This is a genomic window from Paenibacillus sp. strain BS8-2, assembly GCF_054483835.1.
Genome location: NZ_CM137010.1, coordinates 2,120,001 through 2,177,671, shown reverse-complemented (window position 1 = coordinate 2,177,671; position 57,671 = coordinate 2,120,001). Strand labels below are relative to the sequence as shown.

Annotated in this window: 52 protein-coding genes, 7 tRNA genes, 1 rRNA gene and 1 other RNA gene (1 of these 61 only partly in view); 6 read left to right on the top strand and 55 right to left on the bottom strand. The window is 49.7% G+C overall.

Annotation, left to right across the window (positions count from 1 at the left end; all coding sequences use genetic code 11):
- Positions 1-578: 578 nt before the first annotated feature.
- From ACX1C1_RS09580 to ACX1C1_RS09530, 11 genes are all read right to left on the bottom strand, one after another.
- Positions 579-824 carry a hypothetical protein gene (locus ACX1C1_RS09580; RefSeq protein WP_458956853.1) on the bottom strand — a complete coding sequence of 82 codons (246 nt, stop codon included), beginning with the start codon at positions 822-824 and terminating at the stop codon, positions 579-581.
- Complete coding sequence (locus tag ACX1C1_RS09575) at positions 793-1,380, bottom strand: transposase (protein WP_458956852.1); 588 nt, start codon at positions 1,378-1,380, stop codon at positions 793-795. The genes ACX1C1_RS09580 and ACX1C1_RS09575 overlap by 32 nt, the downstream gene beginning before the upstream one ends.
- A 170-nt stretch (positions 1,381-1,550) precedes the next feature.
- Positions 1,551-1,916, bottom strand: a transfer-messenger RNA (tmRNA) gene (gene ssrA / locus ACX1C1_RS09570).
- A 316-nt stretch (positions 1,917-2,232) separates the two neighbouring features.
- Complete coding sequence (smpB, locus tag ACX1C1_RS09565; RefSeq protein ID WP_458956851.1) at positions 2,233-2,715, bottom strand: SsrA-binding protein SmpB; 483 nt, start codon at positions 2,713-2,715, stop codon at positions 2,233-2,235.
- Between the two features lie 190 nt (positions 2,716-2,905).
- Complete coding sequence (locus ACX1C1_RS09560; RefSeq protein ID WP_068678946.1) at positions 2,906-3,106, bottom strand: cold-shock protein; 201 nt, start codon at positions 3,104-3,106, stop codon at positions 2,906-2,908.
- Positions 3,107-3,428: 322 nt separating this feature from the next.
- Positions 3,429-6,644, bottom strand: a complete 3,216-nt coding sequence (gene rnr, locus ACX1C1_RS09555) for a ribonuclease R (RefSeq protein WP_458957644.1) — start codon at positions 6,642-6,644, stop codon at positions 3,429-3,431.
- A 155-nt stretch (positions 6,645-6,799) separates the two neighbouring features.
- On the bottom strand, positions 6,800-8,293 hold the full coding sequence (locus ACX1C1_RS09550) for a nicotinate phosphoribosyltransferase (RefSeq protein WP_458956850.1): 1,494 nt from the start codon (positions 8,291-8,293) through the stop codon (positions 6,800-6,802).
- Positions 8,290-9,114 carry a ribose-phosphate pyrophosphokinase gene (locus tag ACX1C1_RS09545; protein WP_458956849.1) on the bottom strand — a complete coding sequence of 275 codons (825 nt, stop codon included), beginning with the start codon at positions 9,112-9,114 and terminating at the stop codon, positions 8,290-8,292. Before ACX1C1_RS09545 ends, ACX1C1_RS09550 begins: the two co-directional genes overlap by 4 nt.
- Before the next feature lie 338 nt (positions 9,115-9,452).
- Positions 9,453-9,689, bottom strand: coding sequence for a preprotein translocase subunit SecG (gene secG, locus ACX1C1_RS09540; protein ID WP_458956848.1), 237 nt, complete (start codon positions 9,687-9,689; stop codon positions 9,453-9,455).
- A gap of 85 nt (positions 9,690-9,774) precedes the next feature.
- Positions 9,775-9,924 carry a hypothetical protein gene (locus ACX1C1_RS09535; RefSeq protein WP_458956847.1) on the bottom strand — a complete coding sequence of 50 codons (150 nt, stop codon included), beginning with the start codon at positions 9,922-9,924 and terminating at the stop codon, positions 9,775-9,777.
- A 13-nt stretch (positions 9,925-9,937) separates the two neighbouring features.
- Positions 9,938-11,146: a YhgE/Pip domain-containing protein gene (locus tag ACX1C1_RS09530; RefSeq protein WP_458956846.1), complete on the bottom strand. Its 1,209-nt coding sequence runs from the start codon at positions 11,144-11,146 to the stop codon at positions 9,938-9,940.
- Between the two features lie 155 nt (positions 11,147-11,301).
- On the opposite strand from ACX1C1_RS09530, the gene ACX1C1_RS09525 reads away from it, so the two are divergent.
- Together ACX1C1_RS09525 and ACX1C1_RS09520 are read left to right on the top strand one after the other, a co-directional pair.
- Positions 11,302-11,934, top strand: a complete 633-nt coding sequence (locus tag ACX1C1_RS09525) for a TetR/AcrR family transcriptional regulator (RefSeq protein WP_458956845.1) — start codon at positions 11,302-11,304, stop codon at positions 11,932-11,934.
- A gap of 76 nt (positions 11,935-12,010) precedes the next feature.
- Entirely contained in the window at positions 12,011-12,322 is a 312-nt protein-coding gene (locus ACX1C1_RS09520; protein ID WP_458956844.1) for a YbjQ family protein, read from the top strand.
- A gap of 170 nt (positions 12,323-12,492) precedes the next feature.
- On the opposite strand, the gene eno is transcribed toward ACX1C1_RS09520, so the two are convergent.
- The 6 genes from eno to ACX1C1_RS09490 all read right to left on the bottom strand — a co-directional run bounded on the left by eno (position 12,493) and on the right by ACX1C1_RS09490 (position 19,613).
- Positions 12,493-13,785, bottom strand: coding sequence for a phosphopyruvate hydratase (eno, locus tag ACX1C1_RS09515; protein ID WP_458956843.1), 1,293 nt, complete (start codon positions 13,783-13,785; stop codon positions 12,493-12,495).
- A 58-nt stretch (positions 13,786-13,843) separates the two neighbouring features.
- On the bottom strand, positions 13,844-15,382 hold the full coding sequence (gene gpmI, locus ACX1C1_RS09510) for a 2,3-bisphosphoglycerate-independent phosphoglycerate mutase (RefSeq protein WP_458956842.1): 1,539 nt from the start codon (positions 15,380-15,382) through the stop codon (positions 13,844-13,846).
- Between the two features lies 1 nt (position 15,383).
- Positions 15,384-16,139, bottom strand: coding sequence for a triose-phosphate isomerase (gene tpiA / locus ACX1C1_RS09505; protein ID WP_458956841.1), 756 nt, complete (start codon positions 16,137-16,139; stop codon positions 15,384-15,386).
- Between the two features lie 12 nt (positions 16,140-16,151).
- Positions 16,152-17,336: a phosphoglycerate kinase gene (locus tag ACX1C1_RS09500; RefSeq protein WP_458956840.1), complete on the bottom strand. Its 1,185-nt coding sequence runs from the start codon at positions 17,334-17,336 to the stop codon at positions 16,152-16,154.
- A 131-nt stretch (positions 17,337-17,467) separates the two neighbouring features.
- On the bottom strand, positions 17,468-18,478 hold the full coding sequence (gap, locus tag ACX1C1_RS09495) for a type I glyceraldehyde-3-phosphate dehydrogenase (RefSeq protein ID WP_458956839.1): 1,011 nt from the start codon (positions 18,476-18,478) through the stop codon (positions 17,468-17,470).
- A gap of 100 nt (positions 18,479-18,578) precedes the next feature.
- Entirely contained in the window at positions 18,579-19,613 is a 1,035-nt protein-coding gene (locus ACX1C1_RS09490) for a sugar-binding transcriptional regulator (RefSeq protein WP_458956838.1), read from the bottom strand.
- Between the two features lie 243 nt (positions 19,614-19,856).
- On the opposite strand from ACX1C1_RS09490, the gene ACX1C1_RS09485 reads away from it, so the two are divergent.
- Both ACX1C1_RS09485 and clpP read left to right on the top strand, forming a co-directional pair.
- Positions 19,857-19,931 (top strand) — tRNA-Arg (locus tag ACX1C1_RS09485).
- Between the two features lie 378 nt (positions 19,932-20,309).
- Positions 20,310-20,891, top strand: a complete 582-nt coding sequence (gene clpP / locus ACX1C1_RS09480; RefSeq protein WP_458956837.1) for an ATP-dependent Clp endopeptidase proteolytic subunit ClpP — start codon at positions 20,310-20,312, stop codon at positions 20,889-20,891.
- A gap of 607 nt (positions 20,892-21,498) precedes the next feature.
- Here clpP and ACX1C1_RS09475 read toward each other — a convergent pair.
- From ACX1C1_RS09475 to ACX1C1_RS09375, 21 genes are all read right to left on the bottom strand, one after another.
- A complete protein-coding gene (locus ACX1C1_RS09475) occupies positions 21,499-21,768 on the bottom strand; it encodes an HPr family phosphocarrier protein (protein WP_068678916.1) in 270 nt (89 codons plus the stop codon).
- A 192-nt stretch (positions 21,769-21,960) separates the two neighbouring features.
- Complete coding sequence (gene whiA, locus ACX1C1_RS09470; RefSeq protein ID WP_458956836.1) at positions 21,961-22,902, bottom strand: DNA-binding protein WhiA; 942 nt, start codon at positions 22,900-22,902, stop codon at positions 21,961-21,963.
- Between the two features lie 6 nt (positions 22,903-22,908).
- Positions 22,909-23,895 (bottom strand): gluconeogenesis factor YvcK family protein, encoded by a 987-nt coding sequence (locus tag ACX1C1_RS09465; protein WP_458956835.1) that lies wholly within the window; start codon positions 23,893-23,895, stop codon positions 22,909-22,911.
- Between the two features lie 14 nt (positions 23,896-23,909).
- A complete protein-coding gene (rapZ, locus tag ACX1C1_RS09460) occupies positions 23,910-24,797 on the bottom strand; it encodes an RNase adapter RapZ (protein ID WP_458956834.1) in 888 nt (295 codons plus the stop codon).
- An 11-nt stretch (positions 24,798-24,808) separates the two neighbouring features.
- Positions 24,809-25,759: an ROK family glucokinase gene (locus tag ACX1C1_RS09455; protein ID WP_458956833.1), complete on the bottom strand. Its 951-nt coding sequence runs from the start codon at positions 25,757-25,759 to the stop codon at positions 24,809-24,811.
- 232 nt (positions 25,760-25,991) lie between these two features.
- A complete protein-coding gene (gene trxB / locus ACX1C1_RS09450) occupies positions 25,992-26,939 on the bottom strand; it encodes a thioredoxin-disulfide reductase (RefSeq protein ID WP_458956832.1) in 948 nt (315 codons plus the stop codon).
- Positions 26,940-26,960: 21 nt separating this feature from the next.
- A complete protein-coding gene (locus ACX1C1_RS09445) occupies positions 26,961-28,718 on the bottom strand; it encodes a tetratricopeptide repeat protein (RefSeq protein WP_458956831.1) in 1,758 nt (585 codons plus the stop codon).
- Between the two features lie 147 nt (positions 28,719-28,865).
- Complete coding sequence (locus ACX1C1_RS09440; protein ID WP_458956830.1) at positions 28,866-29,816, bottom strand: ribose-phosphate diphosphokinase; 951 nt, start codon at positions 29,814-29,816, stop codon at positions 28,866-28,868.
- 201 nt (positions 29,817-30,017) lie between these two features.
- Positions 30,018-30,704 (bottom strand): bifunctional phosphoribosyl-AMP cyclohydrolase/phosphoribosyl-ATP diphosphatase HisIE, encoded by a 687-nt coding sequence (gene hisIE, locus ACX1C1_RS09435; protein ID WP_458957643.1) that lies wholly within the window; start codon positions 30,702-30,704, stop codon positions 30,018-30,020.
- Between the two features lie 11 nt (positions 30,705-30,715).
- Entirely contained in the window at positions 30,716-31,474 is a 759-nt protein-coding gene (gene hisF, locus ACX1C1_RS09430; RefSeq protein ID WP_458956829.1) for an imidazole glycerol phosphate synthase subunit HisF, read from the bottom strand.
- Positions 31,475-31,544: 70 nt separating this feature from the next.
- Entirely contained in the window at positions 31,545-32,162 is a 618-nt protein-coding gene (hisH, locus tag ACX1C1_RS09425) for an imidazole glycerol phosphate synthase subunit HisH (RefSeq protein WP_458956828.1), read from the bottom strand.
- Position 32,163: 1 nt separating this feature from the next.
- Positions 32,164-32,763 carry an imidazoleglycerol-phosphate dehydratase HisB gene (gene hisB, locus ACX1C1_RS09420; protein WP_458956827.1) on the bottom strand — a complete coding sequence of 200 codons (600 nt, stop codon included), beginning with the start codon at positions 32,761-32,763 and terminating at the stop codon, positions 32,164-32,166.
- 90 nt (positions 32,764-32,853) lie between these two features.
- A complete protein-coding gene (gene hisD / locus ACX1C1_RS09415; RefSeq protein ID WP_458956826.1) occupies positions 32,854-34,140 on the bottom strand; it encodes a histidinol dehydrogenase in 1,287 nt (428 codons plus the stop codon).
- 86 nt (positions 34,141-34,226) lie between these two features.
- Entirely contained in the window at positions 34,227-34,871 is a 645-nt protein-coding gene (hisG, locus tag ACX1C1_RS09410) for an ATP phosphoribosyltransferase (protein WP_458956825.1), read from the bottom strand.
- Positions 34,871-36,082 (bottom strand): ATP phosphoribosyltransferase regulatory subunit, encoded by a 1,212-nt coding sequence (locus ACX1C1_RS09405; protein ID WP_458956824.1) that lies wholly within the window; start codon positions 36,080-36,082, stop codon positions 34,871-34,873. Before ACX1C1_RS09405 ends, hisG begins: the two co-directional genes overlap by 1 nt.
- Before the next feature lie 208 nt (positions 36,083-36,290).
- A complete protein-coding gene (locus ACX1C1_RS09400) occupies positions 36,291-36,812 on the bottom strand; it encodes an acyltransferase (RefSeq protein WP_458956823.1) in 522 nt (173 codons plus the stop codon).
- A complete protein-coding gene (gene ppaX / locus ACX1C1_RS09395; RefSeq protein ID WP_458956822.1) occupies positions 36,805-37,476 on the bottom strand; it encodes a pyrophosphatase PpaX in 672 nt (223 codons plus the stop codon). Before ppaX ends, ACX1C1_RS09400 begins: the two co-directional genes overlap by 8 nt.
- A 45-nt stretch (positions 37,477-37,521) precedes the next feature.
- Positions 37,522-38,577: a prolipoprotein diacylglyceryl transferase gene (lgt, locus tag ACX1C1_RS09390; protein WP_458956821.1), complete on the bottom strand. Its 1,056-nt coding sequence runs from the start codon at positions 38,575-38,577 to the stop codon at positions 37,522-37,524.
- A gap of 64 nt (positions 38,578-38,641) precedes the next feature.
- The gene (hprK, locus tag ACX1C1_RS09385) at positions 38,642-39,580 is read right to left on the bottom strand and encodes an HPr(Ser) kinase/phosphatase (protein ID WP_458956820.1); all 939 of its coding nucleotides are present in this window, start codon (positions 39,578-39,580) and stop codon (positions 38,642-38,644) included.
- A gap of 130 nt (positions 39,581-39,710) precedes the next feature.
- A complete protein-coding gene (locus ACX1C1_RS09380) occupies positions 39,711-41,147 on the bottom strand; it encodes a DUF4179 domain-containing protein (protein ID WP_458956819.1) in 1,437 nt (478 codons plus the stop codon).
- A complete protein-coding gene (locus tag ACX1C1_RS09375) occupies positions 41,116-41,679 on the bottom strand; it encodes a sigma-70 family RNA polymerase sigma factor (protein ID WP_458956818.1) in 564 nt (187 codons plus the stop codon). Before ACX1C1_RS09375 ends, ACX1C1_RS09380 begins: the two co-directional genes overlap by 32 nt.
- Before the next feature lie 263 nt (positions 41,680-41,942).
- On the opposite strand from ACX1C1_RS09375, the gene ACX1C1_RS09370 reads away from it, so the two are divergent.
- A complete protein-coding gene (locus ACX1C1_RS09370; protein WP_458956817.1) occupies positions 41,943-42,578 on the top strand; it encodes a hypothetical protein in 636 nt (211 codons plus the stop codon).
- Positions 42,579-42,833: 255 nt separating this feature from the next.
- On the opposite strand, the gene ACX1C1_RS09365 is transcribed toward ACX1C1_RS09370, so the two are convergent.
- Positions 42,834-43,955: an ABC transporter ATP-binding protein gene (locus ACX1C1_RS09365; RefSeq protein ID WP_458956816.1), complete on the bottom strand. Its 1,122-nt coding sequence runs from the start codon at positions 43,953-43,955 to the stop codon at positions 42,834-42,836.
- Between the two features lie 89 nt (positions 43,956-44,044).
- Positions 44,045-45,184 (bottom strand): PucR family transcriptional regulator, encoded by a 1,140-nt coding sequence (locus tag ACX1C1_RS09360; RefSeq protein ID WP_458956815.1) that lies wholly within the window; start codon positions 45,182-45,184, stop codon positions 44,045-44,047.
- A gap of 210 nt (positions 45,185-45,394) precedes the next feature.
- Here ACX1C1_RS09360 and ssuE point away from each other — a divergent pair, with 210 nt between their 5' ends.
- Complete coding sequence (gene ssuE / locus ACX1C1_RS09355; RefSeq protein ID WP_458956814.1) at positions 45,395-45,955, top strand: NADPH-dependent FMN reductase; 561 nt, start codon at positions 45,395-45,397, stop codon at positions 45,953-45,955.
- Between the two features lie 56 nt (positions 45,956-46,011).
- On the opposite strand, the gene ACX1C1_RS09350 is transcribed toward ssuE, so the two are convergent.
- The 15 genes from ACX1C1_RS09350 to ACX1C1_RS09280 form a co-directional block, all read right to left on the bottom strand.
- Positions 46,012-48,237, bottom strand: a complete 2,226-nt coding sequence (locus ACX1C1_RS09350) for a DUF4434 domain-containing protein (protein ID WP_458956813.1) — start codon at positions 48,235-48,237, stop codon at positions 46,012-46,014.
- Between the two features lie 112 nt (positions 48,238-48,349).
- Positions 48,350-49,297, bottom strand: coding sequence for an ROK family protein (locus ACX1C1_RS09345; protein ID WP_458956812.1), 948 nt, complete (start codon positions 49,295-49,297; stop codon positions 48,350-48,352).
- A 5-nt stretch (positions 49,298-49,302) separates the two neighbouring features.
- Complete coding sequence (locus ACX1C1_RS09340; protein WP_458956811.1) at positions 49,303-50,013, bottom strand: N-acetylmannosamine-6-phosphate 2-epimerase; 711 nt, start codon at positions 50,011-50,013, stop codon at positions 49,303-49,305.
- A gap of 28 nt (positions 50,014-50,041) precedes the next feature.
- Complete coding sequence (locus ACX1C1_RS09335) at positions 50,042-50,872, bottom strand: carbohydrate ABC transporter permease (RefSeq protein WP_458956810.1); 831 nt, start codon at positions 50,870-50,872, stop codon at positions 50,042-50,044.
- 1 nt (position 50,873) lies between these two features.
- Positions 50,874-51,770, bottom strand: a complete 897-nt coding sequence (locus tag ACX1C1_RS09330) for a carbohydrate ABC transporter permease (protein WP_458956809.1) — start codon at positions 51,768-51,770, stop codon at positions 50,874-50,876.
- A gap of 99 nt (positions 51,771-51,869) precedes the next feature.
- On the bottom strand, positions 51,870-53,189 hold the full coding sequence (locus ACX1C1_RS09325; protein WP_458956808.1) for an ABC transporter substrate-binding protein: 1,320 nt from the start codon (positions 53,187-53,189) through the stop codon (positions 51,870-51,872).
- 145 nt (positions 53,190-53,334) lie between these two features.
- Positions 53,335-54,900 carry a DUF4127 family protein gene (locus tag ACX1C1_RS09320; RefSeq protein ID WP_458956807.1) on the bottom strand — a complete coding sequence of 522 codons (1,566 nt, stop codon included), beginning with the start codon at positions 54,898-54,900 and terminating at the stop codon, positions 53,335-53,337.
- A 112-nt stretch (positions 54,901-55,012) separates the two neighbouring features.
- Complete coding sequence (locus tag ACX1C1_RS09315) at positions 55,013-55,882, bottom strand: MurR/RpiR family transcriptional regulator (protein WP_458956806.1); 870 nt, start codon at positions 55,880-55,882, stop codon at positions 55,013-55,015.
- Between the two features lie 180 nt (positions 55,883-56,062).
- Positions 56,063-56,138: transfer RNA gene (locus tag ACX1C1_RS09310), tRNA-Lys, on the bottom strand.
- Between the two features lie 12 nt (positions 56,139-56,150).
- A tRNA-Tyr gene (locus ACX1C1_RS09305) sits at positions 56,151-56,234 on the bottom strand.
- A 35-nt stretch (positions 56,235-56,269) separates the two neighbouring features.
- A tRNA-Phe gene (locus tag ACX1C1_RS09300) sits at positions 56,270-56,345 on the bottom strand.
- A 15-nt stretch (positions 56,346-56,360) separates the two neighbouring features.
- Positions 56,361-56,437: transfer RNA gene (locus ACX1C1_RS09295), tRNA-Asp, on the bottom strand.
- Positions 56,438-56,447: 10 nt separating this feature from the next.
- Positions 56,448-56,523: transfer RNA gene (locus ACX1C1_RS09290), tRNA-Val, on the bottom strand.
- A 3-nt stretch (positions 56,524-56,526) separates the two neighbouring features.
- Positions 56,527-56,603: transfer RNA gene (locus ACX1C1_RS09285), tRNA-Met, on the bottom strand.
- A gap of 206 nt (positions 56,604-56,809) precedes the next feature.
- Positions 56,810-57,671: ribosomal RNA gene (locus ACX1C1_RS09280) — 23S ribosomal RNA — on the bottom strand; it runs 2,069 nt beyond the window's last position.

The window sequence follows — 57,671 nt, the reverse complement described above, 5'->3', positions numbered from 1 at the left end:
TTGTCCTGAAGTTCCGAAAGCTCTTCCAGACTGTAAGGTCCGCTCCAATAAATGTGAATGTGCTTCATAATCAGCTCACTCCCTGTCAGTGAGATATAAGAATGTATCACTTCCAATTCTTCCGCTTTCGAACAAAATTTTCATTCGATACACTTCGACGATATGCGACTATTTCCCTGCTTTTAGGCAGAAGAAAAGCGCCTCATCGGGCGCCTCTCTCTTATTGCTAGGACTCAGGTTGGAATTCCAATGGACGCATCGAGTTCCAGCGATCACTGTATCGATCCCCTAATGATCTGACCTCCATACTCTTCACGACGGTCGTGTCATACAGATCACTGCTATCGTATCGTATGCCAGCTTTTTCTCAATCTTATCGTACGAATCGCCCAGTTTGACTCCTTGAATGCTGAATCCATCTGATTTCGATGTAGATAAACCCCATGATAATGATGATAACCACTAAAACGGCAACCACAACAATTTACGAGTAAATCAAGCATTTGGAACTACCGTGTACCGTGTATTCAGAACAAAGAACAAAATCACCTACGGTGACTTAGCGTGCTAGCCGACGGTTATTCTTCCGCCGGCTTTTTCTTTCTTACCAAGTCTCCATTACATTCTGGACAAAAAAACACCGGGCTCTCTCCTGGTTCCAATCCATATGAGCATTCTCCTACAATGAAGTCAGGGACTGGATCTATACACCCACAATCTACGCAAACATAATCAATGAAGACCTCATCATCATCATCAAAGGAAAATAATTCAACCGATTCTACCTTTTCGCTATCCTGTTCCTTGCCTTTCCTTTCGTTCATTGGCCCGCACACCCCATTTCTTTTTATATGCTCGTTCACTTTCCTCATCGTAATAATGAATTCGTCCATAATCTGCATGCCAAATAACCACAAGCAACATCGTTTTTTTGCAACAGGGACAGGCAATCGGATCCCGTTCATAAGTCTCCAGCATCCGCTCCCGGTACGTCTTTCTTCTCTGTTCCTTTGGCGGGAACGTCATTTCAATTTGTTTATGAACCATGTACCGCCATAAGTTAATGATCTTTTGCGACGCTTTATTCTTGCTTCTGCTGTATAGGCCATACCGACCCACCATTCGGAAATGCTTGGGTGGGATGTGTTGAACCAGATCATAGATAAATTTCATGACAGGGGCTACCACATCCACTCTTTTCCCTGTCTGGTGGTCCTCATACCAGTCGTGCACCTTGTTATAGTCGTACTTGATGATCCGATATTCTGCAATCGCCGGCCGGGCCAAATAACGTCCAATATACTTGGCCGCTCCGCGAGCATCCTTCATTCGTTGTTCTGCGTTGACATAGAATCCATGCTTGAAGCTCCCAAAAGCCATGGAAGTGATCCTTTAGAATCCGCTTAACAATCCCTCGTTTCTTCCATGTCTCTCGCTTCTCCATGTTCATCCCCCCAATTATTTCGACATACTTATCCACAATTTTAACTGATGCATAATTTCCTAAACAACAAAAAAGACACCTGACACGGTGTCTCCTCTGATAGGTTTGGTGGAGGCGAGGGGATTTGAACCCCTGTCCGAAGATCACGCCACACGGCTTTCTACGGGTGTAGCTGCAGTTTTGATGTCACCTACGAAGACCCCCTGCAACACGGTTCCTCATAGGTCAGCCTGATTGTCTTCTTCAGCACACCCCAGGCGGAGATGTGACAGCGTATCCCACTAAAGTTGGGCCCTCATCCCGGTACATGGGCGATACAGAGCGAGAGCACGAGAGCAGGTTATTAAGCTGCTACAGCGTAGTTTGTTTGTTGTTTGCCATTTAATTGGCTTTAGCGTTGATGAAGCAGACGACTCCCTGCTACCCGCTGGCACGCGCTCGTCCAATCCCCGTCGAATCCATAAACGCCCCCGAATTTGGCATAACCGTCACCATGTCAATCGCTTGCATCAATAACAAGCCATCTTGACATCCAACGACTAGCGCATCCTCAGGAACTCCAGGATTAACGATGAGATGACTACGCAAGTCAATTCATCTGATGTTGCAATCTTGCTAAGTGTTGCTCGTTGCTGCGAAGTATTGCTCGTTGCTACAAACTTAGTATACCACGCGTCCAAACAAAAAGCTCAGGATTGTTACTGGCAAGGTTGGACGAAGCAACCATGGCAACTCATCCAATGTTTGAACAAGTGTGTCGATATCGCAATAACTTAACTTAACTTAACTTAACGTGCCACCTTCTGCTTCTCGCGAAGCGCACGCTGTATGTCACGTTGTGCGTCTCGTTTGGCTGCGGTGTCGCGTTTGTCGAATTGCTTCTTACCTTTGCCGAGTCCAATTAGCAGCTTAGCGTAGCCATTGCGTACGTAAATCTTAAGCGGCACGATGGCGTATCCGTCGCGTTTGACCAGACCGAGCAGCTTGTGAATCTGCTCCTTGTGCAGCAGCAGCTTTCTGGCTCTTGTGGGATCGCTTGGATTGTGCATATTGCCTTGCTCGAACGGACTGATATGCATGTTGTGGATGAACATCTCTCCATCGCGGATCGTGGCGAAAGCGTCACCGATATTCGCTCTGCCATTACGAAGCGATTTGATTTCTGTTCCCATCAGCACCATGCCCGCTTCGAACGTTTCCTCGATGAAGTAGTCATGGGATGCTTTCTTGTTCTGGGCAAGCACCTTGCCGTCACTCTTCTTAGTGCCCATGCCATTCACCTCGTCTTCCGTCAGCGTATCCCGGCCATTGGCTTGCCGGTGTTTCTCATTGTAACAACTTTATATAGGGAAATCAAGGATATGCGGCTGTAGCGTTTGGCTTAAACGATTCTCTACCCATTCGAACAAGAAAGACCGCCCCTAACCAATGGTTAAGGACGGTCTATTCGGAATTAAGCTATTACAGCTTAACTACGTTCTCAGCTTGAGGACCGCGGTTGCCTTCAACTACGTTGAATTCTACGCGTTGGCCTTCTTCAAGAGTTTTGAAGCCTTCGCCTACGATTGCGGAGAAGTGTACGAATACATCGTTGCCGCCTTCAACTTCGATGAAGCCGAAACCTTTCTCAGCGTTGAACCATTTAACTGTACCTTGTTGCATGTGGAATTACCTCCAAAAAGTGTATTAATATGCGCCTGTTTCGTTATTAAACAAAAAATTCACACATTGGAAAGGGTTTCATGACTCTAATGACACCCTTTTCAATATGTGAATTCAGGTTCATATCATCGATTCGATTGCCTTTAGTTTATAATACCCGCCGCCAAAAAGCAAGCGACAAGCCTAAATATATTTTCCCAAATCGTCCAGTTGACGGTACGCTTCGGTCATACCAGCTTTCCGCCCTTCAGTGAGGGCACCAAGTCTTTCCCGAAGCGTTACCGTTTAAGTATTGCCAGATTGGGGACAATTTATATCCTAATTATTTACGATTTTTGCGTACAAATGCGGCTGTAGCGTTGCCGCCGCTTTTCCGCTTCCGCTTTTTCTTAGGTTCTCCGCCTTCCACAGAGGCTGCTGTAGTTGAGGATTCCGCAGCAGATTTCGTTGCCTCTGCGTTGCTGCTTCCATTGAAAACGCCGCTCGTCGTTGCGTTTTTCCTGCGTCCGCCGCCACCGCCGCCACCGCCGCCGTTACCTCCGCCTCCTGGGCCTGGTCCTCTGCCGCCATTGCCTCGACCTTTGCCGCCGCCGGGCTTGCCACGACCGCCACCGCCGCCGCGACGACGGCTGTTGCTGTAGAAGAAGCCGTCATCGTCGCTGCCGTGACCGCCATCTCCTCCATCATCACGCCCGCTGCGTCGTTCTGGCAATGCCTCCGATGCAGGCAGCGGAAGCCCCCACATGTCTGTACGCTTCTTTCCTCTTGCATGATCGCTTGCTCCAGACTGTCCTCGTTCCAGGCTTGGCTGAGCACCATTATGCTCGCGAGTGCCTCTGTCCGAACTGCTTGCTTCAAGGGCAGCTTCTCTGCTCGCACCGTCGCCGCCAACGCTCGATTCGCCTTCGCGATACTCAACCCATCGGTTATCCGCATCAAACGTTCCTCCACCGATAACCCACGGATTACCGCCTTGAGCCTGACCATGACCCCGGCCTTTTCCGCCTTGTGAGCCCCTGTTTCCTGCTCCGCCGCGACCACCTTGCCCTCTCCGGTCTCTGCCAGCTGGGGCTGATGATCTACCTCCAGCATTACCACTGGACGCTGAATCGCGACCTCGGCCTCCACCTTGACCTCCACGGCCCGCCTGACCTCTTCCGCCTTTGCCCGCATCGCCGCTACGTCCGCCGTTGCCGCCTGCCGCACCGCGGCCGCCCTGGCCTCCCCGCGCATCGCCGCTTCGGCTGCCCTGACCGCCTCCGCGTCCATCCGCGCTTCTGCCGCCGCGACCATCATCGGCACGCTTGCCATAGCCGCCGCGTTTGCCGCGTCCGCCGTTGCCGGCTCCAAAGCCGGCGTCCGCTACACCTTTGTACTGGCTACGCGGCTTCATATCGACCATCTCGAAGTCGATATTAAACTCCTCCATGTCGACACGCGATACGCGGATCTTCACTTCGTCGCCAATCCGGTATACCTTGGAGGTACGTTCGCCAATGAGCACCATATGAAGCTCGTGGAAGTGGTAATAGTCGTCATGCATATCGCTCAATCGGATTAACCCTTCAACCGTGTTCTCTAGCTCGATGAACATGCCAAAGCTTGTTACGCTGCTGATGATGCCGTCGAATTCTTCACCGACTTTATCCAGCATAAACTCACATTTCTTCAGCTTATCCGTGTCTCGTTCCGCGTCTACCGCTACCCGCTCCCGTTCAGACGAATGCTGAGCAATATCCGGCATACGCGCCGTCAAGGCTTCGTGACGAGCTTCCGTGAGTGCTCCGCCACCATCAAGCACTTCGCGAATGATCCGGTGAATCACGAGGTCAGGATATCGACGAATCGGTGATGTGAAGTGGGAGTAGAACTCGGCAGCTAGGCCGAAGTGTCCCAGGCTCTGCGAATCGTATTTGGCCTGCTTCATGGAGCGAAGCATCATTGTTGAGATGACGGTCGCTTCCTTTGTGCCCTGAATCTCCGCAAGCAGAGACTGCAACGCTCGCGGATGCACGGAATTGCCTTTGCCCTTCACCACATAACCGAAGTTTGCCGCGAACTGCATAAACGTCAACAGTTTTTCTTGATCGGGATCCTCATGAATCCGGTACAGGAACGGCACGCGCAGCCAGTGGAAGTGCTCCGACACCGTCTCGTTTGCCATGAGCATAAACTCCTCGATGATCTGCTCTGCAACGGAGCGTTCGCGCTTGACGATATCGACCGCTTTGCCGCTTTCGTCGACGATTACCTTAGACTCGACGAAATCGAAGTCGATCGCTCCCCGCTTCATCCGTTTGGAGCGCAGACCCATCGCCAGCTTCTCCATTAATTCGAACATACCGAGCAGTCCTTCATATCGTTCCTTGAGCTCAGTCTCAGGCTCCTCCGGTGTCGCCTGCAGAATACGCCGTACGTTCGTATAGGTCATCCGCTCCGTCGTGCGGATCACGCTTGTGAACACCTCATGACCCACGCGCTTAAGCGTCTTCGAGTCAAATTCCATTTGGCAAGTCAACGTCAGACGATCCACTTGAGGGTTGAGCGAGCATATCCCGTTAGACAGTCTGTGCGGCAGCATCGGAATAACACGATCCACAAGATAGACGCTTGTGCCCCGGCGATAGGCCTCCTGATCCAGCTCAGACTTCTCGCGCACGTAATAGCCGACATCGGCTATATGCACGCCAAGCAAATAGTTGCCGTTCTCCAATACCTTTACATGCACAGCATCATCGAGATCCTTGGCATCTTCGCCGTCAATCGTTACGATAACCTCTTCACGCAAATCTCTGCGCCCTTGCTCACGGATTTCATCCTCCGTGATCGTCTCCGGAGCTGCTTCGGCTTCAGCCATAACATCGTCCGGAAATCCTTCCGGCAGCTGATGTTTGCGGATGACCGACAGAATGTCGACGCCCGGATCGTTTTTGTGACCCAGGATCTCCACGATCTCACCTTCGGCTGCCGATCTTCCTTCGGGATACGAGACGATACGCACGACAACCTTCTGCCCAGTGACCGCCCCCTTGAATTCGCCCTTGGCGATAAAGATATCCCGATTAATCCGTTTGTCGTCCGGAATGACGAACCCGTACATCTCGTGGTTCTCGAACGTACCCACGACCTGTGTGATGGCGCGCTGCACGATCCGTGCAACCTCACCTTCCATTCTTCCGCCGCCCTCGCTCTTCGCCGTAATGCGAACAAGCACGATATCGCCGTTCATGGCGCTCTTCAGGTCATTGGCGTGAATGTATACATCCGGATGATCCTTCTCATCCGGGATCAAGAAGGCAAAGCCCTTGGCATGTGCCTGCAGCTTGCCGCGAAGCAGATTCATCCGCTCCGGCACCCCGTACCGCTCGTTGCGCGTACGGAGCACTTTGCCCTCTTCCTCCAGCTTATTAAGAAGCTTCAGGAATTCCTTGAATTCCGCCGCTCCAACGATACCGAAGTGTGCCTCCAGCTCCTGGTACGTCATCGGCTTATAAGCCGTCTCTCTCATAAAATCAAGCAGTTCCTGCTCGCGCTCCACCATGGATGGTCCTTCTCCTCATGAACCGCCGCACCTCGCCGGACTAGCATTGGGCTATCCGCTTCTACGGCCGGTTGATAGAAAATCATATACCAAGTAGTATACACGAAATAGGAGGCTCGCATCCTTCTGCTCAGAATATTTTGCCAGTACGCCTATTGAAGTCGGTCAAGCAATCTGCCCCGGATCTCGCCTAACGTATGCTCCCGCACGAGTTTGCCGTCCACGAATACGTCCTCCAGCAGATCCTCTTGCTCGAACGTCTCGTATTGCACGCGGCTTAAGTTATCCACATAGGTTATGACGCCATCGTTCTCCACAACGCGCACAAGCCCCGTTTGCGACTTCTTCATTTTGTTGCTGTCTGTTTTGGGATCTTTAAAAATAAGCCTTTCCTCCCCATTCACCACCGTAAATGTCGATTTTAATGCGAACCCGAATGTGTCGCGTGTATTGTATTGGTAAGTGAACGAGCCAATGCCGTATACCATATTGGTCGATGCGAACCCTTTGTCCGCCAGCTTCTCGCAAATTTCTCTGCAGCGGTCGATCGTGATGGCATCTCCGTAGATCGCACCGATGTGGCTGTCCAACTGCTTGAAGCCCTTCTCCGTCACGGTACCGCCAAAGATCTCCCACAGCAGTTCAATGACTCCTTTGCGTTCGAACACATCCTCCGCATCCGGATCGCCGCATAAAATAAGCACGGGATCCCCGCTGTCCGGTCGAATGACCACTTTGCCGTCACGGCTCATAATATCCTCTTTCAGTCCGCGTATTACCACATCAATAACGCTCCAAAGATCCCAAGTATCCGATACGATCGATACGAAGCCCTCCGGATATACCTCCTTGATCAGGTAACGGTACGAAGCCATCTCATCGCGGCCATGAGCGCACATGACGCTATGCTCCGTCGCCGGAATCGAGGTGCCGACCAGCTCGTTCTCCATATTTGCGCCGTAGTGGTTCTCCAGGTACAGAATTGCAGGAATGGTGTCTGTGCCTGTGAACGATAAGAGATGACCTGCGCCGCTGCTCATCGCGGCTTCCAGCGATCCCATCCCGCGCATCGAGAAGTCATGGCCCTGGAACGGTACAAACGACGTATCCCCGTTCGTGCGACGAGCATATTCCTCTAGAATTTGACGGTACTCGAAAGCAAGCGTCGCACTGTTGGCCGGCAGCCACAGCTGGCACGACATTAGCGTCTCCAAATAATTGGTCAACCAGAAGAACGCAGGATTCGTATTTTCGATCGTCAGCATAGGCACTTTGATTGGCACGAGTGTGCCTTCCTTCACAGCTTTGACACGAATCGGCAAGTAACCAAGCTCATGCAGCTCACTGATATGTTCCGCATCCGGCTCCGCAACCCCAAGAGCATAATGGATAACCCGCTTATACTCCTCCACCACCTCCGCCTTTGGCCTACTGAAGAAATGCTTGTCGAAATAGGTCATCAGATACTCCTTCACAAACGACTGGAAGCCGAACGCAATGACATGCTCCACATCCTTGACGCGGCTTGTTCTTGCCGTCCATGTCGAGTAGACAATCTCCGTTCCTTTAGGATACTGATTCTTGTGGCTCACCTTGTAGAAATCGCATAGCAGCGTTGCCGGGTATATAAATGGATTCGTTGTCATTTGTCGTTCCCTCCGATTGGGGTAATGTGAAGCTGTTCCGTTGCTTGTTGCGTATCCAATATCGTATCCGTCGTAAATACTTGATCAACCAGTCCGCTGCTTAACAGCTCCCCCTTAAAGATCGCGTTCTCGCAATGTCCCACCACCAGATACACCTCGGTCGCTCCTGCTGCTCTTAGACGCTCCGCGCTGCGAAGGAATGTGCCTCCATACGAGCAGAGATCGTCGACGATTATCGCCTTGAAGCCCTTCGTGCCCGCATCAATCGATCCAACAATCTCCAAGCTCCGAATCTCTCCTGTAGCGAAATCTCTTGATTTGAAGCCGACTAGCTGCTTATATCCGTTGACCTTGCTGTAACGCTTCTGAGCGCCTGCATCGGGGAAAAACAGATAGTCTCGACTGGCGTCGAACTTTGTTTCCTCTAGTACTTTCGCAAGCAAGCCCATTGTCGGGTACTCCGCCCTGCTTCGATCCACTAAGGCCGGCGTCACGTCGGAGTGCGGCTCGATAATCGTTACTTCTTCGAAGCCGAGACCATTCAAGAAGGCCGCCGTATGCTTAAGCGTGAAGACGGAATCACCTTCCACCCTGTCCATCCGGCTATACGGCATGTAACGAACGATAAGCGAAGCTGTGTGGCGAAGCTCATCCAGGTGACGTTTGACAAACATCAGCTTGATCAGGTCTCCGTCATTCTCGTATTTGAAGTCGAGTCGGTTGCTTACCGCCGCTAACCGCTTGATCGCCTCGCCATCTACCAGCGTCTCCCCGTTCGGGAATGTCTTGAACGTTAGCGCCACACCGTTTAACGCGATCATTCCATTCACATCCTTCATAACTTCTATTTGATATAATCATAATGACTTTATCAATTTTTGTCAATCGTCGCCTGCAAAAATAGGCCCAATGCCCCATCGATAGCTGTTCGTCGCACGAGGAGGCACAGCTAAGTCGTCCACTGTCGGCGGGGCGCATTTCATGCCAAGATCAAAAAAAAGCAGCCCCTTATGAATGGAGCCACTTCATCGATGCTACCGTTTAACCTTCGTCCCGTACATGCGCTGCGAACGCATTGATCACCCTCATCATAACCGGACCCCGTTGTCGCAGCAATGCAAAAAAAGACGAGCGATCGCCCGTCTTCATCTTACATATGTTATTGATTAACGAAATAAGAAACGATCAGCGCCAAAATGAAAAAGCCAGCAGCAAACGCAATAGTGAGACGTTGCAGGAACAAGTCCAGGCCGCGTGCCTTCTGCTTGCCGAACAAGTGCTCAGCACCACCTGTAATCGCTCCGGACAACCCGGCGCTCTTACCCTTCTGCAGCAATACGACAGCAATCAAGCCGATCGAGAATATAACGAGCAGGATCTTCAATGCGATATCCATTCCATCCACCTCCAACGTACCTCTCCGTAAAAACACATAAACCGATTGTACCATAGCTGTACACGATTTACAATAGGACAAGCCATCAGAACTTCAACTTGGCGCGCAAACGCCTGACTGCGTCGGGGTCAACGCCATTTCTATAGCTGCCTTGCATACGTACACCTGAGCCCACATGCACCTCAGAAATTCCGGTCTGTTCGATAAAGGTACGAATATGGGCTGGATCCTTCATAATCTCCTCCAGCTTATTGCACGGATGACGTCTTGTACGAATCATGTGAGGTTTGAGGCTGTCGGATTGCAGAGAGCAGCAACACGACTAGACTACCCAACCCAATCCACACGAGTGCAGCCACCGAACCCGTCCATTGCAAACCGTTACCATAGAAGAAGAGCTCTCGCAAACCTTCGACCAGGAACCTCATTGGCAGCCATACATGCACCCAGTCCCGATAGAAACCGTTCATAAATTCGGGGGGCATAGATAATAATGGCGCGCCAAAGAACAATAGAAGCACAAACATAACAATTCCCTTGATCCCCGTCCAAGACAGTACCGCAGAAATCATTAAATAGAAAACAAAGATCGCGATCGCCATAAACAGCCCCATCTCGCCGATGTTCGGAACATCGAGATCCAGGAAGCCGTCCGCCAGCCAAGCAGCAAGATATCCCGCAAGCAGCGCCAGCACAAGACCAATGCCCGTTTGAAGCAAACGTCCAACCACTCTGCCAGACACCGATCTGATCGTCGATCCCGATTGGGCAAATGCAATAGCTCCAATTGCAGCCCCCGCGATGCTGGCCATCCATATCGGCTGGAACAAGGAGATCGGCGCGTTAGCTCTCGCAGCGCTTGCTCCCGTCTCGTTCACGTTCGTCATTTGTGCTTTGATCGGCATAGCGATCAATGCCGCTTGCGAAGGCTTAAGCATAGTTCCGCTGGCCTCGAGTCCTTGCAATAGCTCCGTGCTAATCGTGCCGTTCATGGTTGCCACCATACCATTGACCATTTGGGTGATCATATTGGCAGCCGTGGCATTTTTGCCCTGGTTAATCAGCACCTTAAGCTCGGGCTGGATCGGCTCAGCCGAACGCAACGATAGCTGCTTCGCGGAGAAATCCGCTGGAATGATCATCGCAGCATAATAATCACTGTTATCCAGCCCCTCCATCGCTAGCTCTTCGGAAGATAACGCCACCCACTTTACAGGCGACGCTTCAGCCCCTGCAGAGCCGCCCGAAGCTCCTTTCATTTGCTCGACCATCGTCTCACCAAGCTTCATCTCCGTTCCATCTGGCAGCTTGGCGCCTTCATCCAGGTTAACAATAGCGACCGGCATCTCGACCGGTTTCATCGTGGCCGACGGATATAACGTAAGCATAAAAATCGATAATACCAACATCGCAATCAGCGGCGAAGCCACCAATAATTTATTGCTGAGTACTTTCATACGAATACACTCCCTTTATCTATCATTACTAAACACTGTGTTGAATAATGCTCATCATGTAGAGTATAATATTTTTAACACAGACACAATAAGCAACATTCCCTTATCTGTCGCAAACTAAACAGATTGCCCCTATCTGTTGAGGAGGTCCACCCATGACACAAGATTCAGGTTCGCCGGACAGGCGTGTGCTCCGAACGAAGCGAGCGATTCGGGATGCATTGACAGCGCTTATGGAGGAGAAAGGCTTCGACGGTATCACGGTCAAAGATTTAACGGAACGGGCAGATATTAACCGCGGTACCTTCTATATTCATTACAAGGACAAATATGATCTGCTGGAGCAAAGCGAAGCTGAAATTATCGGGGCCATCGAATTCATGGCTGCAGAAGGATTTCAGAACATCCTGCATGATAAATTATCCAGCAGGGACAGCGGCATTGTCGTCCCGCCTCCTTTCGTGCAGAAGCTCTTCGTCTACTTGCAAGAGAATGCAACCTTCATGCGTGTCGTGCTTGGGCCCAAAGGAGACCCCTCCTTTCAGAATCGACTGCGGGAAGTGATACGCGCTCGCTCCATTCCTATTCTCAGTAGCAGCGGCAGAGAACTATTGGTCCCCATCGATTATTTGACCGCATACGTAAGCTCTGCCCATCTCGGCGTCATCCAGGACTGGCTCGACAACGGTATGGATCAACCGCCTGAGCGGATGGCCGAGATTCTTTCCAAGCTTACATTCCTTGGACCAGGGAAGGTTGCAGGCATTACGCGTCAAAAGGAAACGTAGTTTAATCAGCGCCGTACTATCAGTAAGCATTATCACCATCAACAAGCAATATCCCATTCCAAAGGAGGCACTACCTATGATTATGACAACGACTTCCAACGTCGAAGGGTACCCGGTCAAACAATATTTAGGAATCGTAACAGGCGAGGTCATCATGGGAGCCAATGTTCTGCGCGACTTCATGGCTTCCATTACCGACATCGTCGGCGGACGTTCCGGCGTATACGAGACGAAGCTCCAAGAAGCGCGCGATGCGGCGTTTGCAGAGATGACGCAGAAGGCCCATCGCCTCGGTGCTACCGCCATCATTGGCTGCGACATCGACTATGAAGTAATCCGCGACGGTATGCTCATGGTTGCAGTTAGCGGTACAGCCGTTTTGGTATAAGTTCCCGCCATCAAGCTTGGTAGCCTCGCTATTTAAACCACAACAAACCACAACAATTAAAACGCCCGCCGACCTCCTCTTATGAGGAAGCCGACGGGCGTTGTTGTGTGTGCCTGCCTATAAGCAAGCCTTTATTCATAAGGACAATGCGGCGCTTGGCCGCATACGTCTTATTTGAAGTTTTTCAGGTTGTAGAAGGCTGCTTTGCCGCCGTATAGAGCTGTGGAGCCCAGTTGGTCTTCGATACGAAGCAATTGGTTGTACTTCGCTACGCGGTCTGTACGGGAAGGAGCGCCTGTTTTGATTTGGCCAGCGTTAGTTGCAACCGCGATGTCAGCAATTGTGCTGTCTTCGCTTTCGCCCGAACGGTGGGAGATAACCGCTGTGTAACCAGCGCGTTTCGCCATTTCGATCGCATCGAACGTTTCAGTCAGCGTACCGATTTGGTTCACTTTAACCAAGATGGAGTTGCCCACGCCTTGCTCGATACCGGAGGACAGACGCTCTGTGTTCGTTACGAACAAGTCGTCGCCAACGAGCTGCACTTTGTTGCCAAGCTTCTCAGTAAGAAGCTTCCAACCTTCCCAGTCGTCTTCGGAGCAGCCGTCTTCGATCGAAACGATCGGATATTTCTCCACCCACGAAGCAAGCAGGTCAACAAACTCAGCAGGTGTGAAGGATTTGCCTTCGCCAGCAAGCACGTATTTGCCGTCCTTGAAGAACTCAGTGGAAGCCACGTCCATACCCAGGAATACGTCCACGCCAGGCTTGTAGCCAGCGCGCTCGATTGCGGAGATGATTGTTGTGATAGCTTCTTCGTTGGAACCAAGGTTCGGTGCGAAGCCGCCTTCGTCGCCAACAGCTGTGTTCAGACCTTTGTCATGCAATACAGCTTTAAGGTTGTGGAAGATTTCTGCGCCGATGCGAAGAGCTTCTTTGAAGTCAGATGCGCCAACTGGCAGAACCATGAACTCTTGAACATCGATATTGTTGTCAGCATGCTCGCCGCCATTGATGATGTTCATCATTGGAACCGGCAGCGTCTTAGCGTTGAATCCGCCAAGGTATGTGTAGAGAGGAACGTCAAGCGCGTCAGCAGCTGCGCGAGCTACTGCCATGGATACAGCCAGGATCGCGTTTGCGCCAAGCTTCGCTTTGTTAGGCGTTCCGTCCAGTTGGATCATTTTGCGGTCGATTGCTACTTGATCAAGCGCGTCCAGACCGATAATTTCTGGTGCGATAATTGTGTTTACGTTATCAACGGCTTTCGTAACACCTTTGCCGAGGTAACGGGATTTGTCGCCATCACGAAGCTCAACAGCTTCATAAGCGCCTGTGGATGCGCCGGATGGCACGATTGCGCGTCCTTTGCCGCCGGATTCAAGGGCAACTTCAACTTCTACTGTTGGATTCCCGCGGGAGTCCAGCACTTCGCGTGCGTATACATCAACGATAATAGACATAGTAGATACACTCCTTTTCGATTTTACATCATGATTTGCACATTTCTTTATTTTACTATTACTTGCTTATCAAAGTCGAGCCAGTCATTTCATTCGGACGAGCAAGTCCGAGCAGATCGAGCACTGTAGGAGCAATATCCGCTAGAATGCCACCCTCGCGCAAGGTTGCGCCAGCACGCGTTACGATCAGCGGAACCGGATTCGTCGTATGCGCAGTATGCGGACGGCCATTCTCGTCGAACACCATATCCGCGTTGCCGTGGTCCGCTGTGATGATACAGACGCCGCCTTTGGCAAGTACGGCCTCTACTACTTGACCAAGGCACTCATCCGTTGCTTCAACAGCTTTGATCGTCGGCTCCAGCATGCCGGAGTGGCCGACCATATCAGGGTTGGCGAAGTTCAAGATGATGGCGTCGTGTTTACCTGCTTCGATCTCGCTAACCGTTGAAGCCGCCAGTTCGTAAGCGCTCATCTCCGGCTGCAGGTCATACGTCGCCACCTTCGGCGAATTGATCAGCACGCGAGTTTCGCCTGGCAGTTCCTTGTCGCGGCCGCCGCTGAAGAAGAACGTCACATGCGGATATTTTTCCGTCTCAGCCGTACGCAGCTGCGTCTTGCCATTCTGCGCAAGCACCTCGCCCAATGTGTTGTCCAAGTTCTTAGGCGAATAAGCGACATAGCCGCCAACCGTTTCGCTAAAGAGCGTCAGACAAACGAAGTGCAAGCCTACAGGATGATTAGCGCCACGGTCAAAGCCGCGGAAGTCCTCGTTCGTGAAGACCTGCGACAACTGAATGGCACGGTCCGGACGGAAGTTGAAGAACACGACGGAATCCTCGGATTCCACAAGCCCTACCGGTTTGCCGTCTGCACCAGTAATGACCGTTGGCATAACGAATTCGTCATACACGGATTTCTCATACGATTCAACAACCGCTTTGAGCGGATCAATGTATTGCGGACCTTCACCATACACCATAGCGCGGTAGGATTTCTCCGTGCGCTCCCAGCGTTTGTCGCGATCCATCGCATAATAACGACCTTGAACCGTCGCGATGCGGCCTACGCCGATCTCGTCGATCTTGGCAACCAATTGCTCCACATAACCTTTGGCGCTGTCCGGCGATACGTCGCGGCCGTCCAGGAAAGCATGGATGTAAACATCCTCCAGCTCTTCCTTCTTAGCGAGCTCAAGCAAAGCGAACAGATGCGCGATATGGCTATGCACGCCGCCATCAGACAACAAGCCATACAAGTGAAGCTTCTTGCCGCGGGACTTAGCATGTCTAATCGCGCCAAGCAATGTCTCGTTATCGTAGAACTCGCCATCGCGGATCGACTTGCTAATACGAGTCAGATCCTGATACACGATACGACCGGCGCCGATGTTCAGATGACCCACTTCGGAGTTGCCCATCTGACCTTCTGGCAAACCTACCGCCTCACCGGAAGCCGTAAGCGTCGTGTGCGGATATTGAGACCAATAACGGTCGTAATTCGGTTTGTTCGCTTGCGCAACCGCGTTGCCCGTCACATCGTCGCGAAGACCGAATCCGTCCAAAATAATAAGAGCAACCGGAGTACGGGAAGCCATCTTACTTGGCCCCCTCGATCAGCGCGATGTAGGAAGCTGGCTCAAGGCTCGCTCCGCCTACCAGTGCGCCGTCGATATCCGTTTGACCGAGGTATTCTGCAACATTGTTCGGTTTCACGCTGCCGCCGTATTGGATACGTACTTTAGCTGCAACCGTCTCGTCGTACAGACCCGCGATCACGCTGCGGATGTAGCCGATCACGTCTTGTGCATCTTCAGAAGTCGAGGACTTGCCTGTGCCGATCGCCCAGATTGGCTCGTAAGCGACAACAACTTCAGCTGCTTGCTCAGCGGACAGACCTTGGAAGGCTCCTTCCGTCTGCACTTTGCATACTTCTTTTGTAGCGCCGGATTCACGCTCTTCGAGCTTCTCGCCTACGCATACGATTGGAGTCAAACCATGTTTAAACGCCGCAACCGTTTTTTTGTTGACAATTTCGTCCGATTCGCCAAAGTAAGCGCGACGCTCGGAGTGTCCGATGATGACATATTTTACGCCGAGGTCCTTCAGCATAAGTCCGCTGATCTCGCCCGTGAATGCGCCATTGTCTTCGAAATGCATGTTTTGCGCGCCGATCGAGATGCTTGTGCCTTTCGCTGCTTCCACAAGTGCCGGGAGCGCTGTGAATGGAGCGCAGATAACGCTCTCTACGCCAGCCACTTCCGCTTTTCCTTTTACTTCAGCAAAAAAAGTTGTTGCTTCGGAAACCGTTTTGAACATTTTCCAGTTGCCTGCAATAATTGGTGTTCTGCTCATCGCATGTACCCCCTATTTGTCGTTAAGTGCCACTACGCCTGGAAGAACCTTGCCTTCCATGAATTCCAGGGAAGCGCCGCCGCCCGTGGAGATGAAGTCCATTTGCTCTGCCAAGCCGAATTTCTCGGCTGCCGCAGCGGAGTCGCCGCCGCCGATTACCGTATAAGCGGAAGTCTCAGCCGTTGCTTGCGCTACCGCGCGCGTACCATGGGAGAATGGTTCGATTTCGAATACGCCCATCGGTCCGTTCCATACAACCAGCTTGGATTCTTTGATCACGTTAGCATACAGCTCACGCGTTTTCGGTCCGATGTCGATGCCTTCCCACTCTGCAGGGATGCCGTCTACGTCCACGATTTGTGTGTTCGCATTGGCGCTAAAGTCGTCTGTTACAACGATATCAACAGGGATGTAGAAGTTTTTGCCCAGCTTCTTCGCTTTCTCGATGAATTCGAGAGCCAGATCCAGCTTGCTGTTGTCCACGAGGGACTTGCCGATCTCATGACCTTGCGCTTTGAAGAATGTGTAGGACAAGCCGCCGCCGATGATGATGTTATCAGCGATTTCGAGCATTTTGTCGATAACCGCGATTTTGTCCTTTACTTTGGAGCCGCCTACGATTGCCGTGAATGGACGCTCAGGGTTGTTAAGCGCTTTGCCCAGCACTTCAAGCTCGCGCTCCATCAGCAGGCCGGATACAGCCGGCAGAATGTGTGCGATACCTTCTGTGGATGCGTGTGCGCGGTGTGCAGCGCCGAACGCGTCGTTCACGAACAGGTCTGCCAGCTTAGCGAACGATGCAGCCAGTTCTGGATCATTACTTTCTTCGCCAGGGTAGAAACGAACGTTCTCAAGCAACAGCACATCGCCATTGTTAAGAGCGGCTACTTGCGCTTCAACCGCTTCGCCGATCGCTTCGTCAGCCTTCACAACCGGTTTGCCGAGCAGCTCAGAGAGACGCGCTGCGGATGCCGTGTGGCGAAGCTCTTCAACGACTTGTCCGTTAGGGCGGCCAAGGTGGCTTGCAAGAACTACTTTCGCGCCTTTTTCGATCAGGAAGTTAATAGTAGGCAGTGTCTCGCGAATACGTTTGTCGTCCGTGATCTTGCCATCTTCGAGCGGCACGTTGAAGTCCACGCGCACAAATACTCGTTTACCTGCTAGTTCTGCTACGTCGCGAATGCTTTTTTTGTTCATAGTATGTTCCTCCACGCCTTCGATTTTGTTGAAATGTAAGAAAACAAATCTTGTGATAGAAGATAGAATGGCATACTCATAGATAAAGAGCGGAAACAAGTTCCCGCTCTATTTACGTTGTTAAGGCGATATTATTGGGACAATTTTGCGAAGTGCTCAAGCGTACGAATCAATTGAGCTGTGTAGGACATTTCGTTGTCGTACCAAGCTACCGTCTTAACAAGCTGTTGGTCGCCAACTGTCAGAACTTTAGTTTGCGTTGCATCGAACAGGGAGCCGTAAGTAATGCCGATAACGTCGGAAGAAACGATTTCGTCTTCTGTGTAACCAAATGTTTGTGGGTCAGAAGCTTCTTTCATCGCCGCGTTTACTTGCTCAGCCGTTACTTTCTCGTTAAGAACAACAACAAGCTCAGTCAGGGAACCAGTTGGTGTAGGTACGCGTTGTGCTGCGCCGTCAAGCTTGCCTTGCAGCTCAGGAATAACCAGGCCGATTGCTTTCGCAGCGCCAGTTGTGTTAGGGATGATGTTTTCTGCCGCAGCGCGAGCACGACGGAAGTCGCCTTTTGGATGCGGAGCGTCAAGCGTGTTTTGGTCGCCTGTGTAAGCGTGGATCGTCGTCATAAGACCTTGAACGATGCCGAATTTGTCTTGCAATGTTTTGGCCATTGGAGCCAGGCAGTTCGTTGTGCAAGAAGCGCCGGAAATTACTGTTTCGGAACCGTCAAGGATATCGTGGTTCACGTTGTATACGATTGTTTTCATCTCGCCTGTAGCAGGAGCGGAGATTACTACGCGTTTAGCGCCGCCTTTAAGGTGCTTCTCGGCAGCTTCCTTCGTTGTGAAGAAGCCTGTGCACTCAAGAACGATGTCTACGCCCAGCTCGCCCCAAGGAAGCTCTTCAGGGTTGCGGTTCGCGATAACTTTAACTTCTTTGCCGTTTACTTTGAAGAAGCCGTCATGCACTTCAACTTCGCCGTCGAAGCGACCTTGCGTTGTGTCATATTTCAAAAGGTGTGCAAGCATTTTTGCGTCCGTCAAGTCGTTGATTGCAACAACTTCGATACCTTCCACGTTCTGAATACGGCGGAAAGCCAAACGTCCAATACGTCCAAATCCGTTAATACCAACTTTAACTGTCATGAGTATTAGCCTCCTAAGCATTTTAAATGCAAAATATATTTCAAGACGTTCCGCGTCGATCATTGCCGCCGCTTCGCGTCATGATGCCCTTCTATGTCGCCTATGCTTCTTGCGCGATCAAGTCCGCAATCTCCAGCGCCGCCGCTTCGTCCGTCACGAGCACATCATTGTGTCCGAACCGCATGACCGCCGCAATCGCTTCGCCCTTGTTCTTGCCGCCCGCTACAGCTATAACAACTTCAGTCTTCACAATATCGTCGAGACGTAACCCGATTGTCTGCATTTTGTGTACAACGGCCCCGCTCCGGTCAAAATAAAACCCGAACGCTTCCGCCAGCGCGCCTTCCGCAGCAATCTCGTCGACCATCGTCTGCTCAAGCTTCCTTCGCCTCGCCATCACCATCGCATCGCCAATGCCGTGCACGACGATTCTCGCGCTCCGGATCACTTCGACAATCTCCTGGATATTAGGCTCCTGCATTAATGAAGCGAAAGCTTCTTCGCCTAGATGATCCGGCACGTGCAGCAGTCGATACTGACCACCTGTCCGCTTGGCCATCGTGGAAGCAATTGTGTTGGCCTGATAGTCATGACTCTCGCCAAGCCCGCCCCTTGCCGGAACGAATCTAACCGACTTCAGCGCCGTAGAGGTCGTAAGCTGATTCGCTACCTGCGCAATCGTTGTGCCGCCTGTGATGGCAACTACGTCCGCCGGCTTCAGCGCTTCGCGAAGCACCTGCCCCGCCGCCTTGCCCAGTTCCCGCTTCGCCTGCACCGAGTTCTCCGAATCACCTGGCACTACAACAACCTGCGATAATCCGAAGTGGACTTTAATCCTCTCCTCGAGCTCAGACAATCCGAACAATGAGCTGTACATCGGCTCCAGCCGCTCTAACAACCTTCGGCCTTCGTCGCTGATCGACATACCGGCTGTCTGGATCTCCAGCAAGCCTTGCTCCTTGAGAAAGTCCGTCTCCGCTCTCAGTACCCGCTCCGTCATCGACAGCTCGCCAGCAAGCGTCCGCCTGCCAATCGTGCCTGCTATCATGACTCGGCTCAGGATCAGATATCTGGTCCTCATCGCTTCTAGAAGTTCCGGTACAAGCTGCTGCTGCAGTTCAATGAGCTGACGCATCCTTAACCTTCACTCCATCTTTGTTCTCATAAAGGATGGAACATATGCCATTGGACTCATTTCGTCCCACATGTTCATTTTTAGTCCCACCTCTATTTTAACTAATCTACATCTCCTCCGCAAGTCTGAAAAAACATTTGAAAGCGGTTTATGTCACAAATTACACAAATTTAATTTGTCAGCGACTCTTGCTTTCGATACGCCGATATCATATAATCATTTTTGCTACTGTTTTTTGCATACGCGCCCGTGGTCCAATGGATATGACGTAGGCCTCCGGAGCCTGAGATCTAGGTTCGATTCCTAGCGGGCGCGCCATAATAACAACAAACAAGCTGTCCAGCCATTGCTGAACAGCTTTTTTTTCTGTTTCAGGACATTTAAAGTGGATCCGCATAGATAGACTGACTTAAGTCAGCCAACCTCGGGATTAAGACAGATTCTATTGCATCAAATCGCCGTGTCGTTCATCGAAATATAATGGTCAAGAAATACTTTGACCATCTTTGACTTTTTCGTTTGAATCCGCTATGATAGGGATACACTTTTATACAGTGTCCCATTACATAGCCATTTATTTTACGCTTGTATGGATGAAGCTTGTGATTTGCGACAAAGCGTTTGCTTTGCAAACACTACAGTTCGTGCTTTCTAAGATGCGTAAGCTACGCAAAGGCCTAAGGAGGATGGTTAAGAATGAATTTTGTGCCTATGGTAATTGAGCAAAGCAACAGAGGGGAACGCTCGTACGACATCTACTCCCGCCTGCTGAAGGACCGCATTATCTTCCTTGGCTCCGGCGTGAACGACGTAGTCGCCAACTCCATCATCGCGCAAATGCTATTCCTTGCTGCTGAAGATCCGGAGAAGGACATTTCCCTTTACATTAACAGCCCTGGCGGATCCATCACATCCGGCATGGCCATCTACGATACGATGCAGTACATCAAGCCGGACGTCTCCACGATCTGCGTGGGCATGGCCGCTTCCATGGGCGCCTTCCTGCTGACCGCAGGTGCGAAGGGCAAACGTTACGCGCTGCCTAACAGCGAAGTTATGATTCACCAGCCGCTTGGCGGAGCCGAAGGTCAGGCCAGCGACATCGAGATTCGTGCTCGCCGCATCCTCAAGATGCGTGACAAGCTCAATCAGATTCTAGCTGATCGTTCCGGTCAGCCGCTGAGCCGCATCGAACAGGATACCGACCGTGACTACTTCATGAGCGCTGCCGAAGCACAAACCTACGGACTCGTTGATAAGGTCATCGAAAGAGTGTAAATACTCGCAAGACAACAAAAAGGGGAGCAGGCGATTCATTTGCCCGCTCCCCTTTTTGTCTATTGTCGCCCTCGAGATGGGCAACCTCTTTTATTAGGTTCTACGCTTCAACATGCTATGGCCCCAACGTATGTGAAATTCTACATACATTGTGATGCGATCCGGCCTTATGCCCCCAACGTATGTAAAAATCTACATACATTGTGCTGCGATCCGACCTTGTGCCCCCAACGTATGTGAAAATCTACATACATTGTGCTGCGATCCGACCTTGTGCCCCCAACGTATGTGAAATTCTACATACATTGTGCTGCGATCCGGCCTTATGCCCCCAACGTATGTAAAAATCTACATACATTGTGCTGCTATACGACCATGCGCCCCCAACGTACCTATGCCGCTACAGAAACAAGCGCCCACCTGCATGAACGCCACTCCAACGCCACGCCATCGCCATACCACACCACGCCCACGTATGAAATAGGGTAAGGATTTTACACTTTCTGATATGCAAAAAAATGCAAAAAAAAGGAGCAGCTTAACGCGACCTTGAGAGTCGTGTTAAGCTGCTCCTTTGCTTTGACTATAAGCGCATCCGCGCATGATCTTATTGGTTCTCAAGCTCTTCTTTGCTGACGAGTGCGACTAAAGCGTTTACAGCCTGTTCCGCATCCGAACCTTCAGCACTTATCGAAATTTCAGTGCCAGAGCTGATCGCAAGGCTCATAATGCCCATAATAGACTTAGCATTTACTTTCTTATCGTCCTTCTCTACAAAAACCTCGGAGGAGAATTTGTTCGCTTCTTGAACGAATAGCGCTGCAGGCCTAGCGTGAAGCCCTGTCTTCAAACGAACGACAACCGGAAGCCTTGTCATGGAAACATACCCCCTATATTATACTATTTCATCTAGCCGAAACAGATGTGGAAGCCCTTAAAGCTGGCACCACCGTCTCGCTTAGAATTCCAAGTCTCCCATACCAACCATGCATATGATGAACCTAGAATCGAACATACATCGTCACAAAAGCCAATTACAATTTATTATATCATTATACAAGCTGATGCACTAGGCAAAAGTTGATCCTGCTCTTATTTTTTCAGCCAATTCGTCGATTTTGCGAAGGCGATGGTTCACACCGGACTTGCTTACTTGACTTCTCAGCATCTCTCCAACCTCTGTCAGATTAAGATCTGGATGCTGGAGGCGGATCACCGCGACCTCGCGCAGCTTATCTGGCAGGCTGTCGAGTCCGATCTCTTTCTCGAGCAGCTTTATGTTATCGATCTGCCGAACGGCAGCTCCGATCGTTTTGTTCAAATTAGCGGTCTCGCAATTGACGATCCGATTAACCGAGTTGCGCATGTCACGCATGATCCGGACATCCTCGAACTTGAACAGCGCTTGATGGGCGCCGATGATGTTCAACAGCTCGATAATCTTCTCGCCTTCCTTGATATAGAAGATGAAACCTTTCTTCCGCTCGATACATCTAGCGTTTAGATCGAACTTGTTCGCGAGATCGACTAACGACCCGCAATGCTCCTCATACATGGAGGATATCTCCAAGTGATAAGAAGAGCCTTCGGGATTATTGACCGATCCCCCCGCGAGAAACGCGCCTCGCAAGTACGAACGTTTGCAGCAAGACTTCTGAACAATTCCCTTGTCGATCCCATCGTTGAACATAAAACCTTCAGAGACGATCTTAAGCGAAGCCAATGTCTCTTGTACTTTCGCCGGTAGCCGAACGATATAGACATTGTTTTTCTTCAATCTCATCTTCTTGCGCACCAGCAATTCTACGTGCAGGTCGTAATGCTTCTTGATCAGCGAATAGATTCTTCGCGCAATTGCTGCATTCTCTGTCGAGATGTCAAGAACGACCTTGCGGCTGGACAGGCTGACCGAACCGTTCATCCGTATAAGGGCCGATAACTCGGCGCGCTCACAGCAGCTGTCCGCTTCTACCATCGTCAGCTCTTTCTTTGTTTGTGCCGCAAAAGACATTCGGGCTCACCTCTTCCTTAACATCCAATTCTCCACCAGCTTATAAATATGATGGCTTAGCCGTTCTGCATCGTGACGCAGAAACGTCCGGAATAAGACCAATTTGTCTGCGATCACTTTGTAGCCTCTGCGTGTCACCTCATCGATATCGAGATGAACCGCTTTGGCGCCAAGCTCTGCATACTTACTCTCCACCTGTGGCGGAATCTCTCCATCGTTAACGATAACGTAATCGAACAAATGATGACCAATATGTGCATGAATCGCGTCCAAATGATCGCTGACCGTATAGTTGTCCGTCTCGCCCGGCTGCGTCATAACATTGCAGACAAACAGCTTGACAGCCTGAGACTCCACTATAGCTTGAGCAAGCTTAGGAACGATCAAATTGGGCATGATACTCGTATATAAACTGCCTGGTCCGATCAAAATGGCGTCTGCCTGCTCAAGTGCTTCCACTGCTTCGGCAAGCGGCTCTACGTCTGCCGGCTCCATGAACACACGCTTAATCGCTTTCCCAGCCTTAGGGATTTGCGACTCGCCCGTAACGATGGAACCATCCTCCAGCTCGGCTTTAAGGACAATTGCACGGTTTGCCGCTGGAAGGACCCGTCCTCGAACGGCGAGCACCTGGCTCAGTTGGCGGATGCCCGTTACGAAATCACCGGACAAATCTGTCATAGCAGCAAGCATCAGATTACCCAGACTATGGCCCGCAAGACCGTTGCCCGTCTTAAAGCGGTACTTCAGCATATCTGCCAATAGCGGCTCCACATCGGCCAAAGCCATTAGTACGTTGCGAATATCGCCGGGCGGCGGAATTTGGAGCTCGTTTCGCAGAATGCCGGAGCTCCCTCCATCATCCGCAACCGTGACGATTGCCGTTATATCGAGCGGCTTTTCCTTGAGGCCACGAAGCATAACAGAGAGACCCGTACCGCCGCCGATCACGACGATTTTGGGACGACGTACAATCTTTTGTATCGTCTGCATGTTTTCCCCCCGCATCAATGCTTATCCCGCTCCGAATCACGATGGCTGACGCGTACCCGTTCTGTGTCGCTGCTTCCAAGCACTTTGCCCAAATACTCGGCTATAGCAACAGACCGGTGTTTGCCGCCTGTGCAGCCAATGCCGATGATAACTTGGCTCTTGCCTTCCTTGCGGTACAGCGGAATAAGAAATTGCAGCATATCAATCAGCTTCACAAGAAACTGTTGCGTCTCCGGCCACTTCATTACATATTCGTATACGTCGGGATTCTGCCCCGTATTAGGGCGCAGATGTTCGACGTAATGCGGATTAGGCAAGAAACGAACATCATAGATCAAGTCGGCATCAATCGGGATGCCATACTTGAAGCCGAACGAGGTAACATTGACAGAAAGTCTGCTTTGCTCCACATTCGTGAAATGCGCGATGATATGCTCCTTGAGCTGCAATGGCTTCAGGCTGCTCGTATCGATCACTTGTGATGCCGACCCTTTCAGATCCTCTAGCAGCCGCCGCTCGCTATGAATGCCTTCAAGCGGCAATCCTTGAGGCGCCAGCGGATGCCGGCGCCGACTTTCCTTGTAACGTTGGACAAGCACTTCATCCGTTGCGTCCAGGTATAATATTTCACAGCTTATTGTATGATGGTCTTTGATATACGTTAAAGATTCCGACAGCGCGGTGAAAAATTCGCGTCCACGCAAGTCGATGACTAACGCGACATTGCCAATTTTGCCGTTGGACTGCTCAATAAGCTCCGCGAATTTAGGTATGAGTACCGGCGGAAGGTTGTCGACACAGAAGAACCCGAGGTCCTCGAGACTCTGAACCGCAATGGTCTTGCCCGCGCCCGACATGCCGGTAATAATCACTAGCTTAGCAAGCGTTGCTGTCGTTTCCATTCGTACACCTACTATCCTCTAAGAATAAGTCCTGCAGCGCCCACGACGCCTGCGTCATTGCCCAGCGTAGCCGGTACGATCTTGACGCCTTCTTTGGCTTGATCTTGTGTATACTTCTCGAACACTTCACGAATCTGATCGAACAAGAAGTCCCCCGCCTTGGATACACCGCCGCCAATAATAAAATATTGCGGGTTCAGTACGATCGCGATCATCGCCATCGACTTGCCAAGGTAATAAGCAGCGCGGCTCACAATACGTGCCGCCACTTCATCGCCAGCTTTGGCCGCGTCAACAACGTCCTTCGCCATAATATTCTCCACTTGCGATAACGTTGTACGGTCACCGCGCGCCACTGCATCCTTCGCCATGCGAATAATGCCAGTTGCCGACGAAACCGTCTCCAAACAACCCATCTTGCCGCAGCCGCATTGAATCGCTTCCAGATCAGGTACGATGGAGATATGGCCGAGCTCGCCCGCCATACTGTTGTAGCCTTCTACAATTTTGCCGTCTATGATAATGCCGCCGCCAACGCCAGTCCCAAGCGTATAACATACGCAATGAGCGACGCCTCTGCCTGCGCCTGCCCAAGCTTCTCCTAACGCTGCAACGTTTGCGTCATTGTTGATTTTAATTGTTTTGCCGAGCTCTTCCTCGAGAAACCCTTTCAAATCCGTGTTCTCGATATAGAGATTTGCCGAATATTTCACATAACCAGTCGGAATGTCCAAGAAGCCTGCGATACCGACGCCTACGCCGTCCACTTGCTCCCATGAGTGATTGGACTCTTCTACGATCGCTCTCGAATATTTTGCGATATTATTCAAGATCGCGTCCGTACCTTTATCCGTTTCCGTCGCCCCTTCATAGGTATGGAGCAGTTGGCCCTCCGCATCGCACAGGCCTACCTTAATGGTTGTGCCGCCGACATCGACGCCCACGTAAATCTTCTCAGACATGACAATAGCCACCTCATTTACATAGTTAACATTCTCTGTTCCAACTATAAGCGTTGTAACCATTCCGGTCAAGGCGGAACGGCTACGCGGCCTTTGGCTGTGCAGCGCGTTTCGTTCCTTACATTCTAAGCCAGGATACGTCACGAAACGCAACCATTCATCTCATTTCACAAAATCAAAAGGGACCGCTTCCTGGTTCATTCCGACTCTCAGGCGCGGTCCCTATATGCGTCTACAGCGACTTGCTCCAATCATGCGTAATGGAACCTTCAAGGAACCGTTCACAATCGAGTGCTGCCATACAGCCGCTGCCCGCAGCCGTGATCGCTTGGCGGTATTTGCTGTCCTGCACGTCGCCGCAAGCGAATACGCCAGGGATATTCGTCTCAGAAGAACCCGGCTTCACTTGAATGTAGCCATGCTCGTCCGTGTCGATCTGACCACCGAGGAACTTCGTATTCGGCGTGTGACCGATGGCGATGAAGATGCCGTCCGTGCTTATGACCTCTTCTTCTCCCGTTGCGTTGTCGCGGACCTTGAGGCCCGTTACGCCCATGCCGGTCGCCACGACTTCAACCGGCGTGCGGTTGAGGCTCCAGCTGATTTTCTCGTTCTCGCGGGCGCGGTCCTGCATGATCTTAGACGCGCGCAGCTCGTCGCGGCGGTTGACCAGCTCGACGTTGGTCGCGAAACGTGTCAGGAAGTTCGCTTCTTCCATGGCGGAATCGCCGCCGCCGACCACGATAATCTTCTTCCCGCGGAAGAAAAATCCGTCGCAAGTTGCACAAGTGCTTACGCCTTTGCCGACATTATCCTTTTCACCGGGGATGCCGAGATATTTGGCCGATGCGCCTGTTGAGATAATGACACTCTCACCGATGATCTCGCCTTGTCCTTCAACCTGGAGCTTGAACGGACGCTGCGAGAGATCGATTGAATTTACCCAACCTGTCAAGAACTTGGCGCCGAAACGTTCGGCTTGCTTGCGCATATTTTCCATCAGCTCAGGTCCCATGATGCCCTCAGGAAAACCTGGGAAGTTTTCTACTTCCGTAGTCGTCGTCAGTTGGCCGCCTGGCTCAGGTCCTTCAATAATGAGCGGATTCATGTTGGCGCGAGCCAGATAGATTGCTGCTGTCAGTCCGGCAGGTCCCGTACCGATAATAATGGATTTGTACATCTCCGTCACCTCACGCGTTAATTAATCCTCTTGCGATTCATGCGCGGAGAAAAACGAGCTAATCGTTTTCATCTTCTCCTTTATGCCGCATGCCCCGTCTATAAGTTTGACATGTTTGCTTACCGTTGCAATCGATGTGCCGTAACGTGTTGCTACCTCATGGTAGGAAATTGCGCGGCGATGCATCTTGGCAGTCAAATATTCCAGCGCAGCCGCCCAGCCCTCCGGCTTGGCAAGCTTAGGTACGTCGGGATAGACGCGCGACAGGAATTCAACCCATAATGTCATCATATCATGCTGCTGGACGAGATCATAATGTTTGCTCATCCGGCTAAGCGCGGCTTGCGCCACCTCTTCCCACTTATCATGCCACTCTGGAAGTCTCGAGGGCACTCGGTTAGGTTCGATGATAGTTTCCTTGCCTTCCAACACAACTTTAAGCGGTTCTCCCACCCCGATTGTTCGGAGGACGAATACCGCGATCTTTTTCAAATAGTCGTCTTCATCCCGCTCCAGCAAGAACGCACGCAGCACGTCCTTCACTTCATTGTCGGCAATCATGCCGAATGCCTGAATCACTTGAAGCTTGGTATGCTGATCGCCGTGACGCAGCGCCCAGAAGAATGAAGAACGAACGAGCGGATCGCTCTTAAGATGATCGGGAATGCCGTCACTCGATTTCTCCCATAGCTTGAACTGCTCCTCGAAGGGCAGATGGTAATGATAGCTAATCGGGGCGGACACATTGCCTTGTCGAAGCATCTCTAGCTGTTGCATGTAATACTGCGGAATATCGGAAGTTGGATCAAGCTTCATCGTCAATTTCCAGAGACGCTCGGCATCATTGAACCTGCTGATATTACAAGCCGCAACCGCCGCGTAATGGAATAGACACGGATCTTGTTGGGCCTCTGTATCCTTGGCTAATCGAATAAAGTGACGGTAAGCAATTTCATGCTCGCCTAATATCCCCATCGTTGTAGCCAGCTTAAATACATGCTCCTGATGGAACGGCACCGTCCTAGTCAGCAGGCTCACAAGCTCAGCGAGACTTTCTTTGTCTCCTTCATGCTGATAGAAGATCGCAAGATTGCAGAGCGCATGCAGATTGCCCGAATCTTGGGCAAGCACGCTCCGTATCGCATCCTTCGCTTTCTCGAACAGTCCCATATAATAATACGCCAGTGCTAGATTATTGCGGGCAGCCAAGAACTCCGGCTGTCCTTCCACAATATCCTCTAGAATTCTTACAGCTTCGGTAAACTTGCCTTCCTCCAGCAAGGATCGGGCTTGATCATGCTCGACCATGCCTTCTCGCGCCTTAATGTACTTGAGTGCCATCGGTCTCTCCAGCTCGAACTGAAGCAAATCCATCATCTCTTCAGCTTCATCTAGATATTGACCTTCAGGATCCTCTTGCAAGTAGCGAACCAACGAGCGCTCGGCATCCTCGAACATTTCCATATTCGCGTAGTTATTAGCCATATAGAAGTGGCATTCGGTCATTAGAGGGTCGATTTGCTCCAAGATCCAATCCAGAATCTCGTTTGACTCCTTATAGTTGCCCATCTCCGATAGAATGCCGGCCATATTGCAATGATTGACTGGATTCTCCGGTTCGTATTCGACGGCTCTCCGGAAGTACTTGAGTGCCTTGTCATAATGGAATCGGTCCAACGAGCGTACCGCGCGCTCGAAGAAGAACGTAGCGTCCCACTGAATGGATATGATATTCGTAACCGCATCTTCGCCTACCGCTATTCGTTTCTTCCCTTTCACTCGCAAGGCACCTCCTTATCTATCCTTCGTTAAGCACGATTATACCATAGCTGGACCCGTCCCAACATGTAAGAATATGTGGGAAAATCGCGGACAGCCCATGTGGCCGCCGCGATTCTCTCGGATAACTGCGTATGGAGTTTAAGGCTACACGCCTTTGTTCTTGAACAATGTACTGATGGAACCGCCATCCAGGATGATTCGGGTTGCTTCCGCAAGCAGCGGGGCAACGGACAGAATCTTGAATCGATCCGGTGTCGTCTCCGGCAGCATGATGGAGTCCGTTACAATAACTTCTTTTATGGATGGATGGTCTAGACGCTCTATAGCGTTGCCGGAGAACAGCGGGTGCGTTGCACAAACATATACGTCTTCGGCGCCGCGTTCCTTCAAGCTCTCGACGACGTTGACGATCGTGCCGCCCGTATCGATCAAATCCTCGATGATAATAGGCGTCTGTCCTTCGACATCCCCGATTACGTGTGTAATGGAAGATTCGTTATGAGCAGAACGCTTCTTGATCATAATGGCAAAGGATGTGTCCAAATAGTTGGCGAGCTTCTCCGCGGTTGAAGCGCGGCCAGCATCCGGAGATACGACAACCGGGTTTTTGATGTTCTTGGATTTCAGATAGTCGCTGATCAGATCAAGCGCAGTCATATGATCCACCGGGATGTTGAAGAAACCTTGAATTGCCGGAGCATGAAGATCGATCGTAATGACGCGAGTAGCTCCTACCGTCGTCAATACATCTGCAAGCATTTTTGCCGAGATCGGTTCACGTGGAGCAGCCTTACGTTCTTGGCGCGCATATCCGTAGTACGGCATAATAATATTCACCGTTCTGGCAGAAGCGCGTTTCGCCGCATCGATCATGACCAATAGTTCAACAAAATGTTCGTTGATGGGATGCGAGAACGACTGAACGAGAAAGACGTCGCAATTCCGAATCGTTTCTTCATAGTGAACGTAGATTTCACCGCTCTTGAAACGGGACAGTTTGATGGAACCTAAGTTCAAACCAAGCTCTTCGCTGATTTTCTGAGCCAATACCGGATTTGAAGAACCCGAAAAAATACGCACCTTGTCGCTTAACATGATACCCTCCTGAGCGTTTCGACCAAATAATTTATTACAAGAACCAGCGTGAAACGGCAATTTCCGACCTTATGCGGCTACAGCATGACACGTTTCATTTAAGCTTACCTGTCCTATTATACATTGATTTAGAATTATTTCAAAAATGTAAATGCACTATTTTTCGACAAAGTCATGAATTCGGGCGCAGTGCTTGGAAGTTTATCTCATTTTGTTGGTCGTCGGTTTGCCGTGACGGCTTGCCAGCTCGCCCATAATGTCATCAAGCGGTAATCCACGCTCGCGCAACAGTACCATTAAGTGGAAGAGCAAGTCACTTGCTTCGCTGCGAAGCTCGTCATTGTCTTGGTTCTTAGCGGCAATGATAACCTCGGAGGATTCTTCGCCGACCTTCTTGAGGATCTTGTCCACACCTTTATCGAAGAGATAAGTCGTGTATGCGCCGGCAGGACGTTCTGCATGCCTTTGGGCGATAATTTCCTCCAGCTTGCCGAGAATGCCGAAACGATCGCCAGCATCCGTATTTTCATCATCGGCTTGCCGCCCCGCTTCTTCACTTCCACCTACGTCTATTCCATTGTAGAAACAGCTGTATCGACCCGTGTGGCAGGCAGGACCTTGTTGTTCCACGCGTACGAGCAATGTGTCGCCGTCGCAATCGTAGCTCATAGATACGATACGCTGCGTATGGCCGCTGGTTGCGCCTTTATTCCACAGCTCATTGCGTGAACGGCTCCAGAACCAAGTCGAGCCTGTCGATAACGAGAGACCCAGCGATTCTTCGTTCATGTATGCGAGCATGAGCACTTCCTTGCTCTGCGCATCTTGCACAATCGCTGGCACCAATCCGTCGGGGCTCCACTTGATACTCTCTTTCAGTTCGTTCATGTTGCTTGTCGTCACCTAACCTCGACTCCTTTGCTGCGCAAATCGTTTTTCACTTCACCGATCGTGATTTCCTTGTAATGGAATATTGTAGCGGCTAGCCCGGCATCCGCCTGAGCTTCCTGGAATACTTCTGAGAAATGCTCGACTCTTCCCGCTCCGCCGGAAGCGATAACCGGTATGCCGACGCTGCGCGATACAGCACCTGTCAGCTTAACGTCGAAGCCGTCTTTTGTCCCGTCGGCGTCCATGCTAGTCAGCAGAATTTCTCCTGCCCCCAGACGTTCCACCTCACGTGCCCATTCCAGCGCCCGGATTCCTGTCGTTTGTCTTCCGCCATGCGTGTAGACTTCCCACTCGCCCCACTCGGGATTAAACTTGGCATCAATCGCCACAACGATACACTGTGCGCCAAATCGGCGTGCGCCGTCAGACACTAGCGAAGGATTTTTTACGGCTGCCGTGTTGATACCGATCTTGTCCGCACCTGCGCGCAGAATCCGTTTCATATCGTCCACATGCGAGATGCCGCCGCCAACCGTAAACGGAATCGTAATCTCGCCCGCCGTACGTTTCACAACCTCGATCATCGTCGCACGCCCCTCAACCGACGCCGATATGTCGAGGAAAACAAGCTCATCCGCTCCCTCGCGGTCGTAGGTCGCCGCAAGCTCTACCGGGTCGCCCGCATCTCGCAAATTGACGAAATTGACGCCCTTCACCACCCGCCCGTCCTTCACGTCCAGGCATGGAATTATACGTTTCGCCAGCATTGGTTCTCCCTCCCGTTCCTCTTGCCAAATTTCCACATCGGCCGCTCTCGAATCGACTGCCTACTCCAGCTTAACGTTTCGAACTACCCGTCAACGCCAAGAAGTTGTCTAGCAGCTTCATGCCGAGATCGCCGCTTTTCTCTGGATGGAACTGCATGCCGTATACGTTGTCGCGTCCCACGACCGCAGTCACATCTCCGAAGTAGTCCGTCGTCGCAAGCAAGTCTGATGGCTGCTCTGGTTTCCCATGGAAGGAGTGAACGAAATACACATGCCCTTCCTCTAAGCCACGGAACAGAGGAGATTCTGCTTGCTTGAACTGGAGTTTGTTCCAGCCCATATGCGGGATTTTATAACTTCCGTTGAATCGGATAACGCGTCCTGGCAGCAACCCCAGTCCTTCGTTGCGGCCATACTCCTCGCTTTCGCCGAACAACAGCTGCATACCAAGACAAATGCCAAGCATTGGTTTACCGGAAACGGCGTAAAACTTCACAACCTCATCCAGCTTTGTATTCCGCAAGTTCTGCATGGCATCGCCATATGCGCCAACGCCAGGAAGTATCGCGCCGCTTGCCTCCACAATCGTCTCCGGATCGGCCGTCACAACCGCTTCGTATCCAAGCCGCTCCACAGCCTTACTGACACTATGCAGATTGCCCATGCCGTAATCGATGATCGCGATCATCCTACAGCACTCCCTTCGTCGAAGGGACTCCTTGTACGCGTGGATCAATACTAGTCGCTTCGTCAAGCGCTCGTCCGAGCGCCTTGAACACCGCTTCGATCATATGATGCGTATTTTGCCCGTAGTGGACGATGACGTGCAGCGTAATGCGCGATTCCAGCGCCAGCTTCCAAAGAAACTCGTGCACAAGCTCCGTGGAGAAGCTGCCTACTTGGGAGGAAGGGTATTGCGCGCGATATTCGAAGTGTGGACGATTGCTCACGTCAACCACAACTTGCGCGAGTGCCTCGTCCATCGGAACAAACACGCTTGCATAACGTTTGATGCTGCGTTTGTCACCTAGCGCTTCGCGAAGCGTCTGACCTAGGCAGATGCCGATATCCTCGACTGTATGATGATCATCGATGTCGATATCGCCCTGCGCTTCCACGCTGAGATCGAATTGTCCATGTTTCGCGAACAGGTCCAACATATGATTCAGAAACGGAACATCCGTCTCCAGCTTGACTGTACCTGTGCCATCTACGGCAAAAGCCAGTTTAATATCTGTTTCGTTTGTTTTACGATCTACCGAAGCTTCACGTTTTCTATTATCAACCATCTTCGCATCTCCCAGCCTCATCTAGTATGGTACCACTGCTTCGTTTACAGGCCTTATCCGGCGACTTTGTCGGTCTCACCGACAAATTGCCTATCCGCCTTCCTTCTCCAAACGGATCTCGATCGCGCGAGCATGTCCTTCCAGCCCTTCATGGCGTGCCAGCGTCATAATTTTGTCGCCATTGGCCATAAGCGCTTCCTTGCTATAGTAGATCAAACTCGATTTTTTCATGAAGTCATCCACATTAACTGGTGAGGAGAACCTCGCCGTACCATTGGTCGGTATAATGTGATTTGGTCCTGCGAAATAGTCGCCTACCGGCTCGGAGCTGTAAGGACCTAAGAATATCGCGCCCGCATTCTCGATGTGACCCAGCAGCTTCATCGGGTCGATCGTCAGCACCTCTAAGTGTTCTGGCGCCAACTGATTGACAACTGCGATACCTTCTTCGATGGAATCGACCAGGAGCACCGCTCCGTAGCTGTCGATCGAAGCCCGTGCGATATCCGCGCGCGGCAGCGTCGTAAGCTGGCGTTCAACCTCGGCTGCTACTGCTTCTGCCAGCGCCTCCGACGGCGTTACCAGCACAGCTGAAGCCATCTCGTCGTGCTCGGCTTGCGACAGCAGGTCCGCCGCGATGTAAGACGCATCGGCCGACTCGTCCGCTAGCACGACGATCTCGCTCGGTCCCGCTATGCTGTCGATATCGACCGCGCCGAACACCGCTCGCTTCGCTAGCGCAACATAAATATTGCCCGGTCCCGTAACCTTGTCGACCGGAGCAATTGAATCCGTGCCATACGCGAGCGCCGCGATGGCTTGAGCCCCTCCGACCCGGTACAACTCCTGCACGCCCGCTTCCGCGGCGGCCACGAGAATATACGGGTCGATACCAGCTTTGCCGCCGGTCGCAGGCGGCGTCACCATGACAATCTCCGGCACGCCAGCTACTTGTGCCGGAATCACGTTCATCAGCACGGACGACGGGTAAGCCGCTTTGCCTCCAGGCACATACACGCCGACTCGCTTCAGCGGTCGCATGATTTGCCCCAGCATCGTTCCGTCCGGCTGTAGATCCATCCACGAATTGCGCATTTGCTTCTCGTGGAATTTCCTAATGTTAACGGCCGCCTCCCGGATCGCCGTCAAGAATGCTTCATCGACCTCGCTATAAGCCGCTTCGATCTCCTCACGCGTCACGCGCAGCTTATCTGCGCTCAGCTTCACCCCGTCGAATTGCTCCGTATATCGCAGCAGTGCGGCATCACCTTCCACCTTGACGTCTTCGACAATCTTCAAGGCGCTTGCATTTTGCTCGGCTGTACCATATTCCACTTCCCGCTTCAGTCCGAATTGCTCGGCTCGCATGATTCGCATATGCGCTCGCTCCCTTCTCTTCTTTTATAGCTAAACTTATCAGCCCAATAGGCTCTGAAGGTTGTCGTTACTCATCCACTTCAGATTCACACCTTGGCCGCGATCGCTTCCTGCAGCTTGTCGCATAGGCTCTGGATGCTGTCGTTTTTCATCCGGTAGCTAACTCGGTTCGCGATCAGGCGGCTCGTGATACCGAAGATCGATTCCATCTCCACCAGCCCGTTTTCCTTCAGCGTCTGTCCCGTTTCCACCATATCTACAATGCGGTCAGCCAGCCCAATCAGTGGCGCAAGCTCGATGGAGCCGTTCAGCTTGATAACCTCCACCTGCTGACCTTGCTCACGGAAGTACGCAGAAGCAACGTTCGGATATTTGGTCGCCACGCGCGGATGGATTGTCGGCTTCCAATCCGGAAGACCGATTACAGACATGCGGCACTTCGCGATACCCAGGTCCAACAGCTCGTAAACATCCTTGTTCTCTTCCATCAGAACATCCTTGCCCACGATCCCAATGTCCGCCACGCCGTATTCGACGTAAGTAGGCACATCTACCGGCTTCGCCATAATAAATTCCATATTGGCATCAGGCAGCTCAATAATGAGCTTGCGTGTATCATCGAAGTCGCTAGGAATCGGCAAGCCCGCCTCGCGGAATAACTTGGATGCTTGTTTGTAGATTCGCCCTTTGGGCATAGCTACCTTTAGAATCTCTTTTGTCCCGCCGCTCATTATGCTTGCCCTCCCTTCTCATCTGCAAATACTCGCAACGCCGTATAACCGAGCCCTTTATAATAAAATACAGAACCTTCTACGACTTCACCAAGCTCCATAGAGCTCTCTACCCGCTCTGTCACCACACTAGTGCCCAGACCCCGGAGACGCTGCGCTTCAGCCAATGCATCGCTTCTTCCTGACGAATCGTATGCGATAAGCGTCCGTTCTTCTTGCGCATTGTCTTCCGCACCAAGCAGTTCCAGGATGCGTGTTGTCTTAAGCGCGAATCCCGTTGCCGGCGCCGGTCTGCCGAACTGGGACAGCAGATTGTCGTAACGACCTCCGCTTACCACCGGGAAACCTAAGTCCGCCGCATAACCTTCAAAGGTCATGCCCGTATAATACGAGAAGTCGCCGATCATCGTTAGATCGATCAGCACATGCTCACAGACGCCGTATGCGCGCAGCACTTCCCACGTTTCACAAAGATGATTTATCGCTGCCTCAGCGGTGCTGCCGCCATTAAGCTGCATGGCCTGCTCACAAATTTCGGTGCCTCCGCGCAAACGCAGAATACTTTCAAGCTCACGGCGTACCGGCTCATCCAGAGAAAGCTTTTTCAGTTCTTCACGATAGCCGACATAATCACGTCCGAGCAGGCAAGCTTTCAGCAGCTCCTGTTCTTCCTTGCGGTCCTGCAATGCTTCGCCAAGCAGACCGTTCAGGAAGCCGACATGACCGATCGCGATCTTGAACCTGTCTACGCCCGCGGCTTTCAGAGAAGCGATAGCAAGCGCAACAACTTCTGCATCCGCTTCAGCGGAAGAATCGCCTACCAGCTCTACGCCAGTCTGGAAGAACTCTGCCTCACGACCTGCTTCTTCTTCGATCGAACGAAATACATTCGAATGATAAGAGAGCCGCAGCGGAAAGCTCGACTCCTTCAGCAGTGACGAAACGACGCGCGCGATCGGCGCCGTCATTTCGGATCGAAGCACTAAAGTGGTGCCTCTATTGTTCAGCAGCTTATATAGTTTCTGATCGGAAGTCGAACTGGCGACACCAACCGTATCATAATACTCCATCGTCGGAGTGATAATTTGCTCATAGCCCCACGCAGCCATACAAGCTAACGCTTGTCGCTCAATATGGCGAAGTTTCTTGACCGCATCGGGCAAGTAGTCCTTGACGCCGGTTGGCTTCTCGAACATCTTAGGTTTGGACATATCCAAATCTCCTTACGTTCTCATTATTGTTTATTCCACTATGCTTTAGTGCGTTAAATCGCTAATATGGTAACTTGCTAATAAAATAAAGGATTTTATCGATCTTAGCATGCACTCATCTTCCCGTCAAGTTACATCAACAAAAATAGACGTCTTATGGCAGCAGCGGAACCTCCGGAAAGGCCGCATTGCCAATTGGACGTCTAGTCTAGCTCTCTTTGTAACCTTCCGTACCAGCAGAAGGAGATTGCTTGGATTCAATAACGCGCATAGGATTGCCTCCAACGAAGGTATGCGCGGGTACGTCCTTATGTACAAGCGAACCGGCAGAAACAACCGCATAATCGCCGATTGTTACGCCTGGAAGAATGGTGCAATTCGCTCCGATCATGACATGATCGCCAATGACGACATCTCCGATCCGATATTCGTTGATGAGATATTCATGAGTAAGTATCGTTGTATTATAGCCGATTATTGAATTACGTCCAACCGTAATCCGTTCTGGGAAAAACACATCTACCATCACCATGAGGGCAAAGGCGGTGTGTTCTCCCACCTTCATCCCCAAGATGCGTCTGTATATCGCGTTTTTCCAAGATAACTCTGGACAATAGCGGGCAAGCTGTATGGCAACAAAATTGCGAATTGCCTTCAACCGGCTAACAGTCGAATACACTTGCCACAGCGCATTAGGTCCTTCTACAGGATGTTTCTCAACGTTACGCAAAAGTCTCCCGCTCCAAACCGGCAAAGGCAAGAAGCTCACGCATATCGTCAATCACGTAATCAGCCCCTGCGTCACGTAAGATTTGCCCGCCCTTGAGCGACCATGCCACCCCGACAGCAGTAGCTCCTGCGGCAACGGCAGACTTTATGTCGACCGTGCTGTCGCCAAGCATCAACGTTGTAGCTGGATCAGCTCCAATGAGCTCCATTGCTTTGAGCACTGGCTCTGGATGCGGCTTAGCGTTCGTGACGTCGTCAATCGTAATAATCGCATCCATGTAATCAAAGATGCCTACAAATTTAAGTCCCTTTTCAGTCGTCAATCGCATCTTGGTGGTTACAACGCCAAGCTTGATGCCATTTCGATGCAGCTGCTCAAGCACTTCAACTACATATTCGAACGGCTTGACCAAATCATCATGAAGCTTAAGGTTAATCGTACGATAAGCGTGAACCAGATGACGTACATCGTCTAGTCCAGAGAACTGCCTTAATTGATCGACCAGTGGCTGTCCCATACTCGGGATAATATGATCGCGGTTAAAGTCAGCAGGCGCTACACCTTTTAACGACTCCAGAAAAGATGTAATAATCAACTCATTTGTATCCAGGATTGTACCATCAAGATCGAACAGCATCGTACGAATATCGTTCCTTGTGTTCATTCCAGCTTTCCCTCCTGCTGTCTTGCATTCTATCCGTTGTTATCTCTATTTGTGCGTATCTTCAACCGACTCATCCGCTTCTGCGTCTCCACGTTTCGATGTCACCGCAGCCTCTTCTTTCGACTCAGCTCTAGATATCACGTCATCTGCCGCCGCACCGTTACGCTCAGGCTTGGTGGTCACGATTGGATCCAAATATCTAACCGTCGCATGTCCCGAAACACGTCTAATGATAATAAAGGCGATCGCAGCGACAATAAATAACAAAGCTAACGCTTGCGAAATCCGAATGTTTCCATACGCTGGATCTAGATAACCTTGATCGAACAATCCCGTCATTGGCGTCCAAAGTGTATTGATAAAGTCCGCGATCCATTTCGGTCCGATGAACGCCAAGCTATCGATTCGAAGAGCTTCGATAAAGAAACGTCCGATAGAGTACCAAATAAAGTAGGCAGCCATTAACTCGCCTGCGCGCAGGAACTTCTGACGACGAAGGACAAATAATACACCTAAACCAACCAAGCTCCATAGCGACTCGTACAGAAAGGCCGGATGGCGGAATGCGCCTTCCTGGATAGCCTGATCGACGATAAACATATGATCGACGATAAACGCGGGAATATGCAGAGTGTTCCGCAGGAAATCCTCACTAACCGGACCGCCGTAAGCTTCCTGATTCATGAAGTTGCCCCAGCGTCCAATCATTTGACCGACCAGCAGTGACGGGACACAAATATCGACAATGCGCCAGAAGCTGTAGCCTTTGTATCTGGAGTAGATAATTCCACATATAAAAGCGCCGATAATCGCGCCATAGATCGCGATACCGCCTTCCCAAATTTTGAAGATATCCAAAGGATTGTCCTTATAATCTTCCCACATGAACGCTACATAATAAATTCTTGCTGCAATAATGGCCGTCGGAGCTCCGAACAACAGCAGGTCCATAAAGAAATCCGGCTTAATGCCGAATCGTTTGCCTTCGCGCACAGCCAGCAGCAGACCTACCAGCGCCGCCGTACCCAGAATAATGCCGTACCACCGGACCGATAACGATCCGATTGTGAATACGACAGGATCAATCGCAAGCATACTCATCGTTACTATCTTCTCCTTTTTCGCCGCTCATAATTTCACTAATTCTTGATCATGCCAGCCTAACTCAATCGTATTCATCCATATCGTCGGCGATCGTCTCCGTCAGTTTGTTCGTAAACTGGAGCGCTGCGTTGTATCCCATACGTTTAAGTCGGAAATTCATCGCAGCTACCTCGATAATAACAGCAAGATTTCGCCCTGGTCGAACCGGAATCGTCACAAGCGTTACATCGGTATCGATGATTCGCGTCGTTTCTTCATCCAGTCCAAGCCGATCATACTGCTTGTCCTGCTGCCAGTTCTCTAGCTTGATGACAAGCCCGATCCTCTTCTGAGACCGAACAGCGCCAGCACCGAACAACGTCATCACATTAATAATGCCTAGACCCCGAATTTCGAGCAAATGACGAATCAACTCCGGAGCGGATCCATGCAGTTGCCCGTCCGAGGTTTGACGAATCTCAACTGCATCATCTGCGACCAAGCGATGACTTCGCTTCACGAGCTCAAGCGCTGTCTCGCTTTTGCCTATGCCACTGCCGCCGGTAATCAACATGCCAACACCATACACATCGACTAATACACCATGAATCGTCGCCGTCGGCGCAAGCTTGCGCTCCAAGAAGTCCGTAATCCGGCTTGTCAGAATCGTCGTGGCGATTCCGCTTCGCAGAACAGGAATTTGGGTCGCGTTCGATTGCTCGATCAGCTCCTTCGGCGCTTCGAGTCCCCTGGTTAGAATAATACAAGGCGTTTCCTCATCGCATAATCGGATCATCCTGTTTTTACGTTCTTCGCTGTCAAGCATACTTAAAAACGATATTTCTGTTTTACCAAGCAGCTGCACGCGCTCTACCGGATGGTAGTGAAAGTAGCCTGCCATCTCTAAACCTGGCCGATATAAATCGTCAACCGTGATGTTTCGTTTCAACCCATCCTCGCCCGCTAGAATCTCCATATTGAAATGACGGACCAATTCGGAAACTTTTACTTTTTTCGCCAAGGGATTAGCCTCCTTCTTCGGGCAACGTGAGATTATTTATAGCAACATTATGTATACCGATTTCCAATGTCTTCATCGTAAAACAAAAAGGCGCCGAAAGCAACGTTTCACGTCGCCCAGCGCCATCTTCTCATTTAATGGGAATCACAATATCTTGCATCACATGCCCTAGATACATGTCGACGTCGAAGGTAAGCGGCTGGGCGAAATCGGCGTTTGGGATATTGTAATAGTAGGTAAAGAGCCTTGAACCCGCTCTAAATTGTGACGACGTGTTACCATCGCTCATCCCTCCCTCTACGCGATATACATTTCCTGCTGCATCCTTTACCTGGCCTTTGCCGGTACTATACCCAAACAGGACAATAGCTCTATTAACCTCCGGCGGATCATCCTCGTGAGACAGCTCAAACGCTAGATCTACCGCATCCGCCGACTTTCTTACACTAATCAGCTGTAGCCGATCATCCGGCGCGTTAAGCAATATTTCCTTCTCTGTATCGATGACTACCTCAAGACCTCTTTCGGACACCAGCAATCCTTTCGCTCTTAACGTTAACGATTTCGGTTTGTCGATTGAAGAGCTTTGGAAGTGTCGAACAAACTCACCATTGAGATCTCCCATACCCGAGCTTTCCTTGTACACTCGGCCTCGTTCATCGACAAGCTCCAGCTCAACAAATCCGTTCATACGTTTGGCATGGTTCGGATCTGTTTTGAAATTCACCGAGACCTGAAGCGGCGTAATGACTGCCTCCGTAACCTCCACACGCAGCCCGTCAATCTCTATGACCTGGTTAATCGGTATGACCTCCGTCATCTCCGCAAATCTGCTTTGATCAATCGGAACCTCCACCACCAGCCATTCCCCGCCTGCTTTCAGTTTAAACTGTATGACTTGAGGCACATCAACTCCTGGCGCGAGAACAATGTCTAAATAATCCTGCAGCTTCCCTTGGCTATCTCGTTTCGTATCATCCAGTCCATAGTGGGCAAATGCGATGAGTGAATTGATATTTCCTCCATGTTCGTCACTTAGCTCAAATGGCAACATGGTCATATTCTCTTCATTAATGCCAGGCCCTGCTGCCGTATACAAGATGACGATTCGTTTGGCATCTGCCAACACTCCATTCACCGTAAATGTATATCCGTTTCTTTCATCACTTTTGTTCACAACCTGGAAATACTCGTTTTCTATGGCAGATTGCAGCTCAAAGTCATCACCAATCAGCTCAACGAATCTCCCGAATCCCGGAATATCCTTTAGGATGGTGGCGAAGGTCGGCGAGATCCGAGCAAATGCGGTTAATAACAACAACATGCTTATAAGAATGACCACAGCCTGCAAACCTTTTCGCTTGACACCGATCCTGATCGTCCTTTTCTGCCCTTGTTCGATACCTTTCAGCATTACTGCATTTACCTTCTCCGCCAGCAACGGATACTCTTCTAAATTTGTCACCTCTCGGACATGATCTCGGTCAGCACTAAGCAATAAAACGATATCGTCAGTATTATTTTCCTTTGTCCTGCTATGCAGATCCTTCTTCTCCCAATCGTTCATCTCTATCCACCTCCTTCCGCTCGGTCATATCCGTTCTTAATTGTTGTAATGCCTTGTGCAGCCAGGTTCTAATCGTACCATCCGGCTTCTCCATCATTTCTGCCACCTGTGTAATGGTCATATCCCGATAATATTTGAGTACGATTACCATTCTGAGATGAGGTGGCAGCTTGGCGAGCTGTTCCTCCATTTCAAGGCGCTCCACCGCTTCTGTCTCCAAAGTTGTTTGACTAGCGGCCATTGTTATGGACGATTGCTCCTGCTTTTGCTTCTTCCTTTCATCCATACATACATGTATCAAAATACGTATCATCCACGTTGCCAAATACTCTGGCTTCCTCACCTTCACCCTGTTCACCCAGACACGGCACGCTGTTTCTTGAATCGCCTCTAACGCACCTTCTTCATTACGCAGATACGCATAGGCTATGCCATACATCTTTCCTTTCTCGCGCTCAAGCGTTGCCAATATCGTCTCCCTGTCCAGCGGTTTGGCCGATCTCCACCGCGTATGCTCATCTCCCTCGCGCATCCCAATCTCAACCCCTTATAGCATCTTCCGCATCCTCTTCTTTCCTTATCTACCAATTAGACGGTCAGACACCGCAAACAGTTTTACAATCACGAAAAAAAATGTCCGCATGACACGCATAACACACATCGTTAAACGCTTCGAACACTCCGTTGCAATGTGCAGCACCCTTTATTTGCAACATCAATGGGAGTGAATCCGTTTATAAAGGAAAATACTGCATGGAATAAGAATGAAGTTCGCTATGACGGGGGAGTGATGGGTTGTATATCGGTAAAGTCATTTTGATTATTTTAGTAACGCTATCAGTATCAGGTTGTGGAGGATGGCATGAGAAGCAGGATAACCAATTGCAGTCTGCTACTAACAACGTTACTAACAGAGAACTATTATTTAAGCGAGTTGTCACAAACGAAATCCCCGAATCCACGCCTCCTGTAGACTGGTCTAATGTCAAAACGATTGGCTTAGGGCTGGTCGATGACAAGCCCATTTCGGTTCACTTCTATTCCAAAGACATCCTGGACAATTCCAATAACATCCAGAACAATAATATTGAAGTGCAAGCTTTGTTTCAATACGAAGGGAAATTATATGATTATGAACAAATCATTCCTTGTCAATTGAGTGAAGTTGAAGCAAGGAAGGTGGATGGATCGTTTAATGATATTGTTGTGTTGGCAGGCATCGGAACTGCTTTCACTTACTGGAATATTATTGCCCTAGATAAAATAAGCAATAAATTACTTTCGTTTCAAACAATTGGTCAACCCGAAATGATTGATTTGGATTCCGATGGGCATGAAGAACTTGTCGCTGCTTTCGAAGGTGCACATATAAACTTCCCTAATATGAAATCATTCGATTCAAGGATGGATAGATGGAAGCCGCTCAAGTAATTGACTCCAAGAATACCAACGATCCCTCATACGCCCGTATCATGAATCAATCTTCAGATTACGAAATTGAGGTCGGCAAAGTGTCAGAAGAAAATACACCACAGCGTTACAAATATGACCGTGGTATGCTCGTACGTATGTATTTAGAACATCATTAGAGTGTGAGCCAAACTCCTACAGAATTGGCCTAGTTGAACAAAGCACAAAATAAAGAACCTTAGGTAAACACCCAAGGTTCTTCGTTATAAGGGAATATTAGTTCTCGAAGATGTTCAGTTCGGACTCTTTATCAAAGAGGTGAACTTTGTTCATGTCCAGAGCGAGCTTAACGCTTGCGCCGTCACGGATTGCAGAGCGGCCGTCAACACGTGCGATTACTGTGTCGGAACCGATACCGTTCAGGTACAGGTACATTTCGTGACCAAGGTTCTCAGCTACCTCTACGTTCGCGTTTACGATTGTGCCAGGGGAAGCTTCCAGGAATACTGGCTCTTCATGGATATCTTCCGGACGAATGCCCAGAATAACTTCTTTGCCAATGTAACCTTTGGAACGAAGTGTTGCTGCTTTGCCTTCAGGTACTACTACGTCTACACCGGAAGCTTTGATCTTCACTGTGCCACCTTGCTCAGTCAATGAACCAGTGATGAAGTTCATGGATGGAGCACCGATGAAACCTGCAACAAAGATGTTAACCGGGTGGTTATAAAGCTCCTCAGGGGAAGCTGTTTGTTGAATGAAACCATCTTTCATAACCACGATGCGATCGCCCATTGTCATGGCTTCGATTTGGTCATGCGTTACGTAGATTGTTGTAGTTTCAAGACGTTTAGTCAGTTTACTGATTTCCGCACGCATCTGACCACGAAGTTTAGCATCCAAGTTGGAAAGTGGTTCGTCCATCAAGAATACTTGCGGCTCACGAACGATTGCGCGGCCCAAGGCAACACGCTGACGTTGACCACCGGAAAGTGCTTTTGGTTTACGGTCAAGCAAGTGCTCGATATCAAGAATTTTCGCAGCTTCACGAACGCGTTTGTCGATGTCTGCTTTTTTGAATTTACGAAGTTTAAGACCGAACGCCATGTTTTGGTACACGTTCATATGCGGGTACAAGGCGTAGGATTGGAATACCATCGCGATGTCGCGATCTTTAGGAGCAACGTCGTTCACAAGACGGTCGCCAATAAACAATTTACCTTCCGAGATTTCTTCGAGACCAGCGATCATACGAAGAGTTGTCGATTTACCGCAACCAGATGGTCCTACCAGTACCAGGAACTCTTTGTCCTTGATATCAAGATTTACGTCGGTTACAGAAGCCTTATCGGAACCCGGATATTTTTTGTAAATGCCTTCTAAGCGTACGCCTGCCATGATCAATTTCCCCCTAAAAAAGAATTTCGTTATGGATCTATCTTATCCCACAGACGGGCAGATGACTATGCACATACTTTACAAAAAAACTAATTCCTTTTCGTAACTTTGTACAATAGCAATATAATCTTCACAAGCACGGCATCCCGGAATTGCCGAACATCCAATCCCGTCTCCTGCTTGAGCTTGTCTAATCGATAGAGGAGCGTATTACGATGGATGTATAGCTTTTTGGCTGTTTCACTTACATTACAATCCAAATTAAAGAATGTTTCCAGCGTAGCAAGCATCTCTGTCTCTACAAACAAATCCGCCCGTTTAAGCGATTGCTCCAAATATTTGGATCTGTAACTCTCCGGAATTGTGTTAAGCAAACGCTCAAGCTGAAGCATCCATGGCAGATGAATATTCGTTCCCACATGGAATTTGCGGCCCAGGTTGATCGTCTCGCGAAGCAGAATGGTCGTCTCTACCATTCCTTTGGATGGCGAAACGGGCAGTGCTACCGCCAAATGACATTCGCCTAACCATTCGCTTGCAAGCATCTCGTGCAGTCCTGATGCGATGGATGCAAGACTTTCTTCAAGCGACTCTTCTTCAGATGAATCGTCAGGCTCCGCATCTTCATCCTTTAATAACGACATCGGTCCCCATATCAACCACTCCTGGCTCTTAAGGGGGATAAGCAGAATATCTTCCGCCAAGAACGACTTAAGCAGCTTTTCCAGCTCCACATATGCAGCTTCGGTAGCCGTTGTCTGCTCTGTAATAAGGAGTAATGGAATCATGTCATAATATAAACGGCTTCCTACCGTCAAGTGATCTGGTAATGAATAAGCAGGTGTGGCCGAATCAAGCTGCTCCTGCAGCCATTCGCTCAACTTTTCAGCGTATCTTTCGGATTCGCTGGTGTTTATCCGCTTTTTTAACGGGTTCTGAGGAACAATCATTTTTAAAGTCCAACTAATCAGGTCCTTTTCCTTGGGTGTTAGATCATCATCTCTCACTTCAAGAACAGACAAAGCTTGCTCTTGCTTGCCTGCGAGGAACCAGGTAATATCCGTTTTTTCTGCGCGCATTCCGAGTGCTAAGTCTTCGTCGCCTTCGCCGCGCCAGATCGCAACGGCATCGCTTGCGAATTCATCCCATTCTTGGACTGTTCTTGTACTCATTTGAATCGGGCTATTCAGAATGTGCTGCAGCGGTTTTAACCAGTCTGTCTTGCTCATGTCTTTGTCTCCACTCTCCACGAATAGCGCTTTTTTCTTTCCATTGTACCATAACCTATTCGACAATTTTAAGTCCGCATGCCTTTTATGTAACTGATTCAGACTACAAGAGCAATTCGTTTGACCCCCTATCCAATACATGGTAATCTACACCCGACGGCTATGCATCCTTGCACGCTGTAGTATGACTTAACGAAGGAGATGCTGCCCATGTCCAGCATAGTTATTATATCCGGCAGTCCCAATGCAACCTCCCGCTTGAACGGGATCATTGATTTTGTTGCCAAGGAGCTCGGACAGAACGGTCATTCGACCAAATCCATCACCGTAGTATCACTGCCCGCCGAAGATCTGGTTCACGCTCGATTCGGCAGTCCTGCGATTGTCGAAGCCAACCGTTTGGTTGAGGAAGCATCAGCTGTTATTATTGCCAGTCCTGTTTATAAAGCTTCCTATACAGGCGTGCTTAAGGCTTATATCGATCTGCTCCCTCAGAAAGGACTTGAAGGCAAGCTCGTGCTTCCCTTATTCATTGGCGGCACGCTTGCCCATCTCTTGACCATCGATTATGCGCTGAAGCCTGTGCTCGCCTCGATGGGTGCAAGGCATTTCATCCGTGGTGTCTATGCCACGGATGAAATGGTGACCCGTATCCAAGACGGAGGAGTCGAGACCCGCTTCGAGGTAAGCGACGAGCTCGCTGATCGGTTACGAGCATCGGCACAAGAGCTTGTGGAAGAGCTGGCGCTGCGCCTTCCCCGATCGAAGTAAACGCAAAGAAGCTGCATGTGCGACGTGTTCTTCGCATACGCAGCTTCTTTTACTTTTTATCCCTTGACCTGAATCTCATCGATAAACGTCCAAGCGCTGCTCGCGGGGACAATCTCAACCTTGATGTAGCGAGTGTTCGCACCGCCAAGACCAATTACGCGATATGTTTTCGTCTGGTCGGAGCTGCTTACTGCCGGCTTCAACACCGTTCCTACATTCGTAAAGTTGATGTTGTCCGACGAAATAGAGAACCGTACTTCCTTTGGAAGCAGCACGTACACCGATTTCACTTGCAGGAAATTTGCGTTTAGCTCGCTTATGGAACGGGTTTGACCCAAATCAATGACAAAGCTGTATCCGGCGCCCGTATTGCGTCCTTGCCAAGCGCCGTCCGAGTAGCTAGCTGCTCCGAACGAGCCATTGGTTAATTCGCTTCCTCCTGCATCCGTATACAAGGCATCGGCCGCCATGGTGGAAGTGTAGGATTTGCCTATCGACCAATTGTTCGGATACGATGTTCCGGAGGACGTTGTTGCAGAGACTGAGCTCGACATTGCAGATAGATTGCCTGCTGCATCATAAGATTTGACCGTATACGTATAGGACGTGCCAGGCGCCAATTGATAATCGGTAAAGCTGGTCGAAGACGAGTAACTGGCATGTACCAGCTCACTATTACGGTAAATTTGGTAGCCTACTACACTGGTATCGTCGCTAGATGCGCTCCAGCTCAGATTAATCGTCATAGAATCGACTGCTGATGCAGACAAGCTCGTTGGTGTCGTAGGCGATACAGCATCCATAACGCCAGTTGTGACATATTCCGAATACGTTTCATAATACAACGGATTAACCGTCTGAGGGCTCATATAATGATTGAAGCTGAAGCTAGTATACTTGCTGACGTAAGGAGAAACCTCTTCCATATTATCCAGCATGAGCTTCATATCCATCGGCTTGAAGTCCAGATTGAACGTTTCCGTATCAGCCCACAATGCCGTACCAGAGCCAGCAGTGTCGATGGCATCTTCCGTCGCTTCGAACCACGCCGCAAGATCAGCTGTTACGGCATGCCCCGCGCCGATACCGTCTTGCAGAGCTAAGATATCAATATCCGACTGTCCCAAAATATAGGTCCACATCGTTTCCCATCCAGAAGGAGTCAATCCGCCCGAAACATTGTAGAATGGGGAAATCATGATCGGCAGGCCGGGAGATTCCGTGTGAGCAACAGTCGTCACGTCATTATAGAAGTCCGCGAGCCGCTGCCATGACGTAGAATCGGGATGATTCCAATTATCCACTTCAAAGCTAAGATACCAGCCTTTAAACGAAGAATAGCTGCCATATTGGTTCCATAGATCTTCAATTAATTCACCCGCGATATCCGCTTCCTCGTTCAGCCATGTCAGATCGTTTGTGTATTTCGCGAACCATTCGTGGTTCAACTGCAAGCCAACATATATATCGATGTTATACAGCTCACCCATTTCGAGCGCTTTCTCAACCACGTCTTGTGTCGTATCCTGCGATAATCCACTTACTGTCGTCGGATACACAGCTGTTCCAAACTCTGTATTAGCCGACCACTGCAGAATGAGGTGATCCATGCCTACATCTTGCATGTACTGAAATTCGTCTTCCCATTCCGTAAGGCTCCAAGTATCAGCAAGCTCCGGCTGCAAGAAGGAGCCATTCAGCTTCAAGGGCGAAGCCGCATCAAGCACTCGCCACTCGTCCACGAACGACCAGGTTGCCGCATTTCCGTTCACGGTCATTGTGACATACCGTGCAGTCACCGGACCTGATGCGTCGCAGGCATACTCCAAGCGCACAATGTCGCTTCCCGCTCCTTGCTGCCCCACCGAACAAGCCGTTTGGTACGTTAGCTGATCGGTCGAATAACTAAAGGACACGCTGGTAGGGGCCTGTATACCTGCTCCCAAATACTTGTAGAAACCTGCTTCGAATCGTTGGAACGTTTCGGTCGCACCTAAATCAACACTAAAGGTATAGACGCCGGGTGTCATACGTCCTTGCCAAGCAGAATCCGCAAGTAATGCGCTAGCCGTCATGCCATTCGTCAATTCATTGCCGCTGTCTGGATAAGAAGCATTGGCAGTAATGCTTGCTGTGTAGCTTAATCCAGCGAGCAGATTCGTCCCCGTCGCTTCTGCACGCCCTGGTGCAAGCTGACTGAAGGATAGGGCGACCATTAGGACGCAAAGAATCTGTGCCAATATTTTCCTAGAACTAGACACGGTGAAGCCATTGGGTTGCATGAATCGATCTCTCCCTTCAAATGGATGATTCGATCCAGCTGAAAACACCGGTTGCTATATCATGGAGCCTGTTTTGTTTTCAGGCGTAGATCCTTATTGAGTTCTGGCTTCGTTAGACTCCCCTTCTAGGTTGGCTCTTTAACGCTGCTAGCGCTGATCCGACAAAACCTGCCTGACTTCCAAGATGTGCAGGCGCAAGGACAACAGGGGCAGGAATCTGGTAGACCGGCATAATGAGGCGATTCAGTGCTGTCCCGATGCGATCCAGTAAGTAAGCTCCCTGTCCCGCCACAATCGCTCCCGCCAGAACGATGGCCGAAGGATTAAAAATATGAACGAGATTCGATAATCCGGCAGCTACATATTCGCAATAGGCATTCACAATGGACAACGCTTCTTCGTCGTCAGCCTTTGCTAATCGAAAGATCTCCTCCGGTTGGTCCCATGGACCATCTTGCCATCGCTCACATGCTAGCCTCATGAATCCCGAAACGGATGCATAAGCTTCCCAGCAGCCCTTATTACCGCAACTGCATACGAGACCGTTCATGGAAACCACCATATGACCGAACTCTCCCGCGTAACCTTCTCTGCCTTCATATACGCTGCGCTCTTGAATCCAACAGCCGCCAACTCCCGTGCCGATTGCGACACACAGGAAGTCATCCCATGCTTGTCCGGCCCCGATCCACGCCTCACCGAGTGCAATCATGTTCACATCATTATCTACTACTACGGGCAGCCCGGTTTCTGCTTGAATACGCTCACCAAGGGGCATGCCGGCCCAGCCTGGCAACGTAGCAGTGGCTCCCCTGACGATACCGGACGTGCGTTCCACTTGGCCCGCTGTGCCAATGCCCACTCCTTCAATGAGCGTACCCAAACGATTGGCCGCCGTGAGCCCTTGCGCAACGATGTCGGACAACTTCTGCAGGAGCGCCTCCGGACCATTGTGCGATTCCGTGGGTTCGATACCTTCCAGCAGTACGGCTCCACTCTCTGAGACGATTCCCCACTTCAAATTGGTTCCGCCAAGATCTATGCCAATTGCGGACCGCATGGGTATCATTCCTTTCCTGCAAGCTCTGGCCGTTGCTTCAATCCTTTTACGAATCGCTTCGCAATTTCTTCTGGTCGTGTAATCGCACTGCCAACTACGACGGCATGCGCTCCCATTTCAAGGCATTGGGAAGCCTCTTCAGGGGTTGAAATTCTGCCTTCGGCAAACACTGGAATTTTAACTCTGTTTACCAAATCGAAGACCAGCTTAACGTCTGGAGCCAGTTGTTTGGGTGAATAGACCGTATATCCCGACAAGGTAGTCGAAATGACATCGAAGCCCATTTCTTCTGCTTTCACGCCTTCATCTATAGTAGAAACATCGGCCATTAGCAGTATCTGCGGGTATTGCTGACGAGTCCATGCTACGATATCTTCAAGCGACTCACCGCCTGGTCTTCGCCGAACAGTCGCATCAACCGCTATAATGTCTGCACCCGCTTCAGCAATAGCAGCAACTTCTTTTTTCGTAGGTGTTATATAAACCTCCGAATCCGCATAACGCTCTTTCCATAGTCCGATAAGCGGCAAGGAAATCTTGCTTCTAATCGCCTTCACATCTTCAGGCGAATTGGCTCTTATGCCTACCGCTCCGCCTTCTTTAGCTGCGACTGCCAGTTTCGCCATCGTTTCACTGCCGAACAGAGGATCTCCCTCGTATGCTTGGCACGATACAATCAATCCACCGTTCAGAGCTTGTATTTCGTCCTTTTTCATAGCTAGATTCCACTCCTTAAGATGGAAATCAACCTTTGATTCCTGTCAGCGTAATACCTTCAATAAACTGCTTTTGGGCAAAGAAAAACATAATGATAAGAGGCAATGTGAACAAAGCTGATGCCGCCATTAACAAGCCCCATTCGGTGTAATGCTCCGCCAGAAACGCTTGCAATCCCAGCGTCAGCGTGTACAGATCGGCATTGTTCAAATATAGCAGCGGCCCCATAAAGTCGGACCAAGTGTATAGGAAAGTAAAGATGGCAACTGCCGCTAATGCCGGTCTGCACAATGGCAAAATCATCGTAACGTAGATACGCGCCTCGGATGCTCCATCAATTCGAGCTGCCTGTATAATGGCATCTGGAATCGACATAAAGAACTGCCTTAATAAGAAAATATATAACGGAGCTCCAGTAAACGTAGGGATAATCAGCGGCCAATAACTTCCCGTAAGTCCAAGATCCTTAAAAATCATATAGACCGGAATCATGGTCACTTGGAAGGGGAGCAGCATGGTCATGATCACAATGGGGAAAATCCATTTGCGTCCGCTCCATTCGATTTTTGTTATGGAATAAGACACCATAGGAGCTGCGATCAGTTGTCCGACGACACTAGCGGCCGTTACAATCAACGTATTCAAAAAATATCTAGCAAACGGTATAACTTCAAAAACATCACTATAATTGCTCCACATAAAGTTTTCAGGCCATATGGTTAATGGGAAGGTCGATATTTCTCCCAAGGACTTTAATGATGTCAGAAGCATCCACAGAAATGGAGCCAGAAAAGTAAAGCCTAGTAACAACAGCACAGCATGTACGGGTACGCTTGATTTCCAGATCGACTTATTCATCTTATTCTCCTCCGTAGGTGACCCATTTTTTCGAAGAACGGAAGATGAGCCATGTAATGAGACCCGCGATAACAAACAGAATCCATGCCATTGCGGAGGCTTTGCCCATTTTCATGTAGATGAAAGCGTTATGATACAAATACATAGCATACATAAGAAGCGAATTCTCCGGTCCGCCAGTGTTCGTGTTATTGAGCGCCGTACTGGAAACGACGAAATAAGCTTGTGTGAAATATTGCAGGTTGCTGATCACTTGCATAATAAGCTGGAACAATATAATAGGAGAAATCGTCGGAATCGTAATGTTCCAAAACTGCTTCCATTTGTTTGCACCGTCAATTTGCGATGACTCGTATAACGATTGAGGAACCTCTTGGAGTGAAGCCAGGAATATGATCATGACGTTGCCGGACGCCCAAAGTCCCATCATCACAAGAGAAATCTTGCTGAGTTCAGGATCTGCTAACCAATTGGGACCAACAACTCCGAACTTGCTCAACAAGTCGTTCACCAAGCCATATTGCGGATTCAGAATCCACATCCACAGCAGCGACGTAGCCGCAAGCGGAACAATAGTCGGAATATAATAAATCGTACGATAGGCGGACAAGCCTCTTATTTTCTTATTTAGTAAAAGGGCTAGAAGCAGAGAGAACAATAAATTGATCGGGGTGCTTACAAGCGTAAGATAAAGTGTGTTGTTAATACTTTTCCAGAACAAGTCGTCAGCGAACAACTCTTTGTAATTGTCCACCCCTATAAACTCCGGCGATTGGAAAATGTTGAAATTCGTAAAACTATAATATAATGAAGCCAACAGCGGATATAACGTAAAGACAAGAAAACCTATCATCCACGGACTTGCGAATGCTATTCCAATCCACGTTTTTTTCTTCATGGTTGCTCCCCCAGAAGTCTACTTTCCTATCCATTGATTGCTGCGCCGCTTTCCCTGGTGGTAAAGCGGCGCAGGACGATGCTAGAACCATCAGCCCAGTTATTTCAGAAGACTCGCAGACTTCTTCTTCATCTCGGCCATCGCTTCATCAGCACTCTTCTTGAAATTTATCGCCAACTCGAACTCATCTGCGATTGCCTTACTGTAAGTAGCTTGCTCCCCGAATGTTGGGAAGGACTTCAGATTCGGATTTTTCGCCGCATCTGCGAAAGCTTTGAAATCTGGAATATCTTGAAAAGCCGGATCGTCATATACCGATGTTCTTGCCGGCAGATTAGCGAACATATCATTAAACTTCACCATATTTTCTTTGGACATCAGCCAGCTCATGAACGCCCACGCGCCATCCTTACTCTTCGCATTGCTTGGAATAAAGAATGTCGATGCACTCACTTCGCCTCCACCAGCAAGCTCAGGCTTACCAGCAGGAGCCGGCAATGGAGCTATGCCGTAATCAAGGTCTTTTTTCAGAACATTTTTTACTGTATTGCCAAACCAAGGTCCGTCAAAACGAATCGCTTGGTTACCCATGATGAACGGATCGGTAGCATCTAGGTACTTGGCGGATGAGTTGAATTTAAGCACATTGTCGGATCCGAACTTCTCACGATACGCGCGCAATAGCTCAATCGCCTTCTTCATTCCTTCATTATCTGGCGTCAGCGTTTTACCATCCTCGGAGATGAAATTGCCGCCTAAAGCATATGTCATGTTGTTTCCGTAATATACAGTCGGGAAGTCTGGGAAGCCCAATACTTTAATGCTTCCATCTGCATTTGTTTCTGTTAGTTTGATTGCGTAATCGAGCAATTCTTCTTCTGTTGAAGGAGGAGTATCAAGGCCAGCTTTGGCAAGGAGAGTTTTGTTGTAGAACATCATGTTGAAGTTGACGTTAATCGGAAGCGCGTAAAGCTCGCCATTGTAGCGCCCTGCTTCCAAGGCAGCAGGCACAAAGTCGGATACATCGTACTTATCGCGTGCTATGTACTCATCTAGCGATAACAGCATCCCTTTCTCGACATACGATGCGGTATTGTTGCTGAAATTGTCTGTGATATCAGGGCCATCGCCGCTAGAGATCGCTACGATGATCTTCTGAACGTCAGGTACGGACAACCCCTTCACTTCGTACTTGTCTTGACTCGCATTAAACTCCGAAATCAACTTCTCGACGTTCTCGCCTTCAGTACCACCCCACAAATACCAGAAGCTTACTTCTTCCTTCTTGCCGTTCGATTCACTCGGTGCTTTCTCACCCGAATTTGTCGCGGCAGGCTCGTTATTGCCGCCGCTGCATGCAGCGAGCGATGCTGTAAGCATTAAAGCAACTGACGCGGTAACCCATTTTCTCTTCAACATGAATGCCTCAATCCCCCTCGAATAAAGTAAAGATGAAGTTTCTAGGTTCATTATAACTGCGCGATTGGGATTATGTAAAGGATTATTTCTTTTTTATTATATTAATTGGAGGATACCTCCACAATTAGATGATGGGCAAAATTGATCATGGAGTTTCGCTCCACCTTTTTCGTTCCAGACGGAAACCGATTTCGAACATCCTCATCCAAGGAACACTCACATTAGAGAGAATAAGCTCCTCCCCTTCAGGGATATAATCCTGTATAAATTTCTGCAGCCGCTCATTGATTAACAACTGTACCTCCTGCTGAACATGTGCTAAACGGAAATATGCAGCATCCAGGCTAGGCAAATCACGATCCGTTATTTGCTGACGGATTACCGCCTGATAACCCCAATCTTCAATTAATCGATAATAGTAATACATTCTGCTTGCCTCTTCCTTACTGGAATCACCTGGATTAGAACGAAGATATGACGCTATAATCGCATGTGAAATCACTGTTCCGAGCGCATTACCCGAAGTATTCCATCCCGCATACGCATCTAAGCCCTTTAGCAAGTCCTTCTTCGCAAGCAGTTTCATGAGAATATCATCACCACCATTACCAAGAGCGACATCGCCTAATGCAACGACTTTCCCCGTACTTATATATCGCTCCATTGTATAGACAAATTCGCGCATATTAATTTCGGATATATAGGAGTGATGACGTGTATGGATATCATCCATTGTCTCGGCTGTGGATGCGCCACTAGTTGCAGGCGAATGGACCATCAAGAAGAGATCAGGCGAGTCGAATCCGTCTCCCATATACGCTCCTGAAGCTGTAATGTGATGCTTGATGCTTTCATTCAAGCTGCGGTCTTCGTATTTGGGTATTATAGTGGGTCCAAGCGTAGATGAGTATCGGACATGAATAATGGGATGATACTGGTGCAATTCACAGAATATCTTACTAAACATCGTACAGCCGATTTCATCCGCGCCTGGATACACCGTGATACGGTCCTGAAGATTTCTGTCTTGAATGCGGCGAACAAGATTTCTCTGCTCAGCCGAGGTATAGCCGTACTGAGCGTTATCATCTAGCGGGATAACCAAGTAATCAATTACGCCTTCTTCTGCCAGCATCACCGAGTATTCGTTCATCTTCTTATTAACTTCTCTTCTACCTAGAAAATCATCAAATATCGCTTCTGGAACCCTATGCATAATTTCTTGCAATCGTTCTTCTTCCGTATGTTGAAGTTTGCCTTCACGCTCACACTTATCCTGCAGCCATCCGAATTCATTCAATTCCTTTCCATAATCCGCATAGTAGTCAGGCTCTTCTTCGCTGCTGGAATACGCTGGAGCCCGCGTAATCAGATGGAACACATAAAGCTTAAGTGATGGATGCATCTCCTTTAGCTCGCGAAGCAATTGTATTTTCTTCTCCAGTTCAACCTCCCCTATACTGTGTAGACGCGATGGGACAATTCCTCCATACAACAGCATATCCATGCTAATTAGCGCATAATCTGCTGAAGTTGCTTCTTGCTTAATCCATTGTGCCAGAGCTTTCGTGTTTGCCGGAAGCTTCTTATTGCCTAGTATCTTACGGTCAGGCGCGCTTACATGGAGATTCGTCATACTAGCGAGATACAACGGATAATCGTAGTTGCATGGCCGTTCATCTAATGGCACGTAAACGATCTTACTCTGCATAAGTCTTACTCCCCTTTCTCTTTGAACAAAAAAATCCATACTCTATATAAGGTATGGATAATTTCTTCTTAATTTTATTATAATTCGGAGTATAACTCCATATCAATACTTTTTAATAAATCTTGTGTACAACCGACATTGACGTCTTCTCTAAGGCTTCGTAGGCTTTCGATCTGTAACGAATCGCTGTCGCTGTTGATAAAATATCGAGGACATGAATTTGAGATAATTTGGATGAGAAGGCCCCTCCCTGTAGAGGCGTTTCACGGGATTTGGATAATAAGACGACATCCGCATATTGTGTCAATGGTGAACGAAGATGACTGGTCAAACAAATAAAGAAGACGTTATTTTGTTTTGCGATCTTGACGGCGTCGACAATATCCTTGGTGCTTCCAGATGTAGAAATGCCAAAGAGAACATCGCCTTCCTCCATTAGAATAGCGTTCATCGCCATAATATGTGGATCAGTTACGACTTCCGTATTATAGCCAAGACGCATAAATCGATATTTACCATCCATCGCTGTATTAGCCGAAGAACCTACGCCAAAGAAGTACAGCTTCTTAGAGCTGCCGATAGCCGAGATCGCTTTTTCGACTTGATCCATATTCAACAGATTAAGTGTATTTTCGATTGCTTTCGTATTTTCTGCCGTTATTTTTATAGCAATGTCATGCAGGTTATCCGATTCATCAATCTGGCTATGTACGTTCTTTATTGGAACTACCAGATCTTGAGCAAGGGCCAGTTTAAACTCCTGGTAACCTTTGAACCCTATTTTTCGGCATAAACGCAATACCGATGTTTCGCCTACACTAGCCATTTCAGCTAAATCGGTTAATGTAACATATACAACTGCTTCGGGGTCTTTTTTTATGACATCAGCAATTTTTTTCTCCGTTTTGGTAAGTGCTTCATAAATGCTAGATATAATCAAAAGCGTATTAGCATCTTCTGAAGCTCCTTTACGATTCGCCATCGATAACACTCCTTGATTGAAGAAATATTCCACCTATATTTTTAATAGTAGACTTTATCTCCACTTTTTTCAAGTCAAATATACAGCTCCGAGATGTTGGTTTTGTCATCACAATATATTATGACAATACAAAAAAGAGAGGCAGCTGCCTCTCTTTGAACGTTTGGTTTGAATAAAAACTGGTGAGCCATGAAGGACTCGAACCTTCGACACCCTGATTAAAAGTCAGGTGCTCTACCAACTGAGCTAATGGCTCCAATTAAGGAACTGGTGGAGGATGATGGATTCGAACCACCGAACCCGAAGGAAGAGATTTACAGTCTCCCGCGTTTGGCCACTTCGCTAATCCTCCATAATACATACCTTGTCTGCTTTGACAGACATAAGTGGTGGCTCGGGACGGAATCGAACCGCCGACACAAGGATTTTCAGTCCTTTGCTCTACCAACTGAGCTACCGAGCCTTACTTATTAAAAAATGGCGGAGCTGACGGGATTCGAACCCGCGGTCTCCTGCGTGACAGGCAGGCATGTTAGGCCTCTACACCACAGCTCCAGGAATTGAATGGTGGAGGATGACGGGATCGAACCGCCGACCCTCTGCTTGTAAGGCAGATGCTCTCCCAGCTGAGCTAATCCTCCATATGGTAGCGGCGAAGGGGATCGAACCCCCGACCTCACGGGTATGAACCGTACGCTCTAGCCAGCTGAGCTACACCGCCACATGTTCCCCGATTGTTGTCACTTACAGCGCTCGGGGTCGCTTGTAAGATCAGGCAATAACATAACCAAATGTTATGTGCAAATCATTCCTGCTTTCTTGGAGCTTGTCCATTACGGCAGTTTGATTGCGCCCTGAAAACTGGATACGAAAGGTTTGCTGAACCTTAAAGCTGTTGCTTACCGTTTGTATGAACGAGTAAGCGTGTAGGATAAGCCCTCGACCGATTAGTATTCGTCAGCTCCACACATTGCTGTGCTTCCACCCCGAACCTATCAACCTCGTCGTCTTCAAGGGGTCTTACATACTGGGAAATCTCATCTTGAGGGGGGCTTCACGCTTAGATGCTTTCAGCGCTTATCCCGTCCGTACTTGGCTACCCAGCGGTGCTCCTGGCGGAACAACTGGTACACCAGCGGTACGTCCATCCCGGTCCTCTCGTACTAAGGACAGCTCCTCTCAAATTTCCTGCGCCCGCGACAGATAGGGACCGAACTGTCTCACGACGTTCTGAACCCAGCTCGCGTACCGCTTTAATGGGCGAACAGCCCAACCCTTGGGACCTACTTCAGCCCCAGGATGCGATGAGCCGACATCGAGGTGCCAAACCTCCCCGTCGATGTGGACTCTTGGGGGAGATAAGCCTGTTATCCCCAGGGTAGCTTTTATCCGTTGAGCGATGGCCCTTCCATTCGGTACCACCGGATCACTAAGCCCGACTTTCGTCCCTGCTCGACTTGTAGGTCTCGCAGTCAAGCTCCCTTATGCCTTTGCACTCTTCGAATGATTTCCAACCATTCTGAGGGAACCTTTGGGCGCCTCCGTTACATTTTAGGAGGCGACCGCCCCAGTCAAACTGCCCGCCTGACACGGTCCCCGTACCGGTTTCACGGTACTAGGTTAGAACTCCGATACGATCAGGGTGGTATCCCAACGGCGCCTCCACCTAAGCTGGCGCTCAGGCTTCAAAGGCTCCCACCTATCCTGTACAGATCGTACCAAAGTCCAATATCAAGCTGCAGTAAAGCTCCATGGGGTCTTTCCGTCTTGTCGCGGGTAACCTGCATCT

Bases quoted from the DNA above. Each gene is read 5' to 3' on its own strand.
- ACX1C1_RS09580 (WP_458956853.1), bottom strand. From the start codon at position 824: ATGAACGAAAGGAAAGGCAAGGAACAGGATAGCGAAAAGGTAGAATCG.
- ACX1C1_RS09575 (WP_458956852.1), bottom strand. From the start codon at position 1,380: ATGGCTTTTGGGAGCTTCAAGCATGGATTCTATGTCAACGCAGAACAA.
- smpB (WP_458956851.1), bottom strand. From the start codon at position 2,715: ATGGGCACTAAGAAGAGTGACGGCAAGGTGCTTGCCCAGAACAAGAAA.
- ACX1C1_RS09560 (WP_068678946.1), bottom strand. From the start codon at position 3,106: ATGCAACAAGGTACAGTTAAATGGTTCAACGCTGAGAAAGGTTTCGGC.
- ACX1C1_RS09550 (WP_458956850.1), bottom strand. From the start codon at position 8,293: ATGACAACGAATCCATTTATATACCCGGCAACGCTGCTATGCGATTTC.
- ACX1C1_RS09545 (WP_458956849.1), bottom strand. From the start codon at position 9,114: ATGATCGCGTTAAACGGTGTGGCGCTAACGTTCAAGACATTCCCGAAC.
- secG (WP_458956848.1), bottom strand. From the start codon at position 9,689: ATGGATATCGCATTGAAGATCCTGCTCGTTATATTCTCGATCGGCTTG.
- ACX1C1_RS09535 (WP_458956847.1), bottom strand. From the start codon at position 9,924: ATGAAGGATCCAGCCCATATTCGTACCTTTATCGAACAGACCGGAATT.
- ACX1C1_RS09530 (WP_458956846.1), bottom strand. From the start codon at position 11,146: ATGAAAGTACTCAGCAATAAATTATTGGTGGCTTCGCCGCTGATTGCG.
- ACX1C1_RS09525 (WP_458956845.1), top strand. From the start codon at position 11,302: ATGACACAAGATTCAGGTTCGCCGGACAGGCGTGTGCTCCGAACGAAG.
- ACX1C1_RS09520 (WP_458956844.1), top strand. From the start codon at position 12,011: ATGATTATGACAACGACTTCCAACGTCGAAGGGTACCCGGTCAAACAA.
- eno (WP_458956843.1), bottom strand. From the start codon at position 13,785: ATGTCTATTATCGTTGATGTATACGCACGCGAAGTGCTGGACTCCCGC.
- gpmI (WP_458956842.1), bottom strand. From the start codon at position 15,382: ATGGCTTCCCGTACTCCGGTTGCTCTTATTATTTTGGACGGATTCGGT.
- tpiA (WP_458956841.1), bottom strand. From the start codon at position 16,139: ATGAGCAGAACACCAATTATTGCAGGCAACTGGAAAATGTTCAAAACG.
- ACX1C1_RS09500 (WP_458956840.1), bottom strand. From the start codon at position 17,336: ATGAACAAAAAAAGCATTCGCGACGTAGCAGAACTAGCAGGTAAACGA.
- gap (WP_458956839.1), bottom strand. From the start codon at position 18,478: ATGACAGTTAAAGTTGGTATTAACGGATTTGGACGTATTGGACGTTTG.
- ACX1C1_RS09490 (WP_458956838.1), bottom strand. From the start codon at position 19,613: ATGCGTCAGCTCATTGAACTGCAGCAGCAGCTTGTACCGGAACTTCTA.
- clpP (WP_458956837.1), top strand. From the start codon at position 20,310: ATGAATTTTGTGCCTATGGTAATTGAGCAAAGCAACAGAGGGGAACGC.
- ACX1C1_RS09475 (WP_068678916.1), bottom strand. From the start codon at position 21,768: ATGACAAGGCTTCCGGTTGTCGTTCGTTTGAAGACAGGGCTTCACGCT.
- whiA (WP_458956836.1), bottom strand. From the start codon at position 22,902: ATGTCTTTTGCGGCACAAACAAAGAAAGAGCTGACGATGGTAGAAGCG.
- ACX1C1_RS09465 (WP_458956835.1), bottom strand. From the start codon at position 23,895: ATGCAGACGATACAAAAGATTGTACGTCGTCCCAAAATCGTCGTGATC.
- rapZ (WP_458956834.1), bottom strand. From the start codon at position 24,797: ATGGAAACGACAGCAACGCTTGCTAAGCTAGTGATTATTACCGGCATG.
- ACX1C1_RS09455 (WP_458956833.1), bottom strand. From the start codon at position 25,759: ATGTCTGAGAAGATTTACGTGGGCGTCGATGTCGGCGGCACAACCATT.
- trxB (WP_458956832.1), bottom strand. From the start codon at position 26,939: ATGTACAAATCCATTATTATCGGTACGGGACCTGCCGGACTGACAGCA.
- ACX1C1_RS09440 (WP_458956830.1), bottom strand. From the start codon at position 29,816: ATGTTAAGCGACAAGGTGCGTATTTTTTCGGGTTCTTCAAATCCGGTA.
- hisIE (WP_458957643.1), bottom strand. From the start codon at position 30,704: ATGAACGAACTGAAAGAGAGTATCAAGTGGAGCCCCGACGGATTGGTG.
- hisF (WP_458956829.1), bottom strand. From the start codon at position 31,474: ATGCTGGCGAAACGTATAATTCCATGCCTGGACGTGAAGGACGGGCGG.
- hisH (WP_458956828.1), bottom strand. From the start codon at position 32,162: ATGATCGCGATCATCGATTACGGCATGGGCAATCTGCATAGTGTCAGT.
- hisB (WP_458956827.1), bottom strand. From the start codon at position 32,763: ATGGTTGATAATAGAAAACGTGAAGCTTCGGTAGATCGTAAAACAAAC.
- hisD (WP_458956826.1), bottom strand. From the start codon at position 34,140: ATGCGAATCATGCGAGCCGAGCAATTCGGACTGAAGCGGGAAGTGGAA.
- hisG (WP_458956825.1), bottom strand. From the start codon at position 34,871: ATGAGCGGCGGGACAAAAGAGATTCTAAAGGTAGCTATGCCCAAAGGG.
- ACX1C1_RS09405 (WP_458956824.1), bottom strand. From the start codon at position 36,082: ATGTCCAAACCTAAGATGTTCGAGAAGCCAACCGGCGTCAAGGACTAC.
- ppaX (WP_458956822.1), bottom strand. From the start codon at position 37,476: ATGAACACAAGGAACGATATTCGTACGATGCTGTTCGATCTTGATGGT.
- lgt (WP_458956821.1), bottom strand. From the start codon at position 38,577: ATGAGTATGCTTGCGATTGATCCTGTCGTATTCACAATCGGATCGTTA.
- ACX1C1_RS09380 (WP_458956819.1), bottom strand. From the start codon at position 41,147: ATGAACGATTGGGAGAAGAAGGATCTGCATAGCAGGACAAAGGAAAAT.
- ACX1C1_RS09375 (WP_458956818.1), bottom strand. From the start codon at position 41,679: ATGCGCGAGGGAGATGAGCATACGCGGTGGAGATCGGCCAAACCGCTG.
- ACX1C1_RS09365 (WP_458956816.1), bottom strand. From the start codon at position 43,955: ATGGCAGGCGTACGCTTAGAAGGCATTTACAAAAAATATCCGGGTTCC.
- ACX1C1_RS09360 (WP_458956815.1), bottom strand. From the start codon at position 45,184: ATGAGCAAGACAGACTGGTTAAAACCGCTGCAGCACATTCTGAATAGC.
- ssuE (WP_458956814.1), top strand. From the start codon at position 45,395: ATGTCCAGCATAGTTATTATATCCGGCAGTCCCAATGCAACCTCCCGC.
- ACX1C1_RS09350 (WP_458956813.1), bottom strand. From the start codon at position 48,237: ATGCAACCCAATGGCTTCACCGTGTCTAGTTCTAGGAAAATATTGGCA.
- ACX1C1_RS09345 (WP_458956812.1), bottom strand. From the start codon at position 49,297: ATGCGGTCCGCAATTGGCATAGATCTTGGCGGAACCAATTTGAAGTGG.
- ACX1C1_RS09340 (WP_458956811.1), bottom strand. From the start codon at position 50,013: ATGAAAAAGGACGAAATACAAGCTCTGAACGGTGGATTGATTGTATCG.
- ACX1C1_RS09335 (WP_458956810.1), bottom strand. From the start codon at position 50,872: ATGAATAAGTCGATCTGGAAATCAAGCGTACCCGTACATGCTGTGCTG.
- ACX1C1_RS09330 (WP_458956809.1), bottom strand. From the start codon at position 51,770: ATGAAGAAAAAAACGTGGATTGGAATAGCATTCGCAAGTCCGTGGATG.
- ACX1C1_RS09325 (WP_458956808.1), bottom strand. From the start codon at position 53,189: ATGTTGAAGAGAAAATGGGTTACCGCGTCAGTTGCTTTAATGCTTACA.
- ACX1C1_RS09320 (WP_458956807.1), bottom strand. From the start codon at position 54,900: ATGCAGAGTAAGATCGTTTACGTGCCATTAGATGAACGGCCATGCAAC.
- ACX1C1_RS09315 (WP_458956806.1), bottom strand. From the start codon at position 55,882: ATGGCGAATCGTAAAGGAGCTTCAGAAGATGCTAATACGCTTTTGATT.